Genomic DNA, 57,404 nt, shown 5'->3' with positions numbered 1-57,404 from the left:
GCCCATGATGAGCCTTCTTTGAAGTGTCCGCATTAACGGGTGAGAACCCTAATCACGCGATTTCCCAAAGGTTGGGTCTGCAAAACAAAATTTAATGGGTCTACCGGAAACTACGGTTTGCGAGAACGCCGCCTGGGCCGATCATGAGCCGATGCATTCCCCGCCCGGCTCGCCGGGTTTCGACGCGTTGCGCTCATGGCCAAGCCAATCAGTTTTTTCGTTCATCACCAGGGCCGCGGGCATGCCCAGCGCACGATGGCCATTGTGCGTGAGCTGCCGGCAAGCCAGCCGGTGAGCGTGCTCACGGCCGACCCGTCCTTGTTCGACGGCTTCGAGCGCGATATCGAGATCGTGCCCCTGCCGAACATGATCGGCGCGCCCGTGCCCACGCCCGCGCTCTACGATCAACCCACGCCGGCGGTCATGCATTGCGTGCCACTGGGGCTGGCGCCGATGCGTCAGACCATGCGCCGTATCCTCGATCATCTCGACGACCGGGGCACGGGGCTGTTCGTGATCGATGTATCGGCCGAATTGGCCCTGCTCGCACGTATCGCCAGCGTGCCGGCCATCAAGATCCGCATGCACGGCAACCGTAGCGATGCCGGCCACACCGCAGCCTACGATGCCTGTACCGGCATGCTTGCCCCTTTCGATGCCCGCCTGGAACAGCCCGACTATCCCGACTGGGCGCGGGCCAAGACCTTCTACAGCGGCGGGCTGTGCACCAGCAGTCAGCGCCGCGACGACCGCGCCGAGGCACGCCGCGCGCTGGGCCTGCCGGCAGAGCGCGAACTCGTGGTGGCCATCACCGGCGGCGGCGGTGCCGGCACACCCTACGCCCCACTGACCATGGCCGCGCGTGCCGCGCCCGACACCCTGTTCGTCACCGTGGGGCCGTTGCATCGCGAAGGCCATGAAACGGATTTCGCCAATCTGGTCAACCACGGCTGGGTATCGCATACCAGCGATTACATTGCCGCCGCCGATATCGTGATCGCCTCGGCCGGCGACAACACCGTGCACGAAATCATGCGTACCGGCCGGCCCTATATCTGTGCGCCGGAATGGCGTTATTTCGACGAACAGCAACGCAAGGCCGAGTCGTTGGCGGCGGTGGGTGCGGCCATTCATCTGCCGCGCTGGCCGGGCGATCTCGAAGGCTGGCGCGATCTGCTCGAACGCGCTCGCGCGCTCGATATCGAATGCCAACGCGGTCTTCACGATCCACACGCCGCCGCGCGGGCCGCGGGCTGGCTGATGTCGCGCATGGACACGCTCTGGCAGGAGGAAACGCGACAGGGCCGCCGCGCGGCGCCACAGGTATCGATCGCGGCCACCGGCACATAAGGCTTGGCGCCCCGCCCAAACGCACGCTTTTTTTCGCCTTGATCAGGCGGTTAGAACCGCTGACGAGATCAGCTGTACTGATCGCGGCCTAACAGGCCGGCCCTAGCCGTAGCGCACGGCGCCATCCAGGCGGGCGGCCTCGATCTCGGCCGCGCTCGGGCGGCGTCGAACCACGATATCGTCCGCCGCGGGGCTCCAGTCGATCAACCCTGCTTCGCGAAACAGGCCCAGCCAGTAACCCATACACCAACGCCCCCAGCGGGCACGAAAACGGCGTGCATTGGTCACGATCGCATCGAAATGCGGGTACGGCGGTCGATAGAGCGGATGGTGCTGATGCCAGGCACGTGCGCCGGCCAGCCAGTAGAAATCCACACCGGCCGCAGCCAGGCGCCAGGCATAGTCGGTTTCTTCGCCGCCATAGCCTTCGTAGGCTTCATCGAAGCCCCGAGCGCGCAGATGATCTTGCCGACGCAGGGCGAACGATAGCCCCCAGAGCTGGCCGGCATCGCCTTCGGGCACTGGCGCGTCGGTATCCAGCGCGGGACGTGCGGGGTGGATCTCGCCGAGTTGATCCAGGCGATCGAAATCCGGCGTGCCGGCGGCGTTGACGCGCACGGCATCGGCGGGTAGATAGCGCACCTCGCCCATGAACAGGCCCGCGCGCTCGGCCAGTGCATGGCGATAGCATCGCACCAGCTCGGGCGCGGGGATGCAGTCCACATCCAGAAAGATCAGCCCTTCGTGGGCCGCGTATTCGGCCGCGAGATTGCGAGCCCGCGCCAGCGGCAACGCCGAACCGGCGACCTGGATATGGCGTACGTCGAAATCCGTGGCGGGCAGGTCATGCTCGATTTCCGGTTGCATCCAGGCGATGACGAGCTCGTCGGGCCGCTGCGACTGGGCATTGAGCCCGTGCATGAGATTGACCAGATGCCCGTGCCGGCCCCGTACCAGGGTGAGTACGCTCGTTTTCACGAGGCGTGGCACCGGGCCTGGAAATGCGCCACGCCCTCGATCACCCCGCGTGCATGTCCGGCACTTGCGAAATACGCATGGGTCAGGCCGCATGCTTTGGCCAAGCCGTCGCGGTGGTTGGCCACCACGATCGCACAGGGCAGCGTTTGCAGCATTTCCAGATCGTTGGCGGAGTCGCCGGCCACATAGACGCGCTCCTGGTGGATATCGGCTTCATCGGCCAGATAGGCCACCGCCGCGCCTTTCGAGGCATGTACCGGCAGCACATCCACACAGCGCTCGTTGCTGTGGATCACCCGCGCCTCGAGGCCGTGTTCGGCGAGCAATCGGCGCAGGCGCGGTGCGATGTCGATGCCTGCCTCGCACAGATAGCTGATCTTGTGCGCCCGCTGTTCCAGCGGCGACTGGGCGACCAGCTCGGGCACGGCATCGAGCACCTCGGCTACCGCCGCGCGTTGCCAGCCACGGTCGATCCGCTCGGCCCAGCGCGTATCGCGCACGTAGCGCACGCCATCGTCGGCCAGGCGATAGATCTCCGCGCCGACCGAGGTGATCAGAAAATCGGGCCACTCGATACCGGCCTGCTCGAGAATCAACAAGGCGCTGTGAAAACTGCGCCCGGTCGCCACGCCGAAACGTAGCCGCGGCTGGCCGGCATACCAGGCATTGAAACGGATCACGCCCTGGCTACAGCCCACCAGCGTGCCATCGATATCGCAGGCGAGCATGGCGTCGAAACGACTGCAGCGTTTGGCCACACGTTCCCCGGTGCTGCCGCTCAGGCGATGCAGCAGGCGATGGTAATAATCGACATGCCGGCTCCAGTCGAACACGGACGTGGCCTTGCGCCCACTCGCCTGGCAGGCGATCCAGCGCTCGTGGTCGTCGAACAGCGCGAGCGCGGCCGCGGCGATCGCATCGGTCGAACACGGGTTGACCAGCACGCCGTTGTGGCACTGCTCGATGATATCGTTCGGCCCGCCGGAATCGGTGGCGACGACCGGTAGCCCGGCCGCGGCGGCTTCCAGCAGGGTCAAGCCGAACGGTTCGTTGAACGCGACATTGGCAAACAACCCACCGCGTACCCGCGCCCAGGCATAGACACTGGGCACATCGGCCCCGTGATGCTTCTTGGGATAGGCCACCCGCCCATAGAGATCGTAGTGGTCGATCAGCGCCAGCATATCGCGCAGGTTGTCGGCGATTTCCGGCTCCAGCGCATCGAGCGACTGGCGCTCCCCGGCCAGAATCACCAGGTTCGCGCGCTCCTGCAACGCCGGGGACTCGCCATAAGCGCGAATCAGGCTCGCCAGGTTCTTGCGCGTGACCGGGCGTGCGATGGCCAGCAGCGCCGGCTTGTCCGGCTCGGTCAAAAAACGCGAGAGCATGGCATGCACCCGCGCATTGGGCTGCGACTGGGCAAAGGCCTGTAAGTCGCTGGCCGGGCGGATCACGCGTATGCGCCCGGGGTCGTAATCGGGGTATTGCGCATACTGAAGTTCGGCTTCGTCACGCGAACTGGCAATGACCAGACTGGCATCGCGCAGCGCCGCGTTTTCGGTGGCGATGCGCCGGTCGAGCGCGCGTTCGGCTGGCGTGTCCACGTCTTCGTCGCGGCGCGTGGCAGCGGTGTAATCCCGCTTGGGCTGGCCCAGCGAATGCGCGGTGAACACGAACGGAATACCGCGGCGTTGCTTGACCAGCCCGGCGATATGCCCCGCATCGGCATAGTGGGCATGCAACAGCTGCGGCGCGCGCTCGAGGCGATCGATATAGTCGACCAGCGCATCGCCGAATGCCGGCAGCTGATCCCAGAGTGCTTCCTTACTGCGATAGGCCGGATCGGGCGTGGGCAGGCGCACGATGCGCACCTTCGGGTTCACGTATTCGCAGCCAATGCGATAGTCCCCGTCGGTGAAATCCGCATCGAACGCACGCGTGACGATATCGATACGCTCGATATCGCGATCACGCGCCGAGGTCTGCGCCAGTTCCAGCAGATAGCGAATATGCCCACCGGTGTCGGCGGTAATGCCGTATTCGACATCGTGGGCTCGAAGACACCCTTGCAGGGCGATGTGCATGATAAACATGGGCGCGCTATATCCTGTGTCGCCGTGAACCATCATCCCCGTGCCATGAACCCGAACCGAGCGCTGCGTATCGCGCAGGTATCACCCGTCATTCTGCCTTTGCCGGCCCGCGAGGCCGGCGGCACCGAGCGTATCGTGGTCGACCTGAGCCATGCGCTGAACGCACTCGGCCATCAGGTCACCGTATTCGCAAGCGCCGACAGCGAGCTCGATCTGCCCTGCGTGAGCGCACTCGAAAGCCTGGCCTTTTTCGAAGCCGGCGACACACCCGTGCCGCCCGGCCTGCCCGGCGTACTCGAAGCCGCGCTTCTGGAACGGCTGCGTGAACGCCTGGACGATTTCGATATCGTGCATTGCCACGGCGAGTTCTTTCATGCCGCCCTGCTCGGCGAGCGGCGCAAACACAGCCTCACCACCATCCACTGGCGTACCGACGAACTCGACCGCCAGCTGTTCTTCTCGGCCTTTGCGGATCTGCCCGTCGCCGCCATTTCGGCCAGTCAGGCAGCCACGATACCGTCTTCCAACTGTCGCGGCGTGGTCGCGCACGGGCTCGACCCGGCACGCTTTGCGCTGCCGCCGACAAACGCCAGACGCGACACGCTGGTATTCATCGGCCGCATGACCGATCAGAAACGCCCCGACCGTGCGATCGAGATTGCCAGACGTTGCGAACATGCGCTCAAACTAGCGGGAAGTCGCGACCCCGGAAATCCGTACTATTTCGAACACCACGTGCGTCCCGCGCTCGGCGGTGCCATCGAGCACGTCGGCGCGGTCGACGATGCCGGCAAGCGCGCACTACTCGCCGAGGCCCGCGCGCTGGTCTTTCCTATCGACTGGCCGGAGCCCTTCGGGCTGGTCATGATCGAAGCCATGGCCTGCGGCACGCCGGTTATCGCATGGAATCACGGCGCGGTGCCCGAAGTCGTCGAACACGGCGTAACTGGCTTTATCGTCGACAGCATCGACGACGCCGTGGCCGCCGTGGCCCGCCTGCCCGAACTCGACGCCGCCACGATTCGAGCCCGCTTTCTCGAACGCTTTAGCGCCGACCGCATGGCCCGCGATTATGTCGCACTCTATCGTCAGCTGCTCGCTGATGCCTGAACCCGTACGCGCACACATCGGCCCAGGCCCCGGCAAACGCCCGCATAACTACGCATTACCCGGTTTGCCCCCAGGGGCTACCATCGGCGCCCATGCCCAGCCAAGCGAGCACGCGCCATGTCTGAGGGGATTGCGCACGCCTGTACCCCAGGTGGCGCGCCCACGCTGTCGATGCACCCGATGACCGGCCTGCGTACCCGTATCGCGGTCTGCATCCCCGTGCGCGACGAACGCGACGGCCTGCCGGCGTTGCTCGACGCCTTTGCCCGCCAGACGGCAAGCCGCGATTGTTTTGCCATCTGTCTGTTGTTCGATGGCTGCGACGACGGCGGCCAGGCCTACGTACAGGCGCGCCAATCGCAACTCGACTACCGCCTGACCAGCGCGCGTATTGCGCGCCAGCCCGAAGCCCGTGCCGGACGGGCACGGCGCGCGGCCATGGATCTGGGCGCGCGCCTGCTCGCCCGCGTGCGCCGGCCGGGCGATATCGAACTGCTGCTGACCACCGATGCCGATTCCATTCCCGCGCCGGACTGGATCGAAGCCAGCATCCGCGCGCTCGAACAGGCCGATGTCGTAGCCGGCTATATCGAACGCCCCGACGCCGCGCCCGCCGAGCTGCACCGGCGCGTGGAACGCTACTGGGAACGCCTGCGCAGTCTGCAGCGCACGGTCGACCCCCTCGTGCACGACCCGGCGCCCTCGCACCATTCGCAGGGCGGCGCGAGCCTGGGTTTTCGCGCCGATGTCTATGCTGCGCTCGGCGGTTTTGCCGATGTGGCCAGTCACGAAGACGTGGGCCTGGTCACCGCCGCCCGCAAAGCCGGCTACCGCATACGCCACGATCGCAACGTACGCGTAGCCACCTCCTCGCGCGTGTGCGGGCGCGCGACCGACGGCCTGGCCGATACGCTGCGCGCCCGCCAGGCCAGCCGCGCCATGCCCGCCGTGGAAGACCCGGATAACGCCCTTGCGCGTTATCGCCTGAGCGCACTGGCACGGCAGGCCTTCGACACCCTCGACGACATGACCATCGCGCAGGCGCTCGCCAAACGCGCCGGCCGCGACACCGACGAGGTGCGCGCGATCGCCGCCCAGTGCACAAGCGCCGAAGGCTTTGTCATGCGCATCGCGCCCGAACCGGCGAACGCCCAGGATCTCGCGCTGGATCTCGCCGAACACCGTCTCGCCCGGCTGGAAACTGCCCATCAATGTCCGCACGCATGAACGATCTCGCCGACACGCTCGCCGCCCTCGACCGCACAGCCGGCGACGCCGCCTATATGGCCGACGGCATCGCCTGCCTGCAACAGGGCCTGAATCTGGACGACCCGGCCGATCTCGATACCTATCGCCGACTGCTGCGCCGTCTCTATACCGCCGGGCGTTTCGACCTGCCCCTGGCGCGCCTGTTCGAAGGCCATATCGATGCGCTGCAGATCATTGCCCGCTACGGCGAGGCCGATACGGCCGCGCGCCTGCACGCCGCGGCCCGTGACGGCGCGCAATTCGGTGTCTGGAATGCACCGCTGGCCGGTGAAGGCTTGACGCTCGATAACCAACGCCTCGATGGCGGCAAGGCCTTCGCCTCCGGCGCGGGGCTGATCAGTCACGCACTCGTTAGTGCCGAGATAGCGGGCCAAACGCGCAAGCAACTGTTGGTGGTCGATCTCAACGACACACCGCCGACCATCGATACCCAGTGGTGGCAGGTACTGGGCATGCAGCGTTCGCATACCCATCTCGTACGCTGGCATAACGCCCCGCTCACCGAGGCCGACGCCCTGATCGGCCAGCCCGGCGACTACGAACGCGAACCCTGGCTCAGCGCCGGCGCGCTACGCTTCGTGGCCGTGCATGCCGGGGGCATCGCCGGTGTCTTCGATGGCGTACGCCGGCATCTGGTCGCCCGCGAACGCGAGCGCGACCCGCATCAGGCCGCACGCCTCGGACGCCTGTTCGGCCTGGCCGACAGCGCGGCCGCCATGGTCGAGCGCACCGCTGCACGCCTGTATGAAACCGAGGCCGACTGCCATCCCGCGCTGGTCGCCAACGCCCGCAGCAGCGTGCTCGACATGGGCGAACAAGCACTCACCCTGGCCCAGCAATGCGTCGGCCTGTCCGCGTTTTTCGAAACCGAACCACTTTGTGCCCACATGGCCGATCTGATGGTCTATCTGCGCCAGCCCGCGCCCGACGCCCAGCGCGTGAAAGCCGGTGCGGCCGCGGCCGCCGGCACGATCGCGCTCTCGCTGTGAACGCGTGCGATCTCGATCATGTGGTGCGTGCCCATGTCGTGGCCCCGCACCCGGACGACGAAGCCATCGGTGCCTTCGGGCTAATCGCCGCCCTGCGCGCGCGCGGCGCGATCGTCGATGTCACGCTGGTCACCGACGGCGGCGCCTCACACCGCAACAGCCGGCGGTTTCCGCGTGCGCGCCTGCGCGATATCCGTTACGCCGAAACCCGACGCGTGCTGCGCCGCGCCGGCATTCGCCGCCAGGATCTGCGCTTTCTCGGCTACGCTGACGGCGATCTCGGTTTCGCCGGCCACGCCACCGTCGCGCGCCTGGCCCGCGATCTCGCCCGTCGGCCGCGCCCGGACCTGATCGTTACGCCGTCGGTTAACGACAACCATGCCGATCACCGCGCCACCGCCGCCGCGGTCAAACGCGCCTGGCCGGACTCGATCGCGCGGCTGTCCTATCTGGTCTGGCCGCGTCTCCAGCCCCACCGGCCGCGCCCGCGTGGGCGCCTGCTGCGCCTACCGCTGCGCTCGCGCGCGAAGATGAAACAGGCCGCGCTCAAACTCTATCGCAGCCAGACCGGCCAGATCGTCGACGACAGCGACGGCTTTGAAATCGACCGCAACCTGCTCGTACGCTTCGGCCATCCGGTCGAACGGTTTGGCAATCGTCCATGAAATCCGCAGCCCGCCACGCCATCGACCTCGCCGGCTTCGAAGCCAAATTCCGCGCCGGCCCCGACCCCTGGCACACGTTGACCGCCCGCGACGAAGCCATCAAGCGCCAGCGCATCCTGCGCGCGCTTGGCGACGGCCCCATCGCCCGCATTCTGGAACTGGGCAGCGGCAACGGCTCCAACAGCCAGGCCCTCGCCCGACGCGCACTCAAGCTGCATACCTGCGACGGCAGCGCCAGCGCGACCCAGCTCACCCGCCAGGCCCTGGCCGACGCCCCCAACGCCCACGCCTGGCACATCGCCCTGCCCGCACCGCTGCCCGGCCACCGCTACGAAGCCGTGGTCATCGCCGAACTGCTCTACTACCTCGCCCCGCGCGCCATGCAGCGCCTGGCCAAAGACGTCGCCAATGCCCTCGCCCCCGGCGCCCGGCTCGTGCTCGCCCACCACCAGATCGAATTCCCCGACAACACCCAGCGCACCGCCGGCATTCACGACCGCTTTATCAACGCCCTCGGCCGATCGGTTACGAAGGTTCGCCAGTTCCGAAGCCAGCGCTGGATCGTGGACGGGTACCGCGCCTGACCTAAAGCACTAAGCCGGCAAATCGCCTAGCTTGATCGCCTTTAAATGGGTGGCCGACCGGCGAAATACGTTATGTTCTGGGAAGCGATCTCGGATGAAATCAATTAGCAGGATGCCGCCATGAATACATCGACATTACGCAATCTTTCAGTCGAACAGCGTATTCATTTAGTCGAAGAACTCTGGGACAGTATCGCCGCGGACCAAGGCGTGCTTGCCTTGTCTGACGCGCAGCGGCAAGAGCTGGACCGCCGCCTGGCCGCATACGAACTTGATCATAATCCCGGCCGTCCCGCAGACGACGTCGTGGCAGATATTCGCAAGCGGTTATGAGCTCGCGGCTATGCGTGCGCCCCGAAGCGGAACGAGACCTTGAAGATGCGGCCACATGGTATGCGGAGCAACGCCCAGGATTAGGTCAAGAATTCCTCGATGAAGCCGTCCGAGCATTCGAGCAGATTGCCGAGGAACCGAGACTTTATCCCTTCGTGCACCGCACCACGCGTCGCGCATTAATTCGGCGCTTCCCGTTCGCCGTGTTCTACCGCGTCGAACCCGAGTTCATCGTTGTTGTGGCGGTCATGCACGGCAGCCGCGACCCGCAGCATTGGAAGCAGAGAACGTAAAGCGGCTTTGGCGCGCGCGTTATCTGTGAAGCTCGGTTCATCCCCGCGGGTGCGGGGAACACAGCTCGATCGGGTCATCCGTCCAGCCGTCACCCGGTTCATCCCCGCGGGTGCGGGGAACACATATCAGGAACGCTCGACTTGCTTCTGCGCGACGGTTCATCCCCGCGGGTGCGGGGAACACGGCATGACGCGCTCCCCGGTTTGTGTAGCAGTGCGGTTCATCCCCGCGGGTGCGGGGAACACGCGGGCGTGAGGGTGAGGATTTCGCGGCCGATCGGTTCATCCCCGCGGGTGCGGGGAACACGACTAGGCAGTAAAAAGCCCGCCGAAGCGGGCCGGTTCATCCCCGCGGGTGCGGGGAACACAGATCAACTATGCCCAGCTTCTGGGTATTAACCGGTTCATCCCCGCGGGTGCGGGGAACACATCAGTACGCCTAACACCCAATAGGCCGCGAACGGTTCATCCCCGCGGGTGCGGGGAACACAAAACGACAGGCTCCGCGCCCGAGTCGCCGAGCGGTTCATCCCCGCGGGTGCGGGGAACACCTCCGGCGGCATTTCGAGCGAAAACACCATGACGGTTCATCCCCGCGGGTGCGGGGAACACGCCAGCGACATTGGCTACAGTCCTTGCCATCACGGTTCATCCCCGCGGGTGCGGGGAACACCGCGTCCCTCCAAATATCGGCGGAGGGGGTGACGGTTCATCCCCGCGGGTGCGGGGAACACTGTCGATTAGTCTCGCGCCACCCTGCCCGCGTCGGTTCATCCCCGCGGGTGCGGGGAACACATCCCGTTTATAACTGGCTGATGCGAACCAGCCGGTTCATCCCCGCGGGTGCGGGGAACACTCTCGCTGCTGCTAGTTCGCGCTCTATATTGGCGGTTCATCCCCGCGGGTGCGGGGAACACGCAGTGGTAGGCCATGGCCCGAGCGCCGAGCTCGGTTCATCCCCGCGGGTGCGGGGAACACCAGACCTGTGTTACCAGCCCGCCGTATTTCGGCGGTTCATCCCCGCGGGTGCGGGGAACACAACACCCGAAGTCAGCAACGTGGGTACCGCCACGGTTCATCCCCGCGGGTGCGGGGAACACGGCCGGAATATGCGGCACCTGATCGGCGAGCACGGTTCATCCCCGCGGGTGCGGGGAACACTGATCAATGTGATGCCGGCCTGTTTTCCGGTACGGTTCATCCCCGCGGGTGCGGGGAACACAAGCAACTGCTCGATGCTCAAATACGTAGCCGCGGTTCATCCCCGCGGGTGCGGGGAACACGGTTGCGCTGCCTGTGGCGATAGTGGCGCCTGCGGTTCATCCCCGCGGGTGCGGGGAACACCCGTATGACAGCACCGCCCCTTTTACGAGTGACGGTTCATCCCCGCGGGTGCGGGGAACACATCGTTCGCCAGAACGGCGTAAACCGCGATTACGGTTCATCCCCGCGGGTGCGGGGAACACGGGTCCAGTTTTCGCGAGCCGAAGGTGAGAAACGGTTCATCCCCGCGGGTGCGGGGAACACTACTAAACTGGCGTCGCGCCGTGGGCATGAGCCGGTTCATCCCCGCGGGTGCGGGGAACACGTGACGATCGTGACGCTGTGACACGGCCGCCTCGGTTCATCCCCGCGGGTGCGGGGAACACGCACACCAAGGAGTATTGCTCCAACCAGTGTGCGGTTCATCCCCGCGGGTGCGGGGAACACGAACGCGGTGGTGTGCGTCGCCGTATTTTCGGCCGGTTCATCCCCGCGGGTGCGGGGAACACAACTATGTCCGAGGCTCGCGACAAGATGCGAACGGTTCATCCCCGCGGGTGCGGGGAACACTCTAATTATAACCCACTGATTACACAGGGCAATTCAGAAATCTGACAATCCACCAGCCGATTTGCTGGATTTTTAACCAATTTGAATTGTTAAAGATCGAGCGTTTTCAGCTACTTATCTTCGGGCGGCAGGAAGCGCACCAGACGCAGTCCGTCGTGGTCGATTGGTATGCGTCGGTTGACGCCGACGGTCTGGAATTCGAAACCCGATTCGTGGCGACTGGCCCAGGCCATGGCGACATTGCCGTCTTCGACCAGCACTTCGATTTGTTCCCAGATCATTTCGCGCACGCGCTTACTGACATCGCCGACATAAACGCCCGCCCGGATCTCGAGCAGCCAGACGGCAAGCCGACCACGCAATCGCGGCGGCACCGCCTCGGTTACGACGACGAGCATGGCCATGTCAGCCGCTACGGTGGCCGGCGTCGCCCAGCGATTCGGGCGTGGGAATGGCGGGCGGCACCTGATCGGGCGAAGGCGGCGGTGGTTCGATCTCGCCGGCGGCGAGAATCTCTTCGATCATCGGAATGATTCGATTGAGCAGTTTGGTCTTGGTGAACGCATCTCGACAGGCAATGCGTACCTCACGATCCGGTTTGGCCACGCCCTTTGCCGCGACGCGAAAGGCGGCCGGTACAACGGTTTCGAATTTAACGATATCGGCAATGTCGTACACGAAGCTCTGCGGCTTGCCGGTATGCAAAAAACCGATCGCAGGCGCGTAGCCGGCGGCCAGGATTGCGGCTTCGGTAATGCCATACAAACAGGCCGTGGCGGCGGATAACGCCTTGTTGATGGGGTCGGAGGCGTCCCAGTCGTTCGGATCGTAGCGGCGACCGTGCCACTTCAGTCCGTATTGCTTGGCAAGCTGCTGATAAAGCTTGCGAACCCGCGCACCTTCGATGCCACGCAATTGATCCACGCTGCGACGCGACGGCGGCGCTTCACCAAAGCGCATTTCGAACATTTTGCGCACGACCTTCAAGCGCAGGTCGTCCTCGAGCGCAAGCCGCGCCTGATACAGCAGCTTGTCGGAGCGCGCCCCGCCCGGCTGGCCGGCACTATACAGACGCACACCGGCTTCACCCACCCAGATGAGCAATGTGCCCACCGTCGAGGCGAGCTTGATCGCGGCATGCGAAACCCGCGTGCCCGGTTCGAGCAAAATGCAGGCGGTCGTGCCCACCGGAATATGCATACGCTCGCCGTTGACTTCATCGACCACCACGAACGCGCCGTCCCGCACGTCGATCTGGCCGCGCCCGACGAAGACCATTGAGCGACGGTCTTTGATGGGGATGGGTTTGAGCGGAATGAAGGCCATAGCGAGTCGCCGATTTCAGCGCGGCGCGAGGCTCAACAATCCGAATCCGAATGCCTTACCAGGACCAATGCCCTGTTCCACCGCAGCCTGTAAGGCAGGCGCATCGGTGGCCTTTAGAACCCCTTCGAAACAAGCTTGTTGCAGACAGATCGTGTCGTTTTTCAGATGTACGACGTCGCTTGCCGTGACCAACACGTTCTGTATCTCGAAGCCGCATTTAGTGCCCTTGCGTTCGAGCCATGCCTGTTGCTCGAATTCGGTTTGCAACCCGTAGCGCTTGCCTTGTTGCGTAATCGTCGGGTTCGCGAACAGCCGGAAACGGTAATACCGCTCGATCTGAATGAGCCGAGCCGGGTCGATTTCTTTGGCTTCCGGCGCTCTTTTGAGATAGCCCTTTTCTTCGAAACCCCGCCAATCCGGTTCGACGATCGATTGAACCATCAGGACAGGGGCCCGCCATACTGCTTCGGGCTCGACGCGCCAGAGAAAACGCGGCGGCGCCTCGTCGCCTTCGGTTACGAATGCACGCACCAGAGAGCGGTGCATGTCATAGGCGTCGGCAAGATCGCGACGAACCGCGCTATGCCGCAGGTCAAGCGTCAGTCGTGTCAGGAACATTGCCGACCTCCAGTTTCAGATCGAATGTCTTGACGAAACGCGGACCAAACCGGCGCTCGGAGAATGGTGCAATCGGTTGATCGACCCGAACGGTGCCTTCCTCGGCATCTTCGATCACGACGCGTCGCTTCGGGGTGTTCTCACTACCGTCTTGTTCGGTCAGCAGCGCCACCGACCCGAGCACGTCCAACAGCCCCCCATCGCGCAATCCGTCCGGCATGAAGACCGGGCAAGACGGAGCAAAACTCTTACGTCCGAGGCACAACGGCCAGTGTGGCGTGCGCAGGGCGTTGTGGACTTGTGCCAGCAATTCACGCTCGCCTTCCAGCGCAACGAGGAAAACCGCGTCCGACAGGTAATAGCGCTGGCTGACCACCGTGCGATTCGCATCGGCCTTGCCGGATGACGCAACCACGCCGGTCGCGGTGTGATAGTCGCGCATCGGAATACCTTCGCGATCGACCCGCACGGCCATCCGCAATGCTGCGAGATCGGCGACCGGCTCGGCTCGATCGCGTCCGAGTGCGGCACAGATGAGGCCCAGCACGCCCGACTTGGACGGCTCGAGCTGTGTATCGCGCTCGTCGAACCGGCTGGTCGTGCCCCAGGATTGCATGGGCCCGGCCAGGCGCATCAGCAGTGTGGCCACGACTACGCCTCCAGTGCTGTATCTGCAATGTTGCGTACACGTTGGGCAAGCTGACCCAGATTCGGCACCGCCTCACTTTGATCGTTGTTTTCCCACTGGCCGGTCAGATCCAGATAGAGCCACTGGTCCTGGCCGTCGCTGTAAACAGCCGATAGCTTCTGGTCGGTCTTCTGCAATCGTTGCACCGATTGTTCCGTGAGCGACTCGCGCAGATCCGCCGTCACGGGCTTTTCGAACGCGTTGGCAAGACTCATCGGCGCGACATGACGCAGGCTCACACCGATAAAATCCGGCGCGTTGTGCGCCGCGAAGGTGTTCTGTTTGCCCGTGGGCACAGCACGCACGAACGCTGTGGCAAATGCCTCGATCGCCGACAAGGCCAGCTCACGATCGCCCTGCAGGTTGTCGAGCAGCTTGTTGATGTCGAGTACCGCGTAGCGATAGAAAGTCGCGGAGTTGAATTCGATCTGACCGATCATGTCCGCACCCGGCTCATCCTCGGGCCCCAGGTCGTCGTCGACCGCCGTGTAATAGTCGAATTCGCGTTCCACGCGATGCGTACTGATCGCATGAGCCACCTGGCAGGCAGCGTCCTGGTTGACCGCCGGCAGATCGGCGAGCATGCGGCCGAACAGCGCAATGTCCACGGCCTTGCCGCCATCGAGAAGCGCCTTGGCTTTCTTGGTCACCTCCGGCGGCGCAGCGGCCTTGCGCTGTTTCTTGTTGGCGGCCGAATCGACATCGGCCAGCTCATCCCAGTGCTCGTCGACCAGCTCGGCAAAGCCTGTAATTTCCTTCTCGCCTAGAAAGAGCAGGTATTCGGTCTTTTCGCTGTCCTTCTTGGACAGGCTAAGCCCTGCTGCCGCCAGCGCGCTTTCGATCTTGCCCGCGGCCTCTTCAGGATCGCGATCGATGAGTCGCTCGATCAGCAATCGCTTGAGGCGTTTGGTGCGAATGCCGCGATGCGACTCATCGATGAGGTTGTATTCGGCCGCCGCCAATCGCGTGGCCCGCTTGAAGCACTGGCTGCTGACCCGTGCCCGACGATGTCCACCGAAGATGGCGTCCTTGGGCGCGCCGGTGTCGTCGCGATTGAGATTCGACGGTGCGAAGTTCTGGATGATGTGGAATTCGAGGAATGCACGCATGTTCAGGCCCCCTGCTCTTGTAGTGTTTCGGATTGGGTATCGTGTTCGTCGCGGCGCGGTATCCAGTAGAAATCCCGCGCCCAGCGTTGGCGCCGCCGATCCAGCCGCGCGATGTTCGGGGAGCGCGCCAACCAGATCGCCAGATCTTTGATGAGCCGTGTCGGGTCGTAGCCGATCCCCGTATCGCGCAGCAGGCCCATCGCCTGGCGTAGATGATCGGCCATGGTGTCGGGCGAGGCGCCGAGTACCGCAATGAAACGGCGTTCGATGCTTTCGCCGTCGTCTTTTTGCTGCGCGGCGAGCTTATTGAGTGCTTTGGCCAGGCTTCGGTTCGGCTCGTACACCGGATGGATCGCGAACAGACCCGCCACGAGATAGCGGGCGCGACGTCTCGGATCGTTGCTTTTCCACGCCGGGTCGACGAAGGGTTCTACCCACGGGAACACCGCCGGGTCCTCGCCCGGCGGCAACGTCAGGCTTCGACGCAGACGCGCCAGCCCGCTGGATTCGTCTTTCGTAAGGGTTACGAGGTGTTTCGTGAAGACCTCCGGATCGCTGTTTACCACCCGATCCGCGAACACCGCCCGATAGAAGCCGCGCCCCCAGCGTTGTCGCATCGCACGCCACCGATGCTCTTCCTTGCGCGGGTCGAGCCACAGGGCGATATCGGATATCAACTGGGCGTAATCGAATCCGTAGCCGTCCGCTGCGAGCAGCGTCGTGGCCTGGCGTAGTCGCGCCACGATCTGCTGTTCATCGGCTTCCAGCAACGCGATGAAACGCTGTTCGACGCTCGGGTTGTCTCGTGTACGCCAGAGCGCGCCGAACGCTTCGGCAAAAGAGGTACGGGCGCGCTCCGGATGGCTGGCGAACAGGCCAGCCACGAGATACAGCGCGCGCCGATACGGGTCGTCGGCTTGTCGATCGCCACCCACGAAACGCTCCACGAGCGTTATTGCTTTTGGATCTTCACCAAGTTCTCGCGTCAGGCTGTGACGCAGATGGGCGATCGCGCCGCGATCGTTCTGATGGAGCGTTTCGAGATAGTCGACGAATGTCTGCGCATGCGATGTCATGACTTGTCTCCGGGCGCTGCGCGTTTATTGGTGGGCGCATGTTTGGCGAGCAGCCCGATCAAACGCGGATAATGGCGGGCCTCTGAACGCAAGCCGCGGGGCGTACTCCCCAGTCCAACAACGACATCGTTCCAGGCGCGCCGCGCCGCTCGATCCAGCGCCTCGTTCCAGTGTTGCGTCGCCGCCGTGAAATCACCGGCGCCGAGTTGTTGCATAAGCTCGGGCAAAGCGCGTTCGGCCGCAGAAAAATAAGTCGCTGTAAGCGGCCCGGCTGCCAGCAGGCTCTGGGCTCGTGTCTTGGTTTCCTTGTTATCCGGATCGGGCATGCTGTGCACGAGCATCGCGCGGGCGAGTGCTCGCAACGCGTAGTACAGCGCTTCGGCACCCGCCACCTTCTGCTGGAGTGTTTCGGAGCGATCCGGATCGATCAGGACGTTTGCAGGCAGCACGATCTGTTCCATGCGCCACCGCAGCAACTTGGCTTGATCGCTCGCCAAGCCGGCCACCATCAACGGCTGGTGACGATGCGCACCGGGCCCGAGTGCTCGGTGCAGACTGGCCGCATAGGCCATGACCGCCGCTGGGCGTCGATTTTCGTTTTCTGTCGCAGGCCCGGGTACGAGCGCGGGCAGATCGCGCCAGGTCGCGCGCCCCTCGGTAAAGCTGATGCGCACCGGGCCGTTCTGCCCGGCACGAAAGCTGGCCATCGGATCGGGCTGGATATCGCTATCGCCCAATGCCAAACCGGCGCCAAAGCGCAGCCAGCGGATATTGCCGTTGTCTTCTCGCTGAAACAGCACGGCACGGCTTTGGCGCGTGTAGCGGTCGTTGGGCCCGGTGGCCAGAACCGGCACACCGCTAAGTTGGCTTTCGGTCAACGGCTCGCGCTCCCAGCTCGGTTTATCCGGTTCGGCATCGGATCGTCTCTGGTCGGGATGCAGCGCCAGGGCGATCGTCTCCGCAAGATTCTGGCCGAGTGGTATGACCGCGGCGGTATTGGCCAGCGGCCCGGCCTTATCCGCGCTGCGAAATACCTTGACCAGACCACCCGGGGTGAATTGCAGAAAGCCGAGCAGCGTATTCAGCGCCTGCGCCGGTGTGAGTTCCGCCGGCTCGCTATCGAACGCATGGTCGAACACCACCGGCGTGTTTCCGGTCGCACTCGCCAGTGATATCTGGGCCACGCTTTTGCGTTTATCGTGGGTCGGCTTCGCCGTATCCAGAACGGCCGCCTGCATGAACGGATGCGTGTCGTGGAATAGCCAGAAGCGATCCTGCCAGTACTCCAGATACGTGCGTATCGCCTCGATGGGCAGGCCATCGCGATACCAGCCGGCCCGCTCGGATTCGCGCCACCGCCCCTGCGCCATCGTGATCGCGCGATGGGTGATCGCCAGCAGCAACCGGTATTGCGCAACGAGCGTCGGCGGCGCAGTGTCGGCCAGCGCCACGATGTCTCGGCTGCGTTCGAACGTCTCGATCAATCCCATCGAGGTGACCGTGCCATCTGTCAGGCAGACCGACAGCCAGGGCTCTCGAAGCAGATCGTACGCCGGAACGGAAAGCTGGGCTCCTATCCGGTTTCTCTCGTTCGTGTCTGTCATGTAACCCCCGTACCGATGCGCGCCCGAGCCACGAATTTTACGTCTTCCATAAATAGTAGACCTTTAAGCATTAGGTTCGTCACCTAGACGATTGGCTTATAGTCGAGCCCTCTGCGCCAGCAGAGATGAACCGAGTAGCCCTTTCGCATAGCGGCGAAATGCTCGCTTTCCCCACGAAAGCGGGGACGACGAGGGGAAGAATTTCTTCCCCTCACTTCTCACCTGCTTCATAAACAAGGCCCAGTGCTGGGTCCAGATAGAGCGACTGACCGCCCAGCTCACAACGCCCGGCGACCAGCGGCATTGGATAGAGATGGCGCAGAAGCGGATGCTCGTCGAATGCCGGTGGCCGCTCTGCCTGCTGGCAATGGAGCACGACCGCCTTGCGCGACACGCGCAACTGGCGGGCATAGAGTTGGCGTGCAATATCGTCGGACGGCACTTTCTCTGGATCGATGACGGTTCCGTCGACAGTCCAGGCGCCGTCGATGACATCGATGGGTACGAGATTCACGGAGTCCGGACCGAGCCGGGTCACATTACGCATGCCCTGCTCGTCATCACCGCCGAACGGCTTGTTCTGGTAGGCCCGAGCCGGCTCGTCCTCCGGGTCCAATGAAATATCGATCGCCTGCTGGTGCTTGCCTTTCTCGGTCCCCAAATGAGCACCGTAGGATTCGATTTCGATGAAATCGCGAATCTGCTCACTTATCGCGTCTGACAATTCCGGAAAGCTATAGACATGCTGGACCAGCGCATCGATATCGCTCGGCAGGTTGAGGAGGTCGCGCTCGCGAAGACAGGCCCAGGTATGTCCGAGCACGAGCGGGTCGTAGACATATTCCCAGGCGGTTTCCTTGAGCGACGGCAAGTGATCGTGATGCAACCCCGCGATCCACAGGCGCGCGTGCTCATGCGCGGCCGGACGCAGCCGGTCGTGGCGATGCATGCGCCCCGCTCGCTGCAGAAGCAGATCGATAGGCGCGAGATCGCTCAGCATGAAATCGAAGTCCAGATCGAGCGATTGTTCGGCGACCTGGGTCGCAATCAGCAAGCCCTTGGCGGGCCGCCCCTCGGCGTTGGAGTCGCTCGATTCACCGAAGAGTGCGAGCACGCGCTTTTCGATGTCGGCGCGCTGATCTGCCGGAAATCGCGCATGAAACAGCACTGTTTCGATACCGATTGCATGCGTGTGCGGCTCGAGCAACCGAAACAGTTGTTGCGCGCGATCGACCGTATTGACGATTACCGCTCCGCAACCACCCTCCTCAAGCAAGGCGATCGCCTGCTCCTTGATCGCCTCCAACGACTCGTCGAGCCCGTGCACCGTAATGGGCGCCTGCGGCCGGTAGCCAACCGTCATGCCGCGGACCGAGTGCGCATCGATTTGTGTTAACCGCGGGTAGTCGCTTTGGGGCAGCTCCTGCGGATCGGCACCCCAGGCCCGAACCAGCCGATCCCGTTTGGCCTGCGGCAGCGTCGCACTCATGAGCACGACCGAACTGCCCATGGCCCTCAACCAACGTACGAGCGCCTCGATCAACACGCTGGTGTAGGTGTCGTACGCATGCACCTCATCCAGGACGACCACTCGGTTTGCCAAGCCCCATAACCGCACGAAATGATGTTTGGCATTGAGCACACCGAGCAGTGCTTGGTCGACCGTGCCCACCCCGTACGGCGCCAGCAATGGCCGACGCCGTTGGGAAAACCAGACCGACGCCGACACGCTTTCCCGATTGTCGTGCGCAATACCGCGCAGATGGCGTAGCTGCTCGTTCATCGCCGCACCGCCGTGCACGAGTTTCACCGTCGTCGTTTCGTCGAAGGCACGGAGAAACTCTCGGGTACGGTCGAAAAGCGCGTTGCCGGTCGCCTGGGTCGGCAAAGCGACATACAGTCCGCGATGCGCGTTCATGGCCTGCAGGCGAAGATAGGCCAGATACGCCAACTCGGTCTTGCCCTCGCCCATCGGCGCTTCGACCAAGAGCAACGTCGGCCCTTGCGCATCTTGCAGTAACGCCTCGCCGGCCTGCTGCAACGGGCGCGGCGCCGTGGGTTTGCCGCGGATGCGGCCAAGGAGAGCGTCCACCGGTAAAGGCTCGGACAGAAGTTGTCGAAACCGCGGCCAACCGGCATCCGCCAACGCGGCGCTCGCCAGCTCGCGCGCCGACTGGTAGTACGCTTGCAAATCGTCATGTCGCTCGCCGAGAGCGAACCACGACACATTGGAGGCGATCCAATCCGCGGTACTGGTCAAGCCGGCCAGCCAGTTCACCGCGACCAGATCCAGATCTTCGTGGCTTGGACAGCCTTGCGGATCGAGCGTGCGCCAATACACATCGAGTATTTCGCGGCGTGCGCGCGCCCACTCGGCAGACTCGCCGACAGGCCGACCATGGCGGGTTTCGTCCGCGCGGAAGTGACGGCCGTGATGCGCGGCGATCGCCTGCACGATGGCCAGCACCCAACTCCACGGTGCGCGAGTCAGCTCGCCGAGCGGCTCTGCAAGGAGTGCCGCGGTGGCCAACGAATGGTTGCCCCGCTCCTCTGCCTGATCTGGAAAACCAAGGCCGGCGGCCTCGGCACGCGCATGACCGGTTGGCCACTTGATGACGAAACCCGGAATGGCTTTACCGAAATCGTGTAAGCCGGCAATCGCGGCAATCCAGCGCCTACAGCTTTCCCGGGGCAATCCGAGCGCGCGGCTGGCCCAATCCAGGCTTGTGAGTGGCTCATGTTGAAGCAGTGTTTCCACAACCGCCGCCACGTCCAGCATATGCGCCAGCAAATTGTGACCGGCGCTTTCTTCATCCGCCGCGCTTTTCGACCAGATCGAACGTGCCTGCGGACTTAACGCAGAAAATGTGGCTATGGATTGGTGTAGGCCTTCTCGGCCTTCTCGTTCTGACATGCCCTTGCTCTCTTTCTAGCCCGCATCGTCAGCATGAAACACGCGGTGGGTCAATTCGTGACCCTGCAAGAACAAATGCGAGAAAAGTACAAAGAGCGAAGAAGACCAAGCGCGGCTTCGCTACTTGATATGCAGCCACAACAAAGGCCGACGTTCCGGAAAACGCATGGCGACTAATCCCATCAGCTACGTGGCGAATTACCTGGCCACGAGTGCGCGAGCCTCGGCTGGCAGGCGATTCATGCGCGCGGGCGTTAAGGGAGATCGGGGCGGTCCTGAGCATGAGTGATTGTGACTCATCCTCGAGCCCGGGGAACTGGGCCTGATCGTTCAGGCGCTTTAGCCTGTTGAATGGTCCATCCCGCGTGTGCGGGGAACGGTCCTTGTTCAGCGTGGTGCCGACGTTGATCGCCGGTTCATCCCCGCGCATGCGGGGAACGGGCCTGCAGCATGGCCAGACGCAGATCGTCGATCGGTTCATCCCCGCGCATGCGGGGAACGGCGGCAGACCACGCAGCGCAGCGAACATCAGACCGGTTCATCCCCGCGCATGCGGGGAACGGGCCGACAGTCCGCGCAACGCCTTCTACCTGTACGGTTCATCCCCGCGCATGCGGGGAACGGACGTTGTGCAGCGTCGCCGTGGGCTTATCGTCCGGTTCATCCCCGCGCATGCGGGGAACGGGCGCTAAGCGAGCCTTTCGAATTGTCGAGTGCGCGGTTCATCCCCGCGCATGCGGGGAACGGGGCCTGCTGGATCGCCGTTGCACGGGCGCTGGCGGTTCATCCCGCGCATGCGGGGAACGGTCGAACGTCGGCCGGGCCGCATCGCCCGAGAACGGTTCATCCCCGCGCATGCGGGGAACGGGCGGCGTGATCCGCCTCGCTGAACTGATCCTGCGGTTCATCCCCGCGCATGCGGGGAACGGATCGACCGGGCACGGTTCGTCGAGCACGTTGCCGGTTCATCCCCGCGCATGCGGGGAACGGAACAAGAACCAGACCCAGAAAAGACCCAGACCCGGTTCATCCCCGCGCATGCGGGGAACGGACCACGAATCTCGATGCGGGCGAAACCGCATTCGGTTCATCCCCGCGCATGCGGGGAACGGGAGCCGGTAATCACAGGCACGTTGGAGATCGGCGGTTCATCCCCGCGCATGCGGGGAACGGATCCGGCGCATGGTGTTCGCCGCCAGCGGGCGCGGTTCATCCCCGCGCATGCGGGGAACGGGTCGGCACCGGGCGTCTCGTGGCCGCCGTAGTGCGGTTCATCCCCGCGCATGCGGGGAACGGATGGCCATTAGTGGGCCTCCTGCTGGTTGCTGCCGGTTCATCCCCGCGCATGCGGGGAACGGTTGCCCGGTATCTATACCGGCCTCCCTGAGTTCGGTTCATCCCCGCGCATGCGGGGAACGGACCTGTTCGACCGAGTTAATTGAGCTTATAGCCGGTTCATCCCCGCGCATGCGGGGAACGGTCAAGCCAGACACGCGCCGAATCTACCTAGCACGGTTCATCCCCGCGCATGCGGGGAACGGGGGCCGAGCATCAAGTTCGAGTTCGGCCGGACCGGTTCATCCCCGCGCATGCGGGGAACGGAGATTCTCGTTTACTAGATCCAACAACACCGGCGGTTCATCCCCGCGCATGCGGGGAACGGACACTATCGCGCTCAGAGACGCAGCAGGGCGCCGGTTCATCCCCGCGCATGCGGGGAACGGTACGGCGTGTCTGAGCGGTTCCAGAGCGATACCGGTTCATCCCCGCGCATGCGGGGAACGGTATAACGCTGGAGAATCAGCTTTCGGATCGAGCGGTTCATCCCCGCGCATGCGGGGAACGGCTCGTGGCAAGCGCGAGGCTCTTAAATGACAGAGGTTCATCCCCGCGCATGCGGGGAACGGTCTAATCATAACTGCTTATTTTTAAAGAGCGAATTAAGGACTGGAAATTCCACCAAGCTGAACGAGTTGTTCAGCTTGGAAAATGGGCGCCGCCATGCGCGGGACAATGGCGCTATTCGAAGCGCGAAACGGCTTATTCATCCGGCCTCAAATCAGCTGACACGGTCAACTGTTTGCAATTCCGTTGCAAAACAAAACGCCAGCGTCTGTCGGTATTTCATTTGCCAGTGGCTTCACCCCTTCGACCGCAACACCCAAGCGCGCCTACGCGCATTATTAACCCGAAAACCCCGGTTTTATGCGGCTTCATAAAGCGACGCACAAAGCCACCGGCGCATTGGCCGCATCCATGCGATTAACTATTTATACAGACTTTACAAAGTTGACAGAATTCATGGATGGACGGACTATACGACTGTCAGACGTCACAAGGAGTTTGCGTCATGGCATCCGAAAACGTGAGCGATCGAGGCCATGGATTGACTTCGTGGCTCGAAAGCGAGTTCGACAAACTCGATAGCGACCGGCAAAAACTGATCGGCCGGTTGGTCATGCGTCTTGCGGCTGACAATCTCAGTCACAAGCATGGTGCGTTCGTTAGCAGCTCCAGCCATGCGAAACGGGCTCTTCATCGCGGCCGGAACGACTTCATTACGGAGGTCATGCGCCTTGAAACGCTCATGAATCCGCCGGAGGACGAGGAAGTCGTTTACTTGGCGTCCACGAACGCGCCGGTTGACGCGTTCTTCGAGTCCGAGTTCGAGCGTGTACCTTTCGCCCAGAGCGTCCGGCTACCCGAGACGGGGTTTGAAGCGCCCTCGCGTTCACAAACCGGTGAGCTGATTGAAGCGCTGAATGCTAGCGACCCCGCTGCGCCGCCGGACAATGTGAAACCGGGCATTCTTACGCGCGAGCAGGCTCAGGCGAGGATGGCCGAGCGGACATTTGCGCCTGACCCGTCCCGCAGCCAAAGCGACGAGATGCTCTCCGCCCGGGCAATGGCCGACTACCTGAATGCATCGCACACCACGATCTACAACCGCTATAGAGACGGTCGAATTATCGGCTTGTCGCAAGAGGTCGGCGGCGTGGTGTTCCCCAAGACCCAGTTCGCCGAAGACGTTAGTCCGCGTGGCCCTGTCTGGTTGCCCGGCCTGGACAAGATCGTCGCCATTCACGGCAATGGCTGGCCCGCGTGGCTTTGGCTGAACGAACCTCGCGATGAGTTCGGCGACGAGACTGCGCTGGATCGCTTGCATGCCGGGGATCATTCCTCCGTGATCGTGGCTCTCAACCGCGAGGAAGAAGGGAGCTTCGTGTAATGGCGTACAACGCACACGATCTCAGGGAGTCTGCTTATCAAGGCCCCGCTCGCCGCGCCACGCCCATCCGCCAGTCTCGTAACCGACGCTGGCGGGTGGATACCTATCGGGTAGCGTGAAAGCAGGTGCGGTTCGTCGTAAACGCCGTCGATGACGTCCTTGAGCACAGCTGGGCACGCTGGCCCTCTTTGTGCCATGGCCCAAGTATCATACGCAGCCCGAACCAAGCCATAGAAGCCATCATTCATGTCCTGCCCGCCTTGCCCTCATTGCCAATCTGAATTCGTCTATCAGGATCAAAACCTGCTCGTTTGCCCCGAGTGCGCCCACGAGTGGAACCCTTCTGAGGCCGAGGCAGAGACGGAAGACGCCGTAACAGTCAAAGATGCCCACGGCACGCCGTTAGCGGAAGGCGACAAGGTCACCATGATCAAAGACCTCAAGGTCAAGGGCAGCTCACTGGTGCTCAAGGTGGGCACGAAAGCGGTCATCAAACGGCTTGCTGATAGCAAGGATCACCAGCTGGACTGCAAGGTCGACGGCGTCGGCGACATGATGGTGACCGCTCAGTTTGTGAAAAAGGCCTGAGCCAAGCTCAGGAATCTCGATCCGTCGAACGACCCCTGAATGGCGGACGCTTGGTGGCTGCCCGTAGCAGCTAACAAGGAAACGGATAACGCCCCGCGGCCAACGATGTTCGGCCGCTACGCAAACAACCACCGCGCGGATATGCACAGCCCATGCAGCCCGTCTCTTGCGTGCAAATTTTGTTGCTGCTATAAATTGAACACCGTTTAATTAATACGGATCGCGACATGGCTTCCGGACAGTTCAGGCTTCTTGGCGAGCGGCGGTTTTCGCCGTTCTTCTTCACCCAGTTCCTTGGGGCGTTCAACGACAATCTGTTCAAGAATGCGTTGGTGATCCTCATCGCCTTTCAGGGCTCGAGCTGGGCGATGACCGAGGGCGGCATGAGCACGAACGTGCTGGTGAACGTGGCGGCGGCGTTGTTCATTCTGCCCTTCTTTCTGTTCTCGGCCACGGCCGGCCAGATTGCGGACAAGTACGACAAGGCCACGCTCATGCGCTGGATCAAGGCGCTGGAGATCGTGATCATGGCGGGTGCTGCAGTGGCGTTTGCGCTGCACAGCCTGACGCTGTTGATGGTGCTTTTGTTTCTGATGGGCGCGCAGAGCACGTTGTTCGGGCCGGTGAAATACGGCTATCTGCCGGCGCATCTGGATAACCGCGAACTCACCGGCGGCAACGGCATGGTGGAGCTGGGCACGTTCCTGGCGATTCTGCTGGGCACGATCGCGGGCGGCCAGCTGGTGCATACCGTGGGCGACCGGACGGTGGTGATCGGCGCGAGCGTGCTGGCCTTCGCCGTGCTGGGCTGGCTGGTGAGCCTGCTCATTCCGCGTACCGCGCCCAATGCGCCGGCCATCAAGCTCAACTGGAATCCGGTGAGCGAGACGATACGCATCGTCGGCTATGCGCGTGAAAACCGTACGATCTTTCTGTCGATCATGGGTATCAGCTGGTTCTGGGCGGTGGGCGCGATGTATCTGGCGCAGCTGCCCAACTATGTGCGCGTGGATCTGGGCGGCGACGAGACGGTGGTCACCCTTTTGCTGGCGCTGTTTTCTCTGGGCATTGGCATTGGTTCGATGCTGTGCGACCGCTTGTCGGGCGGGCGTATCGAGCTGGGACTGGTGCCCTTCGGCGCGGCGGGCCTGGTGTTGTTCAGTCTGCATCTGGGCTTTGCCGGCGTGGCCGATCACGCGGGCGAGGCCGACTTGTGGGCGTTTCTGGCGCTGGATGGCAGTTGGCGCATATTGGCCGATCTGGGCCTGATCGGGTTGTTCGGCGGTTTTTATATCGTGCCGCTGTACGCTCTCATCCAGGAGCGTGCGCCGCGTGATCGGCTGTCGCGCATCATCGCGGCGAACAGCATCATCAATGCCCTGTTCATGGTGCTGGCGTCGCTCTACGCGGTGGGCGCGCTGCAGCTGGGGCTGAGCATTCCCGGGCTGTTTCTGGCGACGGCCGTAATGACCGCGGCGGTGGTGGTGTTCATCTTCACGCTGGTGCCCGAGTTCACCATGCGTTTCATCATCTGGCTGCTCGTGAGCACGATCTATCGCGTGCGCAAACGCGGTCTGGACAACATCCCGGATGAGGGCGGCGTGCTGCTGGTGTGCAATCACGTGAGCTTCATGGACGGGCTCATCCTGGGCGGCTCGGTGCGCCGGCCGGCCCGGTTCGTGATGTATCACACCATCTTCGATGTGCCGGTGCTGTCGTTCATTTTCCGTACCGGCAAGGCCATCCCCATTGCCCCGGCCAAGGAAGACCCGGAGCGCCTGGAAGCCGCCTACGACGCCATCGCTCGCGAGCTGGAAGATGGTCAGGTGGTGTGCCTGTTCCCGGAAGGCGCGATTACGCGTGACGGCGAGCTGCAGGAATTCCGCCAGGGCGTGGAACGCGTGGTGCAACGCACGCCCGTGCCGGTGGTACCGATGGCCCTGCGCGGCATGTGGGGCAGCTTCTTTTCGCGCAAGGGCGGCCCGGCGATGCAGCGCCTGCCGCAACGTTTTCGCTCGCATATCGAATTAATCGCGGGCGAAGCCGTGCCCCCGGAACAGGTCAGGGCGGCCGATCTGCAACAGCGCGTGCAAACCATGCTCGATAGTGGCGAGCCGCTGCCAGCGCAGGATGCGCCCACGGGCGCAAGGCCGACGGGCGCTACGCCGTCCGCGCCGTAAGGCCGGCCAGATAGTTGCTGACAAGGTCGTCGGTCAGGTGCTCGGTAGCCTGGCCGCCGACCATATGCAGCTTGCCGGTCAGGGTGAGAATGCATACGCCGTGCACCCCGCTCCACAACGCCTGGGCAGCGGCGTCGAGCGCAGCACCTTGGGCACCGGATACCTGCGCGAGCGGTTCCATGATCAGTGCCACCAGCGCCCCAATCCGGTCGTCGATATAGTCCGGGCCGGGCACGGTTTCCGGCAGCCGGTGTTCGAAACAGGCGCGCCAGAGGTTGGGATGCGCGCGGGCAAATTCGGCATAGGCCCGGGCCACATGCAACAGCTGTTCGGTGGGCTCGGCATGGGCGGCCGCAGCCTGCTGCATGGGCACGCGCAGCCGATCGAGCGTACGCGCATTCACATGCAGAATGACGTCGTCGAGATTGGCGAACACCAGATAGATCGTACCCGGCGTATAACCGATCTCGCGGGCGATGGCGCGCGCGCTCAAACCGGCCAGCCCCTTGTCGACCATCAACTGCTCAGCGGCGTCCAGGATGAGTTCGTGGAGCTGTTCGCGGGTGTGTTCGCTACGGCGTGCCATCCAGGCGCCCTCGATTTTGCAGCGGGTTCCGGCCCGACCGCGACCGCGGCGCCCCGCCGTTGATCGCCGGTTCTATCGGCGCAGCAGCGGGGCCGGCTTCGCGGTTTCACGTCGATTGCCGACCGCTTGAAAAGCCAATCCCGACGCATCATAACGCGTTTTTGAACAGCGTTTATTTTACCGCGCGTGCCGGGGCAGCAGCCCGCGCTCGACTGCCCCGAACACCGCGCGTGATCGCGCGCCCTACAGCGTGGACTGCAAATGCCCGCCGTCGACGGCGATCGTGCTGCCGGTCATGTAGCGCCCGGCATCGGAGGCGAGCAACAACAACGCGCCGACGAGATCCTCGACCTGGCCGAGCTGGCGCTGCGGGATACGCTTGAGCATCTTCTGGCCCGCCTCGGTGTCGAAAAAGCCGCGGTTGATATCGGTGGAGATATAGCCGGGCGCGATCGCGTTCACGCGGATACCGTAGCGGGCCCATTCCAGTGCAAGGCTACGCGTGAGTTGTTCCAGCGCGCTCTTGGAGGCGGCATAGGGCGCGACCGCCGAGGCCACGCGGTGGCCGAGAATGGAGGTGATATTGACGATACTGCCCGGCTTTTCCGCCTGGCGCAGACGTCGGCCACATTCGACCGCCACCCGCCAGCAGCCGTTGAGATTGATATCGATCGTTTTCAGCCAGTCGGCTTCGCTCATGTCCATGGCCGGGGCGGCGATCGCCACGCCTGCGTTGCAGACGGCGATATCGACCGTACCGAATGCCTGCTCGGCCGCATCGAAACCGGCCGCGACGGACTCGGCGTCGCTCACGTCCATGGGTACGACGCTCGCTTCGCCGCCGGCCGCGCGTACGGCATCGGCCGCGGTCACCAGCGGGCCTTCGCGGCGCCCGCACAGCACGACTTTCGCCCCGGCTGCGGCCAGCGCCGTGGCAAAGCCGCTGCCCAGGCCGCCGCCCGCGCCGGTCACCAGGGCCACGCGGCCGGTCAGGTCGAATCGATCCGTCATGCTTATCTCCTCTTGTATTGATTGCGCGTGATGCCGCGCTCGCCGAGGCGGCATTTGAATTCATGGTCGCACACCGCAGGCGGTGGTCAGCTCAAATGCTCGCGCGCAATGGCGATAATACGTTCGCGCAGCCAGCGATGGGCCACGTCGTGATGATCGAGCGCGCCCCAGGCCATGCCGATATGAAACTCCGGCAGTTCCAGCGGCGGATCGAGCACGGCCAGGCCGAGATGGCGCGCCTGATAGCGGGCAATCCGGGCCGGCAGCGCGACGATCATGTTGCTGTTGGCCACCAGTTCGCGCGGCAGCTGATAGTGGCGGGTGAGCACGCTGATCTGGCGCGAGCGCCCGGAATCGGCCAGCACCTCGTCGATACGGCTCAGCCCGATCCCGGTCTGGGTGATCAGAATATGTTTTTCCGAAAGAAACGTCTCCAGCGTAAGCTCGCCGCCGGCCTCGACCAGCGCCGGATGATCCTTGCGGATCAGGCAGGCCATGCGGTCGCTCCAGAGCTGCTGCTGGTGGAAGTTGGCCGGCAGTTTGCCGAAACGGTTGACCAGCACATCGGCCTCGCCGCGCTCGATCTGGTCGATGGCGTCGCTACCGGCACTGAGGATATTCAGCGCGATATTCGGTGCCTCGCGCTCGAGCACGCCGACTACATGCGGCATGAGCACCGAGGCGGCATAGTCGGTAATCAGAATGGTGAACAGACGCTCGGCCGTGGCCGGTTCGAATGCCCGGTTAGGCGCAATCGCGCTTTCCAGCTGGGCCAGCGCATTGCGAACCGGGCGTTGCAGCTTGAGCGCGCGATCGGTGGGCTGCATGCCGCTGGCGGTGCGCACGAGCACCGGGTCGCCCAAAAGTTTGCGCAGACGTCGCAGCGCGTTGCTCATGGCCGGCTGGCTCATATCCATGGCCAGTGCGGCCTTCGTGACGCTGCGCTCGCGCAATAGCGCATCGAGAAACACAAGCAGGTTCAGGTCGATATCCCGAACATTCATTACGTGAATACATGCGCCGAGGAATATGGCGCAAGCATAGCACCACAGCCCTGGCTAGCGGCGCTTCTGCAGGAACTGATGGCCGCAGTCGATGCAGCGATAATAATTACGCAGATTCATTATCTTGCGAAAGCCATGACGACGCAGCGGCAGCACCCCGAAGCTGTCACACTTGGGGCACCGTTCACGATTGCGTTCGACTGTTTTAGCTGTCATTTTCGGGGGTTAACGATGACCAAATCCATACGATAGGACTTTAAAGAGCGCGGAACTCATTACGATACAACGACTCGCAGCGATCGCGTAACAATCGATCACTTACAATCTAATTGACGGTGAAAGAAATATCGCATAAAACCCTGAATTTTAATTCGCAAGCGTTATTTTCGTTCAACTCTTCATGAACCCTGCCAACAGGAAATCGCCGACCGGGCCGGAACCCATTCCAACGCAATGGCGGCCCCTTTTGTTTCTCGCAGCCAAGCGCAATATGGATCATAGCAGCCGCGTATGACAGAAACGATAAATTTACAAACAGATTTATTTTCCGATTGAGATGATGCGCTATGCCTGAGTCCAGATACCAGATCGTGGTGATCGCCCATGCGCCTTCGCCGAACACGCGCCGCCTACGGGATGCGGTATTGCGGGGCATCCGCCACCCGGATATCGAAGGCGTCGACGCGCGCTGGATCGCACCGCTTCAGGCCGGGCCCGACGATGTGCTCGGCGCCGATGCGGTGATCCTCGGCACACCGGAAAACCTCGGCACCATGAGCGGCGCGCTCAAGGATTTTTTCGACCGCAGCTACTACCACTGCCTCGATCACACCGATGCGCTGCCCTTTGCCTTCTATATCCGCGCCGGCCTGGACGGCACCGGCACACGCCGGGCCATCGAGAGCATTACCGGCGGGCTGCGCTGGAAAGCGGTGCAGGCGCCGCTCATCTGTCAGGACGAATTCGACCCCGCTTTCGAGGATCAGTGCGAAGAACTGGGGCTGATGATGGCGGCGGGGCTGGAATCCGGCCTGTTCTAGCCGGCCGGCGGGTGGGCCACCCAACCGGCTGACAGGATCGGCCGTTCTCGGCCGCTTCAACACTGCCCTCGATCACGAAATGGCGGCGCTATCCGCCGTTCTTGCTCGTGGCTCGGCGAATGCGAGCGAAGACGCAGATGGCGGTCGACCACGCCCAATCCTCGTAATTACGCCCCAGCACTGCACCAAAACCGGTCAAGCGCGCGCTGATGGGGCGCCGCGTGCGCGCCACGCCGCCCTTCACCTCGTTCAAGACAGCGATAGATAAGCGTTGCAAGACGCTGGCACAGGCGTTGCATAACCGTTGTATACATCCCTGTATGCAGCGCACATGACGATTTCCACCCTGGCCGATTGGCATAGCCGTTACGCAGACGGCGTACAGACGCCCCGCACGGCGCTTCATTCGCTCCACGGCGAGCTCACGAACGACGATCCTGCGTGGATTCATATCATCACGGGCCCCGAGCTGGATGCCCAGCTGGACGCGCTGGAGACGTTGCTGGACAACGCCGGCGGCGATCGCTCGGCCTTGCCGCTTTATGGCGTGCCCTTCGCGGTGAAGGACAATATCGATGTCGCCGGCCTGCCGACCACGGCCGCCTGCCCCGACTACGCCTATACGCCCACGCGTTCGGCAACCGCGGTCGAAAGGCTGCAGGCGGCGGGCGCGATTCTGCTGGGCAAGACCAATCTCGACCAGTTCGCCACCGGCCTGGTGGGCACGCGCTCGCCCTACGGCGCGGTGCCCAACGCGTTTGATCCGACCTATATCAGCGGCGGCTCGAGCTCCGGCTCGGCGTCGGTAGTCGCACGCGGGCGGGTGGCGTTCGCACTGGGTACCGATACCGCCGGCTCCGGCCGCGTGCCGGCCGGGTTCAACAATCTGGTGGGCGTCAAAGCCACCTGCGGGGCGATCAGTACCCGCGGCGTGGTGCCGGCCTGTCGATCGCTGGATTGCGTATCGATCTTCGCGCTGGATATGGCCGATGCCGAGTACCTACGCACGGTATTGACCGCCTTCGATACCGAGGACGCCTATTCGCGCAACCAACCTGTGCAGGCGCCGGCCGACCTCGCGAATAGCGCCACACCACGGCTGGGTATTCCCGCCGAACCCGAGTTTTATGGCGACGAGGCCGCGCGCCAGGCATTCGAGGCCAGTGTGACGCAATGGCAGGCGGCGGGCGCCGAGATCGTGGCTCTCGATTTCACACCTTTCCAGGAAGCCGCCGCGCTGCTCTATCAGGGCCCCTGGGTCGCCGAACGCTATGCCGCGGTCGGCGCCTTCATCGACGAACATCCCGACGCAGCGGACCCGGTGGTCGCCGACATCATTGCCGGCGGTAGCAAACCCAGCGCGGTCGATGCCTTTCGTGCCCAGTACGCGCTGGCCGCGCTCAAGCGCCAGGCCGATGCGCTCATCGAAAATGTCGATGCCCTACTGGTTCCGACCGCGCCAAGCATCTATCGCCAGGACGAAATCGCGGCCGAGCCGGTGGCGCTCAACAGTCGGCTGGGCACCTACACGAATTTCGTAAACCTGCTCAATTACTGTGCGTTGGCACTGCCGGGCGGTTTTCGTCGCGACGGCCTGCCGGCCGGCATCACGCTGATCGCCCCGGCCTGGCATGACGCCCGTCTGGCCGCACTGGGCGCGCGTTGGCAGAACCACCAGCCGTGGCCGCTGGGCACCGGCGAACGCCTGGCCTCGCAACTGGCCACGCCCGCCAGCGCCGACCCGGCGCCTCAGATGATTCGGGTGGCCGTGGTCGGTGCGCACCTGCGCGGCATGCCCTTGAACTGGCAACTCACCGAGCGCGACGCGGTGTTCGTGGAACAGACCGAAACCGCGCCGGAATACCGCCTGCTGGCGCTGGCCGGCACTACCCCGCCCAAGCCCGGGCTCATCCGAGGCGCCCACGGCGCGTCGATTCAGGTCGAGCTCTGGGACGTGCCGATCGAAGCGTTTGGCTCGTTCGTTGCACTCATACCCGCACCGCTGGGTATCGGCACGTTGCAGCTGGCCGATGGCCGCGAAGTGAAAGGTTTCATCTGTGAAGGCTGGGCCGCCGAGAGCGCGCACGACGTCACCGCGTTCGGCGGCTGGCGTGCCTACATCGCAGACCAGAACGCAAAGGCGAACGATCATGGCTGAACTGGATACCGTACTCATCGCCAACCGCGGCGAAATCGCGGTGCGTATCGCACGCACGCTCGAAAAGATCGGCGTGACGAGTGTGGCCATCTATTCCGATTCCGATCGCGACAGCGGCCATGTAAGTGCCGCCGATCAGGCCATCGCCCTGGGCGGCGAAAGCGCGGCCGACAGCTACCTCAACGTCGACGCCGTGCTGGCCGCCGCCCGCGAGGCCGGTGCCCAGGCGATCATCCCCGGCTACGGGTTTCTATCGGAAAACGCCGATTTCGCCCGTGCCTGCGAAGACGCCGGCATCGCCTTTGTCGGGCCCACGCCGGAGCAGATCGAACAGTTCGGCCTCAAGCACACCGCGCGCGAGCTGGCCGAAGCCGCAGGCGTGCCGCTGGCCCCCGGCACGGGCCTGCTCGACAGTCTGGACGCCGCCAAATCCGCGGCCACCGATCTGGGCTATCCGGTCATGCTCAAGTCCACGGCCGGCGGCGGCGGCATCGGGCTATCGCGCTGCAACGACGAAGCCGAGCTGGAAGCCGCCTTCGAAAAAGTCGCCCGTCTGGGGCAGAACTATTTCTCCGATAGCGGCGTGTTTCTGGAGCGGTTCATCGAATCCGCCCGGCATGTGGAAATCCAGATCTTCGGCGACGGCGCCGGCACGGTGGTCGCACTCGGCGAGCGCGACTGTTCCCTGCAGCGGCGCAACCAGAAAGTGGTGGAAGAAACCCCGGCACCGCATCTACCGGCCGCCACCCGCGAGGCCATGATGGCGGCCGCCGTGAGCCTGGGCGAGTCGGTGAACTATCGCTCGGCGGGCACGGTGGAATTCATTTACGACGGCGCGCGCGACGAATTCTATTTCCTGGAGGTCAACACCCGCCTGCAGGTCGAGCACCCGATTACCGAAGCGGTCACCGGCGTGGATCTGGTGGAATGGATGATCCGCAGTGCCGCCGGCAACCTGCGTAATCTGGCCACGTTCGAAGCCGACCCGCAGGGCTGTGCCATCGAGGTGCGCATCTATGCCGAGCAGCCGGCACGGGATTTCGCGCCCTCGCCCGGCACGCTCACCGAGGTGGTATTCGACGAGCACGCCCGGGTGGATACCTGGGTGGCCGCTGGCACCGAGGTGTCGTCGCATTTCGACCCGATGATCGCCAAGCTCATCGTGCACGGCAATACCCGCGACGAAGCCCTGGCCCGGCTGGCCAATGCCCTGGATGCCACGCGCCTGTCCGGTATTGCCACCAACCTCGAGTATCTGCGCCAGATCGTAGCCGACGACAAATTCTCGGCCGGCGAAGTCTCGACCGCCTTTCTGGCCGACTTCGACTACGCCCCGCCAGGCGTCGAGATCGTCAAACCCGGCACCTATACGAGCATTCAGGACTACCCGGGGCGCACCGGCTACTGGCATATCGGCGTGCCGCCGTCCGGGCCGATGGATGACTATGCCTTCCGGCTGGCCAACGCGATCGTGGGCAATCACGCGTCGGCCGCCGGTATCGAGTGCACCATTCTCGGGCCGGAGATCCTGTTTCATCGCGCCGCCACCATCGCCCTGACCGGCGCGCGCACCCCCGCCACGCTCGACGGCGAAGCGATCGATTTCTGGACGCCGGTTGATGTAGCGCCCGGCCAGACGCTGGTCGTGGGCAAGGCCGAATCCGGCTGTCGCAGCTATCTGGCGATTCGGGGCGGTATCGACGTACCGGACTATCTGGGCAGCAAATCCACCTTCGCGCTGGGCCAGTTCGGCGGCCATGCCGGCCGGCCGCTGCGCGCCACCGATATGCTCGCCATTTGCGACGCATCCCGTCCCAACAACCCCACGCCCGCGCCGATTCGCGAACCGGCCGCCGCGCCGGGCGAACTCGTGCCGGACTATGCCAACCACTGGGAAATCGGCGTGCTCTACGGCCCGCACGGCGCGCCCGATTTCTTTACCGAAGAATCGATCGAACAGTTTCTGGCCACGGATTGGGAAGTCCACTACAACTCCAACCGGCTAGGCATTCGCCTGAATGGCCCCAAGCCGACCTTCGCCCGTGAAAACGGCGGCGAAGCCGGCCTGCACCCGTCCAATATTCACGACACGGAATACGCGGTCGGCGCGATCAATTTCACCGGCGACATGCCGGTGATTCTCACCCGCGACGGACCGAGCCTGGGCGGTTTCGTATGCCCGGTGACCATCGCCGCCGCCGAATTGTGGAAAGTCGGCCAGGTCGCGCCGGGCGATACGATCCGCTTCGTACAGCTGGGCTTCGACGAGGCCATCGCTCGCCAGCGCGAACAAGACGCGGCCTGCAACGAACTGGCCGTGCCCGACACGCGCGATGCATTGCCCATTCCGCAACCCGCCGAGACGGTCTCGCCCTGCGTGCTCGCCGAGCGCGCGGGCGAAGGTAGCCGCCCGGCGGTGGCGTATCGCCAGGCCGGCGATAGCTACATCCTGATCGAATACGGGCCGAACGTGCTCGACCTGCGTTTTCGCCTGCGGGTGTATCTGCTCATGCAGGCGCTGGAGAAAAACCCCGTCGAGGGCATTCTGGAACTCTCGCCCGGGGTCCGTTCGCTGCAGGTCAACTACGACGGCCAGCGTATTCATCAGGATGCATTGATCGAGGCATTGCTGGCGATCGAGGCCGAACTGCCCGAGGTGGACGACCTCAAGCTGCCCACCCGCGTGCTGCACCTACCGCTGGCCTTCGAGGACAGCGCCACACTGGATGCGGTGTCCCGCTATCGCCAGTCGGTGCGCGATACCGCGCCCTGGCTGCCCAACAACGTGGACTTCATCCAGCGGATCAACGGGCTGGAAACACGCGAGGCAGTGCAGGAGACCATCCTCTCGGCCAGCTATATGGTGCTGGGCCTGGGCGACGTCTATCTGGGCGCGCCCTGTGCGGTGCCGGTCGATCCGCGCCACCGGCTGGTCACCTCCAAATACAACCCGGCCCGCACTTATACCGCCGAGGGCACGGTCGGCATTGGCGGCGTGTACATGTGCATTTACGGCATGGATTCGCCGGGCGGTTATCAGCTGGTCGGGCGCACGCTGCCGATCTGGAACAAGTTCGGCCATAACGAACAGTTCACCCCAGGCGAACCGTGGCTGCTGCGCTTTTTCGACCAGGTGCGCTATTACCCGGTCGACGAAGACACGCTCACCGACATGCGCGCGGCCTTTCGGGCCGGCCGGCTGCATGCCGAAATCACCGAGGAAGTCTTCGATTTCGCCGAATACCAGCGCTTTCTCGACGACAACGCCGAGGACATCGCCGCCTTTCGCGAACGCCAGAACGCGGCCTTCGCCAAGGAAGTCGAACACTGGCAGGCCCAGGCCGATGCCGAACCGGAAGAAAAAGCCGGCCCGGCCGCAGCACCAATCGATGACGATATCGACGGCGAAGCGGTCACGGCCGATGTGTCCGGCAATGTCTGGAAACTGCAGGTCGAACAGGGCGCGACAGTCGCCGCCGGCGACACGCTGGTGATCGTCGAGGCGATGAAGATGGAATTCAGCGTCGAAGCGCCCTGCGACGGCACGGTCAAGGCGCTGCGCTGCGAACAGGGCACGCTGGTTTCGGCCGGCGATGTACTGCTCGTCATCGAACCGAGCGAATAGTGAGCCTGCCCCGCACACCGGCCGTACCCACTGCCAACACGCGCCGCGGCCGGCGCGTGAACCTGGCCGATCGCGTGTATGCACAGCTCAAGGCCGATCTGTTCGATTTCACCCTCATGCCGGGCGATCGGCTGTCGGAAAACGAGATTGCCGAACGCACGCAGGCCAGCCGCACGCCGGTACGCGAAGCCCTGTTTCGCCTGCAACGCGATGGCTATGTCGATGTGCTGGACAAAGGCGGCTGGCACGTCAAACCGCTGGATTTCCATGCGTTCGACGAGCTCTACGACGTGCGCATCACGCTTGAGTGCGCGGCCGTGAAACGTCTGTGCGCGCTGGCCGAACGTCCGCCCGCGCTGGCCGGGCTGGACCGTACCTGGCAGATCGACAGCCAGGCCCGCGAAACCGACAGCACCACGCTCTGGCAACTCGACGAACAGTTTCACGCCACGCTGGTCGCTGCGGCGGGCAATGGCGAAATGGCGCGTATTCATCGCGATGTGACCGAACGCATTCGTATCGTACGGCGGCTGGATTTCGTCAAACCCGATCGCGTGGCCGCGACCTATGACGAACACGCCGCGATTCTGCGCCGCCTCGCCAACCGTCAGGCCGAGCCCGCGCAAGCACTGCTCACGACCCATATCAAGGCCAGCCGCGACGCGGTTCGCCAGATCACCCTGCACGGGCTCTACGAGGCCCGCGACACCATGCAGCGAAGCGCCGCCGACGGCGCCTCGCCCCATCGCGCATCTGCCACCACTGTAAATCCAGGGGGAACCCACGATGAAAACGAAAACACTGCATAAACTCGGCACACGCGTGCTCGCGCCCGCGCTGCTGGCGCTGGGCGTATCCACCGGCGCCCAGGCCGCCGATACGCAATGCCCGATCAAGGTCGGCGTACTGCATTCGCTGTCGGGCACGATGGCCATCAGCGAGTCCACCCTCAAGGACACCGCGCTGATGCTCATCAAGCAGCAGAACGAAAACGGCGGCCTGCTGGGCTGTCAGCTCGAGCCGGTGGTCGTCGACCCGGCCTCGAACTGGCCGCTGTTCGCGGAAAAAGCCCGCCAGCTGCTCGCCCAGGACAAGGTCGATGTGGTGTTCGGCACCTGGACATCGGTGTCGCGCAAGTCGGTATTGCCGGTATTCGAGGAATTGAACGGCCTGCTGTTCTATCCGGTGCAGTACGAAGGCGAGGAATCCTCACGCAACATCATCTATACGGGGGCCGCGCCCAATCAGCAGGCGATCCCGGCGGTGAATTATCTGATGAACGAGGTCGGCGTCGAGCGCTGGGTACTGCTGGGCACCGACTATGTCTACCCGCGGACCACCAACAAGATCCTCAAGCAGTATCTGATGGATCAGGGCGTGGCCGAGTCCGACATCATGATCAACTACACGCCGTTCGGACACTCCGACTGGCAGAGCATCGTCGCGCGGGTGAAAGCCTTCGGTTCGGTCGGCAAGAAGACCGCCGTGGTATCGACCATCAACGGCGATGCCAACGTGCCCTTCTACAAGGAACTGGCCAACCAGCAGATTTCGGCCGCCGATATCCCGGTGGTCGCCTTTTCGGTGGGCGAACAGGAACTGTCGGGTATCAGCACCGCACCGCTGGTCGGCCATCTGGCGGCCTGGAACTATTTCGAGAGCATCGATACACCGGCCAACGAACAGTTCATCAAGCACTGGCATGAGTACACCGGCGACGCCAAGCGCGTGACCAACGACCCGATGGAGGCCACCTATATCGGCTTCAACCTGTGGGTGAAGGCGGTCAAGAAAGCCGGTACCACGGATGTGGATACGGTCATCGATACCCTGCCCGGCCTCGAAGTCGACAACCTCACCGGTGGCACGGCCGAGGTGCTGCCCAACCACCACATCACCAAGCCGGTCTATATCGGCGAGATCACCGACGACGGCCAGTTCTCGGTGGTATGGGAAACCGACAAGGAAGTGCCCGGCGATGCCTGGTCCGACTATCTGCCCGACAGCGCCAAGCTCAAGGCCGACTGGGTCGAGCTGGACTGCGGCCACTACAACACCGAAACCAAGTCCTGCACGGGACAGAGTTCGGCGCAGTAGGTAGTCGACGCGCTTCGACCACGACGCACCGGGCCGCAACGGCCCGGTGCTTTCGCCCCACCGAACGAATCCGCCATGGACACGACCCGAACATACCGCGCAACACGCCGGCTCGGCGCGACGCTGCTCGTGCTGGCGTTTGCGAGCAGTCTGGCGATCGCCCAGCCAGCCACAAGCGACGACACGGCGCCCGCGGATACGCCCGCGCTGTCGCAGCCGTCGTCGCCCACCCTCGCGGGCGATACCGCGACACAAGACACCGCCGCCGACAACGACGACAGCGAAACGCCCGGCTTCGACTATGCCGGCACCATCGCTGCGCTCGCCGAGGCCAACTATCCGCAAAAACGGCGGATCGTGCGTGCACTGGCCAGCCATCCGCAGGCGCATACCGACGAACTGCTGGCGGCCTTCGCCGACAATCGGCTGGTTGTGCGTGAATCCGACGGCAAGGTTTTCGTCGCCGAAGACAACGGCGATACCTACGCCCTGCGCGACCCGGTCACCTTCGCCAGCGCCGGCAGCGCGCCGGCAGGCGATTTCGACCCGGTGCGCACCAATATCGGCCTGCGCCAGAACATCGGCGTGGCGCGTGCCCAGCTCGAGCTCGATGCCGACGATGCCGACACGCGCCTGGCCGCGGTCGAAACGATGTCGGCCAATCTCGACGACAACGCCGCCGATGCGATGCGTGCGCATCGCCCGAGCGAAACGGACGAACGCGTACAAACCGCCATCGACCGCGCGCTGGCGATCAACGATCTGAATACCGGCGACAACGCCGCCAAGCTGGCCGCGATCGAACGCCTGGCCGGCGACAACAGCCAGATGGTCTACAACCGTCTGAAGAACATGCTCATCCTAATCCCCGAGGACAGCCCCGATGCCGACCAGGCGCGTCTGCGCGCGGCGGCGGCCGCCCAGGTCGAACGCATCGACTGGTGGCGCAACGTCTACGACTATCTGGAAACCCTGTTCTTCGGCCTGAGTCTGGGCTCGATTCTGGTGCTGGCCGGTATCGGTCTGGCGATCACCTTCGGCGTGATGGGCGTGATCAACATGGCCCACGGCGAGCTGATCATGCTCGGCGCCTATACCGCGTTCGTCATGCAGCAGCTGTTGCCTGGCCATATCGGTCTGGCGCTCGTGCTCGCCGTGCCGGCGGCGTTTGTCGTCTCCGGCCTGGTGGGCATTCTCATCGAGCGCTCGATCGTGCAATGGCTGTATGGCCGACCGCTGGAAACGCTGCTGGCCACCTTCGGCGTGAGCCTGTTCCTGCAACAGCTGGTACGGAGCGTGTTCACCCCGCTCAACCGCAGTGTCGCCGCGCCAGAATGGATGAGCGGGCTGATCCGCTTCAACGATCTGTTCGCGCTCACCGCCAATCGCCTGGTGATCTTCGGCTTTGCGATGGTCGTGTTCGCCGCGCTGATTCTGGTCATGCACAAGACCTCGCTGGGGCTCAAGGTGCGCGCGGTGTCGCAGAACCGGGACATGGCCCGGGCCATGGGCATTCGTACCCAGCGTGTGGATGCGCTGACCTTCGGGCTGGGCTCGGGCGTGGCCGGCATCGCCGGCGTGGCCTTGAGCCAGCTCACCAACGTCGGGCCCAACCTCGGCCAGAGCTACATCATCGACTCGTTCATGGTCGTGGTCTTCGGCGGCGTGGGCAATCTCTGGGGCACGCTCGTATCCGGGCTGTCGCTGGGCGTGCTCACCAAGTTCATCGAACCGCAGGCCGGCGCCGTGCTGGCCAAGATTCTCGTGCTCATCTTCCTGATTCTGTTCATTCAGCGGCGACCGCGCGGGCTGTTCCCGCAGAAAGGCCGCACGGCGGAGGGCTCCTGATGCCGCGTTCGACCCGACTTTCCAAAGCGAACCACGGCCCGGTGCTGGTGCGCATGCTCGGCGATACCGGCAGTCTCGTGTTCGTGGTCGCCCTCATTGCCCTGATCGTGGCCGTGCCGCTGTGCAATCTCGTGATCAGCCCGGCCAGCGCGCTGCATGTATCCGACTTCACCGTCGCCCTGGTCGGCAAGTATCTGACCTATGCGCTACTCGCGGTCGCGCTCGATCTGATCTGGGGCTATTGCGGCATTCTCAGCCTCGGCCATACGGCGTTTTTCGGCCTCGGCGGCTATGCGATGGGCATGTATCTAATGCGCCAGATCGGCGATCGCGGCGTCTACGGCAACCCGGTGCTGCCGGACTTCATGGTGTTTCTCAACTGGGACACCCTGCCCTGGTACTGGCATGGCATGGATATCTTCGCCGTGGCCATGACCATGGTGCTGTTCGTGCCCGGCCTGCTGGCGCTGGTGTTCGGCTGGCTGGCGTTTCGCTCGCGGGTCACCGGCGTGTATTTCGCCATCATCACCCAGGCCATGACCTATGCCCTGATGCTGGCGTTCTTTCGCAACGAAATGGGCTTTGGCGGCAACAACGGCCTGACCGATTTCAAGGATATCCTCGGCTACGATCTGTCATCCGACGGCACCCGCGTAGGCCTGTTCGTGGCTTCCGGCATCGGCCTGCTCGCGGGTTTCTTGCTTGCGCGCTTCATCGTGACTTCGCGCGCCGGGCGCGTGCTCGAAGCCATACGTGATGCCGAAAGCCGTACCCGCTTCACCGGCTATCGCGTGGAGCTTTACAAGGTATGGATCTTTACCATTTCCGCCATGCTTGCGGGCGTGGCGGGCGCGCTGTACGTGCCCCAGGTCGGCATCATCAATCCGAGCGAGTTTTCGCCCATCGCTTCCATCGAAGCCGTGGTCTGGGTCGCCGTAGGCGGGCGCGGCACGCTTTACGGGGCAGCGCTCGGCGCGGGCGTGGTGAATTTCGCCAAGACCTGGCTGACCGGCGCGTTTCCCGATATCTGGCCCTATGCACTGGGCGCGCTGTTCGTGGCCGTCACCCTGTTTCTGCCCAAGGGGATCGTCGGTCTGGTTTCACAGCTGCGGCAACTGGTGTTGCGCAAGGACGCGTCATGAAAAAACCGGCCCTGCTGGAAAGCTTTTCCGATCGCTCGCGGGTATTCGATTTCGTCAACCGGCCTGCCGTCGGCGCCAAACCCGACGTACGCCACGGCACCATCCTCTATGTCGAGGACATCACCGTGAGCTTCGACGGCTTCAAGGCGCTGGACGCGCTCACGCTGTATATCAACGCGGGCGAACTGCGTTGCATCATCGGGCCCAACGGCGCCGGCAAGACCACGATGATGGACGTGATTACCGGCAAGACCCGCCCCGACGCCGGGCGGGCCTGGTTCGGCCAGAATATCGACCTGCTCAGCCTCGACGAACCGCGCGTGGCGCAGGCCGGCATCGGGCGCAAGTTCCAGAAGCCCACGGTGTTCGAAAACCATACCGTGCACGAAAACCTGGAGCTGGCCATGGCCGGCGCACGCGGTGTGTGGCCGGTGCTGTTCGCCAAACTCAGCGGCGAACAGGCCGCGCATATCGACGAAACCCTGGAACTCATCGGCCTGGACGAACGCCGCCACACGCTCGCCGGCGCCTTGTCGCATGGCCAGAAACAATGGCTGGAAATCGGCATGCTGCTCATGCAGGAGCCCGAGCTATTGCTGGTCGACGAACCCGTGGCGGGCATGACGCCCCAGGAAGTCGAACGCACCGCCGAACTGCTCGTACGACTGGCCGGCAAGCGCTCGGTCGTGGTGGTCGAACACGATATGGAATTCGTGCGCTCCATCGCCAAGACGGTGACCGTGCTGCACGAAGGCCGCGTGCTTGCCGAGGGCTCGATGGATGCCATTCAGAACGACCCGAAGGTCGTGGAGGTGTATCTCGGTGAGTAATGCCGCACGCAAGACCGAAACCGCACCGAGCCTGACGATACGCGGGCTCGACCAGTATTACGGTGGCAGCCATATCCTCTGGGATGTGGATCTCGACGTTACCCCCAGTGCGATCAGCTGCCTGATGGGCCGCAACGGCATGGGCAAGACCACCCTGCTCAAGACCATCATGGGGCTGGTGCCCGCCAGTGGTGAGATCCGCTTCGGCGACGTGAACCTGCTCGATCTGGCCGCCGACAAACGCGCGGGCCTGGGGATCGGCTATGTGCCGCAGGGGCGCGAGATATTCGGCCAGCTCTCGGTCGCCGAAAATTTGGAACTGGGCCTGTATGTACGCCGCGATCGCTCACGCGCCGCGCTCGATCGCGTATTCGAACTGTTTCCCGTGCTCAAGGACATGCGCAGTCGGCGTGGCGGCGATCTCTCCGGCGGCCAGCAGCAACAGCTGGCCATCGCGCGGGCGCTGGTGTTCGACCCCACGCTGTTGATTCTCGATGAACCCTGCGAAGGCATCCAGCCCAATATCGTCGCCCAGATCGGCGACACGCTGGAAAAACTCAATCGCGAGGATGGCCTCACCGTGCTGCTCGTCGAACAGAAACTCCCGTTCGCCCGACGCGTGGCCGACGAGTTCCGCATTCTCGACAACGGCCGGCTCGTCGCCCAGGGCGACATCGACGCGCTCACCGACGATATCGTCAACAAGCACCTGAGTGTGTGACATATCGGCATTGCCTGGCGGGCGTACCCTGGCTTGGATCTTAGCCGCGTAGGTTGGCTTAGGCCGCAGGCCGTAAGCCAACATGGGATTGGCTCGGTGGCAGTGCGAGGCACGTCGCCAGGTTGGGTCGCCGGGCTGCGTTCTTTGTTAGATTACGCTGCGCTAATCTAACCTACGGTCTACGGCCGCGAGGCTTTGCTTAAGCGCTGTCGATGGGTTTGGGGCGGAGGCCGAGACGGCCGGCGCCGGCTTCACGCCAGAACGGCCCGTACCTCGTCTGCCCAGGCCAACCAACTTTCGGTATTCAGAATGCCGCGCCGAAGCGCCAGATACTGCAAGCGATAGCGGTGGGACAAGGTGTCTGGATCAGCAAAGTAACGTGCTTCGATCGCACGGTACGTTGCCAGCTGCTCGCGCCAGGTCTGGCGATGTGTATCCAGTTCCGCGCACAGGCGCGGCGATGATACGAGATCGCCGGCAAACAACTTCACCAGTAACGGATCGCGGGTCGCCGGCCGCGCAGCTATCTGTTCCACCCACGCACCCAGCGCTTCGATGCCGGCGGCGGTAATCGCATACCGCTTGCGGTCGGGCTTGCCCGCCTGCGACTCGACCGTCACCGAAAGCAACCCTTCTTTTTCGAGCCGCGCCAGTTCGCGATAAACCTGCTGATGATTGGCCGACCACACATGCGCCAGGCCTTCGTTGAAGCGCCGGGTCAACGCATAACCCGTGCTGGGTGTTTCGTCGATCGCGGCCAGGAGCGCGTAACGCAGGCTCATGAGATACCTTTTCGGGCCGTGGAATCTATGCAGTTTATATGCAACTTGTTTTATATGCGAACCGGCGTCATGATATGAATCAAGTTGCATATGAGCGATGCCATGACCGCGACTCCGCTGCTGACGGCTTCTCTGGCGATCCAGTTACACGTGCTGGCTGCATTGCTCGCGCTCGGCGTGGCGATCGCGCAATTCGCGCTGCCCCGTGGCACGCCCCGTCACCGCGGGCTTGGCTGGGTCTGGATCGCACTGATGACGTCGGTCGCGCTGTCATCGTTTTTCATTCATGAAATTCGGCTGATGGGCCCCTGGAGTCCGATTCATCTGCTTTCGATTCTGACCCTGGTCACACTCGTAGCCGGGGTTCGCGCCATTCGTTCCGGCAACGTGCGAGCCCATCGCCGCAGCATGCTGTCGTTGTTCGTCTTCGCACTCATTGGCACAGGCGCGTTCACCTTCATGCCGGGCCGCATCATGTACGCGGTGGTATTCGGGCCTTGATTGCCGCCCCGGTGTCGGGATCGAGGCTACGGGCTGCGTTCTTTGTTGGATTACGCTTCGCTAATCCAACCTTGTATGTTGATAGCCAGCGCCTGATACGCGACCAGGCGCTATGCGCCGGGCAAGCAGACTGTATCCAACCTAAGGCACAAAGCCTGTTCTGTAGATCAGACTTGCCCGGCGCGCTTCGCGCTGTCGAGACTGGACGGTATGCCAAGACACGGCCCGCCGTGGCCGAGAGTCTGAATGGACAAGGCAAGTCGACACGCATCGAACAGGTCGCGCGTTGATGCAACGCAGGAGTGCCTATGATCGTTATCGGTCTGGATGTCTCCAAAAACCGCCTGGATGCGGCGGTCAAACGCCCCGGCACGGACAAGTGGTACGACCGCAAAGTCGCTCACAGTCAGGCCGACGTGCACGCATTGATCGAGCGGCTATGTGACAAGCTCGACGCGACGCCCGATCAGTTACGGGTGGTCATGGAAGCCACCGGCCCGTATCACGAAAAAACCGCGCACTGGCTGTATGAGCTCGGCTGTACGCCCTGTGTCGCCAACCCCAAACGGGTACGCGATTTCGCCAAGGCGATGGGGCTGCTCAACAAAACCGATCGCGCCGATGCCCGCGCACTGTGTTTGTTCGGCGACCGGGCCAAACTACCGGCGTGGACGCCGCCTCCGCCGGAGGTCGCGATGCTACGGGCGCTGATCAACCGGCTGTCCGTGCTCGAAAACGAGCTCGGCCGGGAGACCAATCGGCGCGAAAAAGCACAGGCCGGCCGGATGGCCGCCCCGGTGATCGAGTCCATCGACCGCTGTATTGCATCGCTCAACGACGAGATTGAGCGGATCAAGGATCAGATCGACGATCATTTCGATCAGCATCCGGATCTCAAGCGCGACAAGGCGCTATTGGCCTCCATTCCAGGCATCGGCCAGACCTCGGCTCGACATCTGCTGTGTCTGCTGGCTGACCGGGACTTTACCAGCGCCCGTGCGGCTGCGGCCTTTGCCGGTCTGGCCGTGGTGCATTTCGAGTCGGGTTCGAGTGTGCGCGCCAGGCCCCATTTATCCAAACAGGGGTCGTCCAAACTACGGGCTGTTCTATACATGGCGGCCGTGGCGTCCTTGCGACATAACCGCGCTTTGAAGATGTTCTACGAACGCCTGCGACAGCGCGGTAAACCTGCGTTGTCAGCGCTGGGCGCGGTCATGCGAAAGCTCGTCCATATCGCATTCGACGTGTTCAAACATAAAACACCCTATGATCCAGCCTTGGCCGCTCAAAATGCTTGATCGTCGAGACGGTATCTACTGAAAGATCACACCTAGCCACGGTTGGGGGGTCTGTGCATGCTTCAGATCAAGGACTTCAATTCGATATCCGGATCACGCAACGCTTGCGCTTTGACCTCCCTGTGTTGGTAGACGAGTTTCTTACCCACCATGAAAGCCATAGGCAGATTGACCGCGTCCACGGCAATGAGATGACCTTCGCGCAGATAGAACACCGCGAATGCCTCGTCCTCGGGCTTGCCACGTACTACCCGCTCATCATGAGCGTGGGACAACCCCACCATCTGCAGGCGCACGTCATACTGATTCGACCAGAACCAGGGTGCGGCATCGTAGGGCCTGTCCTCTCCCATCAGGGTCGCCGCCGCGGTACGGGCCTGATCGACCGCGTTGGCGACTGACTCCATCCGCTGCGTTTGTTCAAAGAAAAGATTTCTGTGGCGGGTGCAGTCACCGATTGCCAGGATATCGGGATCGTTAGTACGCGTATATTCGTCCACGAGAATACCGTCGTCACAAGGCAGGCCGGCGGCTTCGGCCAGCGCGGTTTCCGGTGCGATGCCGACCGAAACGAGCACAAAATCGGCCGGTACGGTCGTGCCGTCGGCCAGTGTTACGCCGGCCACGTAGCCGTGGTTGCCGGCCTCGAAGCCGGTGACCGCCGTGTCCAGGCGCACATCCACTCCGGCACCTCGGTGCTTGGCATAAAAGAACGCGGAGATTTCCGGGCCTGTGACCCGTTGCATGAGTTGCTCGGCGGCTTCCAGCACCGTGACCTTGAGGCCTGCCTTGACGGCGATGGCGGCCACCTCCAGGCCGATGTAGCCGCCGCCAACGATGACCAGACTTTTCCCCGGGACGAATTGTTCACGAAGGGCATCCGAGTCAGCGATGTCGTGCAGATAATGAAGGCCTTTCAAGTCGGCCCCTTGCGCGTTCAGGTATCGAACACGAGATCCCGTGGCCAGGACGAGTTCACCGTATTTCAACGTACTCTGGTCCGATAGCGTGATGGTCTTGTTGTCCCGGTCTATGTGCTCGGCGCGCTCCCCGAGCCGAAGCTGGTAGCCCGCGTCGTCGTACACCGAACGCGGCTTTAGGTACAGAGACTCCTGATCAATCTCTCCTGCCAGATAATTCTTGGACAGAGGTGGTCGCTGGTAGGGCGGATGGGGCTCCTCGCCCACCAGAACCACCTCCTGTTGATATTTCTTTTGCAGCAAGGTTGTCAGGAGCGCGCCTGCCGCGTGCCCGCCTCCAACGATGACCGTCACATCTTGGCGTCTGTTCGCCATAGCCTCTCTCTTTGACTGTTCCTGGGGATTGGATCGTTCAGACCTCGAAATGCCAATCGGGACGAGCACAAGGTCGGGGCGCCTCGTGTGGTGCTGTCAACCGCCCCACCGCTAAAACACACGCGGCGCTCAGCCGCCACTGGCCTGCGCATCCTCGAGCAGCATCGCCGCGCCCTTCTCGCCGATCATGGTCGCCGGCTGATTGGTGTTGCCTCCGACCAGCGTCGGCATGATGGAGGCATCGACCACCCGCAGGCGTTGCAGACCATGCACGCGCAGACGCGGATCGACCACCGCCATCGGATCGACGCCCATCTTGCAGGTGCCGACAGGGTGATACGCCGACTCCCCGCTGCGCCGCGCCCAGTCGGCGAGGTCGTCGTCGTTCTGCAGTGCCGGCCCCGGCGACATCTCGACCTCATGGTGCGGGGCGAAAGCCGGCTGCGCCAGGATGCTGCGCACCAGGCGTACCCCGCGCACGAGTCGCTCGACGTCGGCGGACTCGGCCATGTAGTTGGGATCGATCAGCGGTGCCGCGAACGGATCTGCGCTGTGCAGGCCGACGCGGCCGCGCGACGATGGCCTGAGCCCGTAGATCATCACCGCATAGCCGTAGCCGCTCATGGCAGTCTTCAGGTCCCGCCCGTGGTCGGCGTACAGCATGGGTGCGAAGTGAAGTTGCAGATCGGGTATCGGCTCCCCCGGCCGGGACCGGATGAACCCACCGGCCTCGGCGCCGTTGCTCGACAGCACACCGCGGCGGCCGCTCACGTACTGCAGCAGCGCCCACAGGCCCTTGAGCCAGTAGCTCGGATGCATCGAGATGCTCTGGCGGCTGCGTGCTTTGACACGCACGTACACGTCGATATGGTCCTGGAGATTCTGCCCCACGCCTTCCAGCGCGTGACGCAGCTCGATGCCGTGCCGGGCCAATTCCCCGCGTGGGCCGATTCCGGACAGCATCAGCAGATGCGGCGTGTTGAACGCGCCGCCGCAGAGCACAACTTCACGCTCGGCACGGACCTGCGCCAGCCCCATCGGGCCCCGATACTCGACCCCGGTGGCGCGGGTGCCTTCGAGCAGCACGCGGGTAACCTGGGCGCTGCTGCGGACAGTCAGGTTGGAACGGCCCGCTACGGGTTCGAGATAGGCGCGCGCATTGCTGCAGCGCGCGCCGTCCTTCTGGTACGCGTAGTAGAAACCCACGCCCTCCTGCTCATGGCCGTTGAAATCCGGATTGCGTCGGTACCCCGCCTGCGCCGCCGCGCCCACGAATGCTGTGCTCAACGGATTGGTATAGCGCCTCTCGGCCACATTGAGCGGACCACCCTGGCCATGGAAGGCTGCCTCATCCGGGTTAACCTTCGGCTCGAAATGTTCTGACCTGCGGAAATACGGCAGCACGTCGGCGTACGACCAACCATCGCAACCTAGCCGTGCCCACTCGTCGTAGTCCCAGGCATGGCCGCGGATATACACCTGCGCGTTCATGCTGCTGGAACCACCGAGCATCTTGCCCCGCGGCTGGAACAACGCACGGTCGTGCATGTGCCGCTGCGGTTCGGTATTGAACTGCCAGTTGTAGCGACGGCTGAACATCAGCTGCAGAAAGCCCAGCGGCATGTTCACGAATGGATTGCGGCGGCTATCCGGACCGGCTTCGAGCAACAGCACCGAATGGCGGCCGCTCTCGGACAGGCGATTGGCGACGGCGCATCCGGCCGAGCCGCCGCCGACCACCACATAATCGAATTGTTCAGACGCCATGCTGGTTTGCACCGCGCCTCACGCTTTGGGCGTGAGCTTGACCATCAGCTTGGAATAGCCGCGCACGAAATTGGATTGCACCCGCTCGGGCTCGCCGACCACTTCGATATTGTCGAAGCGCTTGAGCAGTTCTTCCCACAGGATGCGCAACTGCAATTCGGCCAGGCGGTTGCCCATGCAGCGGTGGATGCCATAGCCGAACGAAAGATGGTTGCGCGCGCCCTTGCGGTCGATGATGAAGTCATCCGGGTTGTCGAACTTGCGCTCGTCCCGATTGCCCGAGGCGAACCACATCAGCACGCGATCCCCCTTCTTGATGGTCTGGCCGCGCAGTTCCACGTCCTGGGTCGCCACCCGGCGCATATACGCCAGCGGAGTTTGCCAGCGGATGATTTCCGAAACCATGTTGGGAATCAGCTCCGGGTTGGCCTTGAGCTTGGCGAACTCGTCGGGAAACTGATTCAGGGCGAGCACGCCGCCGCTCATCGAGTTACGCGTGGTGTCATTGCCGCCGACAATAAGCAGCGTCAAATTGCCGATAAACTCCATCGGACGATTGATCATGTCCTTGGTATCGTCGCTGCTCTGCAACAGGCTGATCAAATCGAAACCGGGCTCTTCACCGGCTGCCAGTCGTGCCTCTTTGTCGCGCCATAGCCGGGAGAAAGCCCTCGCCATATCTACGGCATCGTCAAACATGACATCCTCATCGGTAAATTCTCCACCGGTGGCTGATGCCGCGCCGGCCATACGATCCGACCAGTCAACCAGCTTGTGACGCTCCTCGTACGGAAAATCCAGCAGCGTGGCCAGCATGCGACCCGTGAGCTCCTTTGATACCGCCGGCACCCAGTTAAACGCCTCGTCCAAGGGCAGGCTGTCGAGCACTTCTCCGGTGCGCTCGCGGATGAGCCCTTCCATTTCTTTCAGGTTCCGCGGCGCCACCACGCCCTGAACGGCCCGGCGCTGCACGTCATGCTTTGGCGGGTCCATAGCAATGAACATTTCTACCGACAGGCCTTCTGGTGGGTCACCCAGAATGATTTGCGGCTCGGAGGAGAACAGCTCGTGGTTCTTGTCGACGAAGAGGATGTCCTCGTAGCGCGTTATCGACCAGAATGGGCCGAAGGGGCTATCTTTCTGGTAGTATACCGGTGCCTCGTCACGAAGCCGTTTAAAATAGGCGCCCCATTGATCCTGCCGGTACAAGAAAGGGTTGCTGGTGTCGATGTCTTCGAGCGCCAACGTGTTGACATCGGGAACGGGCGCTTCGACGAAGTGGACAGGGGGCCGTCGCGGGCCGATGATCTTCTTCTTTGCCCGCACCAACATCTTGAGTGTACGGATCTGCAGGTGCATCGGCACCACTCTGGACGTGGCGTTGACCAGCTTGGTCTGGACTACATCGCTCATCTGCAATTCTGTTGACATGGCGTCCTCCAGTGCTTACATCTGAAATTCGGGCAGACGAACGGTCATGCCGTCCATCGCCTCGGTGGTTTGAACCTGGCAGCCCAGACGCGAGGTTTTTGCCAGCTCCGGGGTCATCGACAGCATCTGCTGTTCGTCATCACCCGGCGTGCCAGTCTTGTCGTACCACTCGTCCGCGACGATCACGTGGCAAGTGCCACAGGCACATTCCCCGCCACAGTCCGCATCAATGCCGGGAATCATGTTATCCACGGCGATTTGCATCAGTGAGGCGCCAGCCTCGAATTCAACGACATGCTCGGTGCCGTCGTGCTCGATAAAGGTAATTTTGCCCACTGCGCTCCTCCTGCCGGTTTTAACTGCAACTAATAGTGAATGTGTACTAACCCTCGGGGGGAGGACATTTGTTGACAACACGGGGACATTTAAAGACACTCGACGGGTCCGTGGAGGGAGTTATGACAACGACCAGGCAGGTGGCGGGCTTGCAAAACCCCGGAGCCGACATTCCGTCGAACTACTCAAGGCTGATCGCCCGTGAACTGGGGCTTACCGCACGACAACTGCCCAACCTGTTGCGCGGTACGGGGGTTGGCACTCAACAATTCCTGACTGATGACAGCCTCCTTACGCCAGCCCAGCAGGTCCAGATTCTGCGCAACGCGCTGGCCCTGTCTGGCCAGCCGGACTTCGGTTTACGGCTGGGTGAGCGCCTGACCCCGGCCACACATGGCGCGATGGGGTTTGCCGTTTGCAGTAGCCCTGACCTGCTCACCGCTCTACAGGCGTTTCACAAATTCCTGCCCACGCGTGCGAGCTTCATCCACCTGCGCTTGCAACAGGTGGAAGACCACATGGAGTGCCTGTTGGATTTCCAGGTACAGCTGGATCAGGACGTTGCGCGTTGCTTGGCGGAAACGGCGGTCAAGGCATTTTTTGCAACCGGCGAATTTATCGCCGGCCGGCCCTTAGATGAGGCCGAGGCCTGTTTTGCCCACGCGGCGCCGGCTTACCGAGCCAACTACCCGGCGTATTTGCCCGGGCGAGTTTACTTCGGCTGCGATCAGTTGAAGCTCAGACTCCCTATGGCGTTGTGCAGGATGCCGAACGTCTCTGCCAATAGTGAAAACTATGGCCTAGCCTTGCAGCAGTGCGAGTCCATGCTCGCTCGACTTCAGAGCCGTGAACCGGACTATCGGACCCGGCTCAAGAAAATGATGCTGTCCCACCCGCCAGGCACGCTCTGCGAAGAAGAAGCGGCAGCCGCCCTATTCATGAGCAAACGTACCCTGGCGCGTAAACTCAAACAGGAAAACAGCGGTTTTCGGGAAATTCGCGAGGAGATTCTGTCCCGCCAGGCCGCAGGCTATTTGCGTGACTGCCAAATGTCCGTCGAGGCCATTGCCGCGCTGATGAATTACCACGACACCGCGAGTTTCAGGCGTGCCTTCAAGCGCTGGTTCGCTGTTCCGCCTGAACAATACCGCCAAAGCACGGGTTAGCCCGCCTCCAGAACACGGGGCGTGTCTTTAAATGCCCCCATTCTGTCAAAAAATGTCCTTGCCGGCGTCCCGCCGTCTACCTAACCTGAACTTCTTGAAATCGGCATTCGCTTCGGTCGTTCCCGCTCGGCTGCGAGTGCCCCCGCTCTGAATCGAAAGAACGCTCACATGAAGGCAGACACCCGCGAGTACCTGGCGCCCGGCGATTTTATTGATAGCGACCACCCCGACGTCCAAGCCTTCGCCCGCAACCGCGCCGGGGAAGGCGATGACCAGCAGCGCGCCATCCGGCTTTACTATGCAGTCCGCGATGAAATCCGCTACGACCCCTACGCGTTCTCGCTGGAGCCTGACCTGTTACGCGCCAGCGCAACGCTGCATGCTGGCCGTGGTTATTGCGTGCCCAAGGCCATGTTGCTGGCGGCCTGCGCCCGGGCTGCGGGCATCCCCGCTCGCATCGGCCTGGCGGATGTGAAAAACCACTTGGCCAGCCAACGCTTGCTGGCATTGATGCAGACGGACATTTTCTACTACCACGGCTATACCGAGTTGTGGTTGGACGGGGGCTGGGTCAAGGCCACCCCGGCGTTCAACATTGAACTGTGCGAACGCTTTGGCATCAAGGCACTGGAATTCGACGGCCGCGAGCATGCGCTGATGCATGAGTTCGACACCGCGGGGCGCCGCCACATGCAGTATTTAACCGATCACGGCCCCCGCGCCGATCTGCCCTACGCCGAACTGGCGGCGGCTTATCGCAAACATTACCCGCGTCTGTTGGCTGCGCCTGACGCACTAAGCGGAGACATGGCAGCGGAGATGGAACAGGACAGGGCTCAGCTCTGATGGCCGGGACAGGCAACTTCGCGGACCATGATCCAGTCGCTGTGGCGCGACAGTTCGGCGAGCAGGTGCCCCACAGCCGCGATCTCGGGATGCAGGTGGTGGCGATGGAAGCAGACCAGGTCCGCATGCGACTGGTGCCGGGGCCGGAGTTACGCGCCGCGGATGCAGCCGAGGAACTCTGTACCAGCGTGCTGTATTCGCTGGTGGACTCGGCCTGCGGGCTGGCGGTATTCGCCGCGCTACGCGAGTTGAAACCCATAGCCACGGTGGATCTGCGCATGGATTACCTTCGGCCGGCCGGTAGCGAACGTGCCCTGGTGGCCACCGCCCACTGTCATCACTTGACAGATGACGTTGCGTTCGTGCGCTGCCAAGTATTTTCCGAGGGACTGGATGGGCCGGTGGCTATCGGTAATGCCATCTTCATGCGCGCTACCCAGGGCAAACATTTCGAGACGAAGGCTTCGCGGGGCGATGCGGGATGAGCGAGACAGCCGGCCCAATGTCATCTAGGACGCTCAAACAGGATGTACACGCTGATACGCAGGCTACTTGGCAGAGGTTGCTGGAGCGCATTCCCTACGCGCGGCACCTCGGGCTCGAAATCCAGTACAGCGGCACCCGCGTGCAAGTCCATTTGCCGTATCGCGATGCGCTGATAGGCAACATCATGTTGCCGGCCCTGCATGGCGGCGCGATCGGCGGGTTGATCGAGATTACGGCGCGCGTCGCCGCGCAAAGCCGCGATGCACAAGCTCGCCGCCCCCGCATCCTGGATTGCAACGTGGACTACCTGCGTTCCGCGCGGGCGCGGTCCACCTACGCCGCCGCCGAAATCGTCCGCCAGGGCCGGCGTACGACGCTGGTCCATGTCAGCTGCTGGCAGGATCGAGCCAACTCACCTGTGGCCCATGGGCGCGTGCAACTGCTGTTCGAGACCGCGCCCAACGGTAAAATCAGGGAAGAACAGTGAGGCCTGAAAGCACCACGCCGGTGCTGGTCGGCGCCGGCCAGATCACCGCGCGCGAACCCGATGACCAGCGCACACCGATCGGTCTGATCGCCGAGGCCGCCCGGGCCGCGGCGGCGGACTGCGGCATCGACGGCGTCTTGCGCCATATCCAGTCGTTGACCTGTCTCAACATCCTGGCGCCGGCCTATCCCGACGCGCCGGCCAGTCTGGCCCGAACGCTGGGTATCGACCCCGGCGAACGCTTCTACACGCCCATCGGCGGCAATATGGGCCAATGGCTGGTCGGTTACTACGCCGACCGCATCGCCGCCGGCGAACTCGATTGCGCGCTGATCGCGGGCGGCGAGGCGCTGGCCACGCAGATGCGCGGCAAGGGGGCGGGCCTGTCCGGGGTGATCGACACCAAAGCCGGCGAGGGTCCCCGGCTGCTCGGCGACGACCGTGAACCGACCAACGCCGACGAACAACGGCATGGGCTGGACTTGCCCATTCAGATCTATCCGCTGTTCGAGCAGGCCCTGCGCGGCCAGTACGGGCACGACCCGGCCGCGCACCGGCAGGCGCTGGGCAAGTTGTATGCCGGTTTCAACGCCGTCGCCATGAACAACCCAAAGGCCTGGCGCCGCGAGCCCTTGTCCGCAGCTGATATTGCCGAGCGCACGCCGGAAAACCGCATGGTTGGCGCGCCTTACACCAAGCGCATGAACGCCATCATCGCGGTGGACCAGGCGGCCGCGCTGGTGATGATGTCGGCCGCCAAGGCGCGAGCTCTGGGGATCGACCCCAGGCGTTGGGTGTATCCGTTGGCCGCGGCGGATGCCAGCGATCGCTGGTTCGTTTCCGAACGGGCGGAGCTGTCCCGCTCCCCGGCGATCGCCGCTTGCGCCCGCCGCCTGTTCGAGGCTACCGGGCTGGCCGTAGATGACATCGATTATCTCGATCTGTATAGCTGCTTTCCCAGCGCGGTGCAGATGGCGCGCAACGCCCTGGGCATCGCCGAAGATGATCCCCGGCCGCTCACCGTCACGGGCGGTCTCGCGTACCACGGTGGGCCCGGCAGCAACTATTGCACCCACGCCATCGCAGAAACCATGGCCCGTATCCGCGCCGAGCCCGACGCTCACGCACTGGTCAGCGGCGTGGGGTGGTACATGAGCAAGCATTCGCTGGGGCTGTACGGGTCGCGGCCACCGGCCGGCGGCTGGCGGCGGGTCGACGCGGCGGCCGTGCAGGCGGAAATCGACGCCGGCCCCGGTGTAGAGGTTGCGGCGCAGCCGGAAGGTGCCGGGCGCATCGAAACCTATACCGTCATGCACGATCGTGACGACCGGCCCGCCCAGGGCATTGTCCTGGGCCGCCTGGACGACGGCCGCCGATTCATCGCCAACACCCCTACCGACCCGGACCTGCTCAATGCCATGACCGACGAGGAGTTTCTCAACCGCGCCGGCCACGTGCGCAGCAACGGTCAACGCAATCTGTTCACCCCGAGAGGGTGAGACGAGGAGGATAGACCATGAGTGCAGTGCCCGAAATTGAATTCGACCAGGCCAGCGTGGCCCAGCGCATGCGTGACATCCGCGAGGCCGCCCGCGGCGTGAGCGAGGGCTTTAGCCGGGCATACATGCGCGAGTGCATTGACAATCACCGCTTTCCACAGGAAGCCTGGGAAGCCCTGGGTGAGTACGGGCTGCTCGGCATCACCATACCGGAGGAATTGGGCGGTTCAGGCGGTGGGCAAGTGGAACTGGTCGCGCTGATGGAGACCTTGGCCGAGGCAGGCCTGGTGCTGCCCATGCTCCTACTCACAGGCTTCGCGCGGGTACCCATCATCCGCAACGGCACCCCCTATCAGATCGAGCGTTTCGTCAAACCCACGATCAGTGGCGCCGAGAAGTTGTGCTTTGGCATTACCGAGCCGGACGCCGGCACCAACAGCTTCGCGATGTCCTCGCTGGCGACGCAGGATGGCGACGGCTATCGGCTGACCGGCCGCAAGGTGTTTATCTCCGGTGCGGCGGACGCCGACCGCATGCTGGTGGTCGCTCGCACGCAAAAGGTGGGCGAGGTCGAGCGCCGCACTGAGGGCATGTCACTGTTCGTGGTGGATACCGACGCGCCCGGCGTGGAACTGCAACCCCTGAATATCGACGTCGGCTGGCCGGAGCGTCAGTACCTGGTATTTTTCGATGAAGTCCAGCTGGATGCCGACCGCCTGATCGGCCAGCCGGGGCAGGGCCTGGCCGGCATGTTCGAAGCGCTGAACTCGGAACGCCTGCTGGTGACCGCCATGTCCGTGGGCCTGGGCAACTACGCACTGAAAAAGGCCGTGGCCTACGCCAACGAGCGCAAACCCTTCGGCGTACCCATCGGCAGCTACCAGGCCCTGCAGCATCGGCTGGCCGAGGCCAAGGCCGAACTGGAAGCCGCGCGGCTGATGATGATTCAGGCCGCCGCGACCTTCGATGCGGGCGGCAATGCCGGCGCCCATGCCAACATGGCCAAGTTGCTGGGTTCGCGCGCCGCGGTCAAGGCCGTCGAGGCCGCGCTGCAAACCCACGGCGGCTACGGTTTCGACCGGGACTACGACATCATCACGCTATGGCCGTCGGCGCGACTGATGGAGATCGCGCCCATCAACAACGAAATGCTGCTCAACTACATCGGCGAACATGTCCTCGGCCTGCCCAAATCCTACTGAGACGCCCCGCGTGATCGAGCGCGACGGATTCACGGCCCCGGACGGCCAGGATATCGCCCTGTGGCGCTGGCCGCATACGCCAGGTCGTCCCACCCTGCACTGGGCGCATGCGACAGGCTTCCATGGCCGCCTGTACCAACCGCTGCTGGACGATTTGGCGCGCGATTGCAATGTGCTGGCCTGGGACATGCGCGGCCACGGCGCCAGCGCCGGGGCGGCGGACATGGCGACATTCCGCGGCTGGGAAACCTACTACCAGGACCTCACCGCCTGGCTGCAGAGCCTGGATGAGCCGGTCTGGCTGGCTGGCCATTCCATCGGTGCCACCACCAGCATCATGGCCGCCGCCCGCCGGCCGGAGATGGTGCGGGGCTTGATTCTGGCGGAACCCGTGATCATGGATCGCTGGCAGGGCTGGCAGTTATGGTTGGCGAAGTTGCTTCGCCAGTCGTACCGCTTCTCCCTCGCCGCCGGCGCGGCACGCCGGCGCCGGGAGTTCGACTCGCATGCCGCAGCCCTTGACAACTTCCGTGGCCGCGGTGGCTTCAAGACCTGGCCCGAGGCCTGGCTTGAAGCCTATGTCCAGCATGGCCTCGTACAGAGTGGTAATCGCTTTCGCCTGGCCTGCGCGCCCGAATGGGAGAGCACCACCTTCGCCCATACCGAACACAATCCCTGGCCCGGCATCCGTCGACTGCGGTGTCCTGTGATTGCGCTGGCTGCGGATCGCGCATCAACCTTCTCGCCCAAGGCGCGCCAACGCCTGCGCGCCATGCTACCTATGGCTCAGGTGAACGCCCTCGCCGGAACGACCCATTTCCTGCCCATGGAGCGACCGGGCGCGGTACGCGATGCCGTACTGCAGACGATCTCGCCCAAATACAGCCGAATGTCATCATAGCTATGGGCTGTGCACCCCGCCAGCCCTGTGGGCGTCCGAATTGGGCGGGCATGGAGACCGCCACGCAGTGGTCAGGGCATCACGGTCGTGCCCGGCAGTCAGGTGATCGGAGAGGCGAAGTGATGCTCCAAAATGTGTGCGAGCGACTGAGATACGGCCGAACTTGGAGCCAGAATGATTCAGGGCTTCTTAAACCTGCCGCCACTCCGAGCCTTAGAAATCGATGACTTAGGCGATCATTACCGGGTGCTAGCAGACGGGCAGGCCGAACCGGCCTGCTGCCCGCAGTGTCAACGCGATACCATGCAAGGGCACGGGCGCCAACGACAAGAGTTCATCGATACACCGATGCATGGTAAGCGCGTGTTGATCGAGATAGAGCGGCGCCGTTATCGGTGCAAGATCTGCGGGAAAACCACATTCAGTGGATTGCTCAATGTGGAGTCGAAGCGCCAAGCGACCTCTAGGGCGCTGCTGAAATAGCGCCCAAATCTCGATGCGAAGCCCGACCAGCCA

48 protein-coding genes and 3 CRISPR repeat arrays are annotated in these 57,404 nt (G+C 63.4%); of the genes, 30 read left to right on the top strand and 18 right to left on the bottom strand.

The features are described from left to right. The first annotated feature begins 195 nt into the window (after positions 1 to 195). Complete coding sequence (locus T5B8_RS17150) at positions 196 to 1,350, top strand: glycosyltransferase (RefSeq protein ID WP_353180587.1); 1,155 nt, start codon at positions 196 to 198, stop codon at positions 1,348 to 1,350. A 102-nt stretch (positions 1,351 to 1,452) separates the two neighbouring features. Here T5B8_RS17150 and T5B8_RS17145 read toward each other — a convergent pair whose 3' ends face one another. After that, positions 1,453 to 2,328, bottom strand: coding sequence for a glycosyltransferase family 2 protein (locus tag T5B8_RS17145; RefSeq protein ID WP_353180586.1), 876 nt, complete (start codon positions 2,326 to 2,328; stop codon positions 1,453 to 1,455). Further along, a complete protein-coding gene (locus T5B8_RS17140) occupies positions 2,325 to 4,421 on the bottom strand; it encodes an HAD-IIB family hydrolase (RefSeq protein WP_353180585.1) in 2,097 nt (698 codons plus the stop codon). Before T5B8_RS17140 ends, T5B8_RS17145 begins: the two co-directional genes overlap by 4 nt. A 45-nt stretch (positions 4,422 to 4,466) precedes the next feature. Between T5B8_RS17140 and T5B8_RS17135 the strand changes: the two genes are divergently transcribed. The 7 genes from T5B8_RS17135 (at position 4,467) to T5B8_RS17105 (ending at position 9,664) form a co-directional block, all read left to right on the top strand. Further along, on the top strand, positions 4,467 to 5,531 hold the full coding sequence (locus tag T5B8_RS17135) for a glycosyltransferase family 4 protein (protein WP_353180590.1): 1,065 nt from the start codon (positions 4,467 to 4,469) through the stop codon (positions 5,529 to 5,531). A gap of 117 nt (positions 5,532 to 5,648) precedes the next feature. Continuing rightward, the gene (locus T5B8_RS17130; RefSeq protein ID WP_353180584.1) at positions 5,649 to 6,758 is read left to right on the top strand and encodes a glycosyltransferase family 2 protein; all 1,110 of its coding nucleotides are present in this window, start codon (positions 5,649 to 5,651) and stop codon (positions 6,756 to 6,758) included. Then, positions 6,755 to 7,789, top strand: coding sequence for an acyl-CoA dehydrogenase family protein (locus T5B8_RS17125; RefSeq protein WP_353180583.1), 1,035 nt, complete (start codon positions 6,755 to 6,757; stop codon positions 7,787 to 7,789). Before T5B8_RS17130 ends, T5B8_RS17125 begins: the two co-directional genes overlap by 4 nt. Continuing rightward, the gene (locus T5B8_RS17120; protein WP_353180582.1) at positions 7,786 to 8,454 is read left to right on the top strand and encodes a PIG-L deacetylase family protein; all 669 of its coding nucleotides are present in this window, start codon (positions 7,786 to 7,788) and stop codon (positions 8,452 to 8,454) included. The genes T5B8_RS17125 and T5B8_RS17120 overlap by 4 nt, the downstream gene beginning before the upstream one ends. After that, complete coding sequence (locus tag T5B8_RS17115) at positions 8,451 to 9,038, top strand: class I SAM-dependent methyltransferase (RefSeq protein WP_353180581.1); 588 nt, start codon at positions 8,451 to 8,453, stop codon at positions 9,036 to 9,038. The genes T5B8_RS17120 and T5B8_RS17115 overlap by 4 nt, the downstream gene beginning before the upstream one ends. A 120-nt stretch (positions 9,039 to 9,158) precedes the next feature. Next, positions 9,159 to 9,371, top strand: coding sequence for an addiction module protein (locus T5B8_RS17110; protein ID WP_353180580.1), 213 nt, complete (start codon positions 9,159 to 9,161; stop codon positions 9,369 to 9,371). Continuing rightward, entirely contained in the window at positions 9,368 to 9,664 is a 297-nt protein-coding gene (locus tag T5B8_RS17105) for a type II toxin-antitoxin system RelE/ParE family toxin (protein ID WP_353180579.1), read from the top strand. The genes T5B8_RS17110 and T5B8_RS17105 overlap by 4 nt, the downstream gene beginning before the upstream one ends. A gap of 33 nt (positions 9,665 to 9,697) precedes the next feature. Continuing rightward, positions 9,698 to 11,497: a CRISPR direct-repeat array (repeat unit 29 nt; unit sequence CGGTTCATCCCCGCGGGTGCGGGGAACAC). 110 nt (positions 11,498 to 11,607) lie between these two features. Here T5B8_RS17105 and cas2e read toward each other — a convergent pair. The 8 genes from cas2e to cas3 all read right to left on the bottom strand — a co-directional run bounded on the left by cas2e (position 11,608) and on the right by cas3 (position 20,832). Further along, positions 11,608 to 11,901, bottom strand: coding sequence for a type I-E CRISPR-associated endoribonuclease Cas2e (gene cas2e / locus T5B8_RS17100; RefSeq protein ID WP_293627964.1), 294 nt, complete (start codon positions 11,899 to 11,901; stop codon positions 11,608 to 11,610). Between the two features lies 1 nt (position 11,902). Next, entirely contained in the window at positions 11,903 to 12,823 is a 921-nt protein-coding gene (gene cas1e, locus T5B8_RS17095; RefSeq protein ID WP_353180578.1) for a type I-E CRISPR-associated endonuclease Cas1e, read from the bottom strand. Between the two features lie 15 nt (positions 12,824 to 12,838). Beyond that, complete coding sequence (gene cas6e, locus T5B8_RS17090; protein WP_353180577.1) at positions 12,839 to 13,441, bottom strand: type I-E CRISPR-associated protein Cas6/Cse3/CasE; 603 nt, start codon at positions 13,439 to 13,441, stop codon at positions 12,839 to 12,841. Continuing rightward, positions 13,416 to 14,090: a type I-E CRISPR-associated protein Cas5/CasD gene (cas5e, locus tag T5B8_RS17085; protein WP_353180576.1), complete on the bottom strand. Its 675-nt coding sequence runs from the start codon at positions 14,088 to 14,090 to the stop codon at positions 13,416 to 13,418. Before cas5e ends, cas6e begins: the two co-directional genes overlap by 26 nt. Before the next feature lie 2 nt (positions 14,091 to 14,092). Beyond that, positions 14,093 to 15,238, bottom strand: a complete 1,146-nt coding sequence (cas7e, locus tag T5B8_RS17080) for a type I-E CRISPR-associated protein Cas7/Cse4/CasC (protein WP_353180575.1) — start codon at positions 15,236 to 15,238, stop codon at positions 14,093 to 14,095. A gap of 2 nt (positions 15,239 to 15,240) precedes the next feature. Continuing rightward, positions 15,241 to 16,314: a type I-E CRISPR-associated protein Cse2/CasB gene (gene casB, locus T5B8_RS17075; protein ID WP_353180574.1), complete on the bottom strand. Its 1,074-nt coding sequence runs from the start codon at positions 16,312 to 16,314 to the stop codon at positions 15,241 to 15,243. Further along, positions 16,311 to 17,918 (bottom strand): type I-E CRISPR-associated protein Cse1/CasA, encoded by a 1,608-nt coding sequence (gene casA, locus T5B8_RS17070; protein WP_353180573.1) that lies wholly within the window; start codon positions 17,916 to 17,918, stop codon positions 16,311 to 16,313. Before casA ends, casB begins: the two co-directional genes overlap by 4 nt. A gap of 211 nt (positions 17,919 to 18,129) precedes the next feature. Beyond that, complete coding sequence (cas3, locus tag T5B8_RS17065) at positions 18,130 to 20,832, bottom strand: CRISPR-associated helicase Cas3' (RefSeq protein WP_353180572.1); 2,703 nt, start codon at positions 20,830 to 20,832, stop codon at positions 18,130 to 18,132. Between the two features lie 412 nt (positions 20,833 to 21,244). Further along, positions 21,245 to 21,579: direct repeats of the CRISPR family, unit length 29 nt; unit sequence CGGTTCATCCCCGCGCATGCGGGGAACGG. 91 nt (positions 21,580 to 21,670) lie between these two features. Beyond that, positions 21,671 to 22,739: direct repeats of the CRISPR family, unit length 29 nt; unit sequence CGGTTCATCCCCGCGCATGCGGGGAACGG. Positions 22,740 to 23,182: 443 nt separating this feature from the next. Between cas3 and T5B8_RS17060 the strand changes: the two genes are divergently transcribed. From T5B8_RS17060 to T5B8_RS17050, 3 genes are all read left to right on the top strand, one after another. Next, the gene (locus T5B8_RS17060; protein WP_353180571.1) at positions 23,183 to 24,061 is read left to right on the top strand and encodes a hypothetical protein; all 879 of its coding nucleotides are present in this window, start codon (positions 23,183 to 23,185) and stop codon (positions 24,059 to 24,061) included. A 246-nt stretch (positions 24,062 to 24,307) separates the two neighbouring features. Further along, complete coding sequence (locus T5B8_RS17055; protein ID WP_353180570.1) at positions 24,308 to 24,649, top strand: zinc ribbon domain-containing protein YjdM; 342 nt, start codon at positions 24,308 to 24,310, stop codon at positions 24,647 to 24,649. A gap of 227 nt (positions 24,650 to 24,876) precedes the next feature. Then, positions 24,877 to 26,829 carry an MFS transporter gene (locus T5B8_RS17050; RefSeq protein WP_353180569.1) on the top strand — a complete coding sequence of 651 codons (1,953 nt, stop codon included), beginning with the start codon at positions 24,877 to 24,879 and terminating at the stop codon, positions 26,827 to 26,829. Here T5B8_RS17050 and T5B8_RS17045 read toward each other — a convergent pair. The 3 genes from T5B8_RS17045 to T5B8_RS17035 form a co-directional block, all read right to left on the bottom strand. After that, positions 26,810 to 27,415, bottom strand: a complete 606-nt coding sequence (locus T5B8_RS17045) for a TetR/AcrR family transcriptional regulator (RefSeq protein ID WP_353180568.1) — start codon at positions 27,413 to 27,415, stop codon at positions 26,810 to 26,812. The two genes, T5B8_RS17050 and T5B8_RS17045, sit on opposite strands and share 20 nt — an antisense overlap. 243 nt (positions 27,416 to 27,658) lie before the next feature. Beyond that, positions 27,659 to 28,426: an SDR family NAD(P)-dependent oxidoreductase gene (locus tag T5B8_RS17040; RefSeq protein WP_353180567.1), complete on the bottom strand. Its 768-nt coding sequence runs from the start codon at positions 28,424 to 28,426 to the stop codon at positions 27,659 to 27,661. Between the two features lie 86 nt (positions 28,427 to 28,512). Then, the gene (locus T5B8_RS17035; RefSeq protein ID WP_353180566.1) at positions 28,513 to 29,430 is read right to left on the bottom strand and encodes a LysR family transcriptional regulator; all 918 of its coding nucleotides are present in this window, start codon (positions 29,428 to 29,430) and stop codon (positions 28,513 to 28,515) included. A 566-nt stretch (positions 29,431 to 29,996) separates the two neighbouring features. Between T5B8_RS17035 and T5B8_RS17030 the strand changes: the two genes are divergently transcribed. The 9 genes from T5B8_RS17030 to urtE all read left to right on the top strand — a co-directional run bounded on the left by T5B8_RS17030 (position 29,997) and on the right by urtE (position 42,891). Then, the gene (locus T5B8_RS17030; protein ID WP_353180565.1) at positions 29,997 to 30,470 is read left to right on the top strand and encodes a flavodoxin family protein; all 474 of its coding nucleotides are present in this window, start codon (positions 29,997 to 29,999) and stop codon (positions 30,468 to 30,470) included. A gap of 331 nt (positions 30,471 to 30,801) precedes the next feature. Continuing rightward, on the top strand, positions 30,802 to 32,628 hold the full coding sequence (gene atzF, locus T5B8_RS17025; protein WP_353180564.1) for an allophanate hydrolase: 1,827 nt from the start codon (positions 30,802 to 30,804) through the stop codon (positions 32,626 to 32,628). Continuing rightward, the gene (gene uca, locus T5B8_RS17020) at positions 32,621 to 36,253 is read left to right on the top strand and encodes an urea carboxylase (RefSeq protein ID WP_353180563.1); all 3,633 of its coding nucleotides are present in this window, start codon (positions 32,621 to 32,623) and stop codon (positions 36,251 to 36,253) included. Before atzF ends, uca begins: the two co-directional genes overlap by 8 nt. Next, on the top strand, positions 36,253 to 37,062 hold the full coding sequence (locus tag T5B8_RS17015; protein WP_502950809.1) for a GntR family transcriptional regulator: 810 nt from the start codon (positions 36,253 to 36,255) through the stop codon (positions 37,060 to 37,062). Before uca ends, T5B8_RS17015 begins: the two co-directional genes overlap by 1 nt. After that, positions 37,040 to 38,350 (top strand): urea ABC transporter substrate-binding protein, encoded by a 1,311-nt coding sequence (gene urtA / locus T5B8_RS17010; RefSeq protein ID WP_353180562.1) that lies wholly within the window; start codon positions 37,040 to 37,042, stop codon positions 38,348 to 38,350. Before T5B8_RS17015 ends, urtA begins: the two co-directional genes overlap by 23 nt. Positions 38,351 to 38,425: 75 nt before the next feature. Next, positions 38,426 to 40,198 carry an urea ABC transporter permease subunit UrtB gene (gene urtB, locus T5B8_RS17005; protein ID WP_353180561.1) on the top strand — a complete coding sequence of 591 codons (1,773 nt, stop codon included), beginning with the start codon at positions 38,426 to 38,428 and terminating at the stop codon, positions 40,196 to 40,198. A gap of 53 nt (positions 40,199 to 40,251) precedes the next feature. Continuing rightward, the gene (gene urtC / locus T5B8_RS17000) at positions 40,252 to 41,340 is read left to right on the top strand and encodes an urea ABC transporter permease subunit UrtC (protein WP_502950810.1); all 1,089 of its coding nucleotides are present in this window, start codon (positions 40,252 to 40,254) and stop codon (positions 41,338 to 41,340) included. Continuing rightward, positions 41,337 to 42,170: an urea ABC transporter ATP-binding protein UrtD gene (gene urtD, locus T5B8_RS16995; RefSeq protein ID WP_353180559.1), complete on the top strand. Its 834-nt coding sequence runs from the start codon at positions 41,337 to 41,339 to the stop codon at positions 42,168 to 42,170. The genes urtC and urtD overlap by 4 nt, the downstream gene beginning before the upstream one ends. Further along, on the top strand, positions 42,163 to 42,891 hold the full coding sequence (gene urtE, locus T5B8_RS16990) for an urea ABC transporter ATP-binding subunit UrtE (protein ID WP_353180558.1): 729 nt from the start codon (positions 42,163 to 42,165) through the stop codon (positions 42,889 to 42,891). The genes urtD and urtE overlap by 8 nt, the downstream gene beginning before the upstream one ends. Positions 42,892 to 43,142: 251 nt before the next feature. Here urtE and T5B8_RS16985 read toward each other — a convergent pair whose 3' ends face one another. Further along, positions 43,143 to 43,673, bottom strand: a complete 531-nt coding sequence (locus tag T5B8_RS16985) for a PadR family transcriptional regulator (RefSeq protein ID WP_353180557.1) — start codon at positions 43,671 to 43,673, stop codon at positions 43,143 to 43,145. Positions 43,674 to 43,775: 102 nt separating this feature from the next. Between T5B8_RS16985 and T5B8_RS16980 the strand changes: the two genes are divergently transcribed. Beyond that, positions 43,776 to 44,174, top strand: a complete 399-nt coding sequence (locus T5B8_RS16980) for a DUF2306 domain-containing protein (RefSeq protein WP_353180556.1) — start codon at positions 43,776 to 43,778, stop codon at positions 44,172 to 44,174. A gap of 308 nt (positions 44,175 to 44,482) precedes the next feature. Further along, positions 44,483 to 45,472: an IS110 family RNA-guided transposase gene (locus T5B8_RS16975; RefSeq protein WP_353180555.1), complete on the top strand. Its 990-nt coding sequence runs from the start codon at positions 44,483 to 44,485 to the stop codon at positions 45,470 to 45,472. A 62-nt stretch (positions 45,473 to 45,534) separates the two neighbouring features. On the opposite strand, the gene T5B8_RS16970 is transcribed toward T5B8_RS16975, so the two are convergent. The 4 genes from T5B8_RS16970 to T5B8_RS16955 all read right to left on the bottom strand — a co-directional run bounded on the left by T5B8_RS16970 (position 45,535) and on the right by T5B8_RS16955 (position 50,301). Further along, complete coding sequence (locus T5B8_RS16970; RefSeq protein WP_353180554.1) at positions 45,535 to 46,767, bottom strand: NAD(P)/FAD-dependent oxidoreductase; 1,233 nt, start codon at positions 46,765 to 46,767, stop codon at positions 45,535 to 45,537. 129 nt (positions 46,768 to 46,896) lie between these two features. After that, on the bottom strand, positions 46,897 to 48,534 hold the full coding sequence (locus T5B8_RS16965; protein WP_353180588.1) for a GMC family oxidoreductase: 1,638 nt from the start codon (positions 48,532 to 48,534) through the stop codon (positions 46,897 to 46,899). Positions 48,535 to 48,552: 18 nt separating this feature from the next. After that, the gene (locus T5B8_RS16960; protein ID WP_353180553.1) at positions 48,553 to 49,947 is read right to left on the bottom strand and encodes a cytochrome P450; all 1,395 of its coding nucleotides are present in this window, start codon (positions 49,945 to 49,947) and stop codon (positions 48,553 to 48,555) included. Between the two features lie 33 nt (positions 49,948 to 49,980). Further along, the gene (locus tag T5B8_RS16955) at positions 49,981 to 50,301 is read right to left on the bottom strand and encodes a 2Fe-2S iron-sulfur cluster-binding protein (protein WP_353180552.1); all 321 of its coding nucleotides are present in this window, start codon (positions 50,299 to 50,301) and stop codon (positions 49,981 to 49,983) included. Between the two features lie 122 nt (positions 50,302 to 50,423). On the opposite strand from T5B8_RS16955, the gene cypR reads away from it, so the two are divergent. The 8 genes from cypR (at position 50,424) to T5B8_RS16915 (ending at position 57,371) form a co-directional block, all read left to right on the top strand. Further along, positions 50,424 to 51,467, top strand: coding sequence for a transcriptional regulator CypR (cypR, locus tag T5B8_RS16950; protein WP_353180551.1), 1,044 nt, complete (start codon positions 50,424 to 50,426; stop codon positions 51,465 to 51,467). Between the two features lie 168 nt (positions 51,468 to 51,635). Then, the gene (locus tag T5B8_RS16945; RefSeq protein WP_353180550.1) at positions 51,636 to 52,313 is read left to right on the top strand and encodes a transglutaminase-like domain-containing protein; all 678 of its coding nucleotides are present in this window, start codon (positions 51,636 to 51,638) and stop codon (positions 52,311 to 52,313) included. After that, positions 52,313 to 52,798: a PaaI family thioesterase gene (locus T5B8_RS16940; RefSeq protein ID WP_353180549.1), complete on the top strand. Its 486-nt coding sequence runs from the start codon at positions 52,313 to 52,315 to the stop codon at positions 52,796 to 52,798. Before T5B8_RS16945 ends, T5B8_RS16940 begins: the two co-directional genes overlap by 1 nt. After that, the gene (locus T5B8_RS16935) at positions 52,795 to 53,286 is read left to right on the top strand and encodes a PaaI family thioesterase (protein WP_353180548.1); all 492 of its coding nucleotides are present in this window, start codon (positions 52,795 to 52,797) and stop codon (positions 53,284 to 53,286) included. The genes T5B8_RS16940 and T5B8_RS16935 overlap by 4 nt, the downstream gene beginning before the upstream one ends. Before the next feature lie 20 nt (positions 53,287 to 53,306). Then, complete coding sequence (locus T5B8_RS16930) at positions 53,307 to 54,785, top strand: acetyl-CoA acetyltransferase (protein WP_353180547.1); 1,479 nt, start codon at positions 53,307 to 53,309, stop codon at positions 54,783 to 54,785. Between the two features lie 17 nt (positions 54,786 to 54,802). Then, a complete protein-coding gene (locus T5B8_RS16925; protein ID WP_353180546.1) occupies positions 54,803 to 55,987 on the top strand; it encodes an acyl-CoA dehydrogenase family protein in 1,185 nt (394 codons plus the stop codon). Further along, positions 55,959 to 56,888, top strand: coding sequence for an alpha/beta fold hydrolase (locus T5B8_RS16920; RefSeq protein WP_353180545.1), 930 nt, complete (start codon positions 55,959 to 55,961; stop codon positions 56,886 to 56,888). The genes T5B8_RS16925 and T5B8_RS16920 overlap by 29 nt, the downstream gene beginning before the upstream one ends. 174 nt (positions 56,889 to 57,062) lie before the next feature. Further along, complete coding sequence (locus T5B8_RS16915) at positions 57,063 to 57,371, top strand: transposase family protein (protein WP_353180544.1); 309 nt, start codon at positions 57,063 to 57,065, stop codon at positions 57,369 to 57,371. Positions 57,372 to 57,404 lie beyond the last annotated feature (33 nt).

It is taken from the genome of Salinisphaera sp. T5B8 (assembly GCF_040361255.1).
In the GTDB taxonomy this organism is placed as follows: domain Bacteria; phylum Pseudomonadota; class Gammaproteobacteria; order Nevskiales; family Salinisphaeraceae; genus Salinisphaera.
Note: the sequence above shows the minus strand (reverse complement) of the source record. Positions and strands in the feature narration are given on the sequence as shown.

Bases quoted from the DNA above. Each gene is read 5' to 3' on its own strand.
- T5B8_RS17150 (WP_353180587.1), top strand. From the start codon at position 196: ATGGCCAAGCCAATCAGTTTTTTCGTTCATCACCAGGGCCGCGGGCAT.
- T5B8_RS17140 (WP_353180585.1), bottom strand. From the start codon at position 4,421: ATGTTTATCATGCACATCGCCCTGCAAGGGTGTCTTCGAGCCCACGAT.
- T5B8_RS17135 (WP_353180590.1), top strand. From the start codon at position 4,467: ATGAACCCGAACCGAGCGCTGCGTATCGCGCAGGTATCACCCGTCATT.
- T5B8_RS17130 (WP_353180584.1), top strand. From the start codon at position 5,649: ATGTCTGAGGGGATTGCGCACGCCTGTACCCCAGGTGGCGCGCCCACG.
- T5B8_RS17125 (WP_353180583.1), top strand. From the start codon at position 6,755: ATGAACGATCTCGCCGACACGCTCGCCGCCCTCGACCGCACAGCCGGC.
- T5B8_RS17115 (WP_353180581.1), top strand. From the start codon at position 8,451: ATGAAATCCGCAGCCCGCCACGCCATCGACCTCGCCGGCTTCGAAGCC.
- T5B8_RS17110 (WP_353180580.1), top strand. From the start codon at position 9,159: ATGAATACATCGACATTACGCAATCTTTCAGTCGAACAGCGTATTCAT.
- T5B8_RS17105 (WP_353180579.1), top strand. From the start codon at position 9,368: ATGAGCTCGCGGCTATGCGTGCGCCCCGAAGCGGAACGAGACCTTGAA.
- cas2e (WP_293627964.1), bottom strand. From the start codon at position 11,901: ATGGCCATGCTCGTCGTCGTAACCGAGGCGGTGCCGCCGCGATTGCGT.
- cas1e (WP_353180578.1), bottom strand. From the start codon at position 12,823: ATGGCCTTCATTCCGCTCAAACCCATCCCCATCAAAGACCGTCGCTCA.
- cas6e (WP_353180577.1), bottom strand. From the start codon at position 13,441: ATGTTCCTGACACGACTGACGCTTGACCTGCGGCATAGCGCGGTTCGT.
- cas7e (WP_353180575.1), bottom strand. From the start codon at position 15,238: ATGCGTGCATTCCTCGAATTCCACATCATCCAGAACTTCGCACCGTCG.
- casB (WP_353180574.1), bottom strand. From the start codon at position 16,314: ATGACATCGCATGCGCAGACATTCGTCGACTATCTCGAAACGCTCCAT.
- casA (WP_353180573.1), bottom strand. From the start codon at position 17,918: ATGACAGACACGAACGAGAGAAACCGGATAGGAGCCCAGCTTTCCGTT.
- cas3 (WP_353180572.1), bottom strand. From the start codon at position 20,832: ATGTCAGAACGAGAAGGCCGAGAAGGCCTACACCAATCCATAGCCACA.
- T5B8_RS17060 (WP_353180571.1), top strand. From the start codon at position 23,183: ATGGCATCCGAAAACGTGAGCGATCGAGGCCATGGATTGACTTCGTGG.
- T5B8_RS17055 (WP_353180570.1), top strand. From the start codon at position 24,308: ATGTCCTGCCCGCCTTGCCCTCATTGCCAATCTGAATTCGTCTATCAG.
- T5B8_RS17050 (WP_353180569.1), top strand. From the start codon at position 24,877: ATGGCTTCCGGACAGTTCAGGCTTCTTGGCGAGCGGCGGTTTTCGCCG.
- T5B8_RS17045 (WP_353180568.1), bottom strand. From the start codon at position 27,415: ATGGCACGCCGTAGCGAACACACCCGCGAACAGCTCCACGAACTCATC.
- T5B8_RS17040 (WP_353180567.1), bottom strand. From the start codon at position 28,426: ATGACGGATCGATTCGACCTGACCGGCCGCGTGGCCCTGGTGACCGGC.
- T5B8_RS17035 (WP_353180566.1), bottom strand. From the start codon at position 29,430: ATGAATGTTCGGGATATCGACCTGAACCTGCTTGTGTTTCTCGATGCG.
- T5B8_RS17030 (WP_353180565.1), top strand. From the start codon at position 29,997: ATGCCTGAGTCCAGATACCAGATCGTGGTGATCGCCCATGCGCCTTCG.
- atzF (WP_353180564.1), top strand. From the start codon at position 30,802: ATGACGATTTCCACCCTGGCCGATTGGCATAGCCGTTACGCAGACGGC.
- uca (WP_353180563.1), top strand. From the start codon at position 32,621: ATGGCTGAACTGGATACCGTACTCATCGCCAACCGCGGCGAAATCGCG.
- urtA (WP_353180562.1), top strand. From the start codon at position 37,040: ATGAAAACGAAAACACTGCATAAACTCGGCACACGCGTGCTCGCGCCC.
- urtB (WP_353180561.1), top strand. From the start codon at position 38,426: ATGGACACGACCCGAACATACCGCGCAACACGCCGGCTCGGCGCGACG.
- urtC (WP_502950810.1), top strand. From the start codon at position 40,252: ATGCTCGGCGATACCGGCAGTCTCGTGTTCGTGGTCGCCCTCATTGCC.
- urtD (WP_353180559.1), top strand. From the start codon at position 41,337: ATGAAAAAACCGGCCCTGCTGGAAAGCTTTTCCGATCGCTCGCGGGTA.
- T5B8_RS16985 (WP_353180557.1), bottom strand. From the start codon at position 43,673: ATGAGCCTGCGTTACGCGCTCCTGGCCGCGATCGACGAAACACCCAGC.
- T5B8_RS16980 (WP_353180556.1), top strand. From the start codon at position 43,776: ATGACCGCGACTCCGCTGCTGACGGCTTCTCTGGCGATCCAGTTACAC.
- T5B8_RS16975 (WP_353180555.1), top strand. From the start codon at position 44,483: ATGATCGTTATCGGTCTGGATGTCTCCAAAAACCGCCTGGATGCGGCG.
- T5B8_RS16970 (WP_353180554.1), bottom strand. From the start codon at position 46,767: ATGGCGAACAGACGCCAAGATGTGACGGTCATCGTTGGAGGCGGGCAC.
- T5B8_RS16965 (WP_353180588.1), bottom strand. From the start codon at position 48,534: ATGGCGTCTGAACAATTCGATTATGTGGTGGTCGGCGGCGGCTCGGCC.
- T5B8_RS16960 (WP_353180553.1), bottom strand. From the start codon at position 49,947: ATGAGCGATGTAGTCCAGACCAAGCTGGTCAACGCCACGTCCAGAGTG.
- cypR (WP_353180551.1), top strand. From the start codon at position 50,424: ATGACAACGACCAGGCAGGTGGCGGGCTTGCAAAACCCCGGAGCCGAC.
- T5B8_RS16945 (WP_353180550.1), top strand. From the start codon at position 51,636: ATGAAGGCAGACACCCGCGAGTACCTGGCGCCCGGCGATTTTATTGAT.
- T5B8_RS16940 (WP_353180549.1), top strand. From the start codon at position 52,313: ATGGCCGGGACAGGCAACTTCGCGGACCATGATCCAGTCGCTGTGGCG.
- T5B8_RS16935 (WP_353180548.1), top strand. From the start codon at position 52,795: ATGAGCGAGACAGCCGGCCCAATGTCATCTAGGACGCTCAAACAGGAT.
- T5B8_RS16925 (WP_353180546.1), top strand. From the start codon at position 54,803: ATGAGTGCAGTGCCCGAAATTGAATTCGACCAGGCCAGCGTGGCCCAG.
- T5B8_RS16920 (WP_353180545.1), top strand. From the start codon at position 55,959: ATGTCCTCGGCCTGCCCAAATCCTACTGAGACGCCCCGCGTGATCGAG.
- T5B8_RS16915 (WP_353180544.1), top strand. From the start codon at position 57,063: ATGATTCAGGGCTTCTTAAACCTGCCGCCACTCCGAGCCTTAGAAATC.